The organism is Paraburkholderia sp. BR10936 (assembly GCF_040965735.1).
In the GTDB taxonomy this organism is placed as follows: Bacteria; Pseudomonadota; Gammaproteobacteria; order Burkholderiales; family Burkholderiaceae; genus Paraburkholderia; species Paraburkholderia nodosa_A.
This window is the reverse complement of sequence record NZ_JBFRCM010000016.1, coordinates 1-56,474: the sequence shown is the minus strand read 5'-3', so window position 1 is coordinate 56,474 and position 56,474 is coordinate 1. Positions and strand designations below refer to the sequence as shown.

Annotated in this window: 54 protein-coding genes and 1 pseudogene (1 of these 55 running past the window's edge); 20 read left to right on the top strand and 35 right to left on the bottom strand. The window is 63.8% G+C overall.

What is annotated here, in order from left to right:
* The 4 genes from AB4Y36_RS28835 to AB4Y36_RS28820 all read right to left on the bottom strand — a co-directional run.
* Window positions 1-118, bottom strand: partial view of a mechanosensitive ion channel family protein gene (locus AB4Y36_RS28835; protein WP_368684795.1) — the start only. Its footprint begins 734 nt before the window's first position; the window shows 118 of its 852 coding nt (coding positions 1-118); it begins with the start codon at window positions 116-118; its stop codon lies beyond the left edge, outside the window.
* A gap of 187 nt (window positions 119-305) precedes the next feature.
* Window positions 306-1,640 (bottom strand): arginine deiminase, encoded by a 1,335-nt coding sequence (arcA, locus tag AB4Y36_RS28830; protein WP_368684794.1) that lies wholly within the window; start codon window positions 1,638-1,640, stop codon window positions 306-308.
* Window positions 1,641-1,661: 21 nt separating this feature from the next.
* Window positions 1,662-3,086, bottom strand: a complete 1,425-nt coding sequence (locus AB4Y36_RS28825) for a basic amino acid/polyamine antiporter (protein ID WP_368684793.1) — start codon at window positions 3,084-3,086, stop codon at window positions 1,662-1,664.
* 89 nt (window positions 3,087-3,175) lie between these two features.
* Entirely contained in the window at window positions 3,176-3,637 is a 462-nt protein-coding gene (locus tag AB4Y36_RS28820; RefSeq protein WP_254315497.1) for a hypothetical protein, read from the bottom strand.
* A 293-nt stretch (window positions 3,638-3,930) separates the two neighbouring features.
* Between AB4Y36_RS28820 and AB4Y36_RS28815 the strand changes: the two genes are divergently transcribed.
* Window positions 3,931-5,346 carry a basic amino acid/polyamine antiporter gene (locus AB4Y36_RS28815; protein ID WP_069267102.1) on the top strand — a complete coding sequence of 472 codons (1,416 nt, stop codon included), beginning with the start codon at window positions 3,931-3,933 and terminating at the stop codon, window positions 5,344-5,346.
* A gap of 98 nt (window positions 5,347-5,444) precedes the next feature.
* Entirely contained in the window at window positions 5,445-6,401 is a 957-nt protein-coding gene (locus AB4Y36_RS28810; protein ID WP_342946258.1) for a cation diffusion facilitator family transporter, read from the top strand.
* A 98-nt stretch (window positions 6,402-6,499) separates the two neighbouring features.
* On the opposite strand, the gene AB4Y36_RS28805 is transcribed toward AB4Y36_RS28810, so the two are convergent.
* From AB4Y36_RS28805 to AB4Y36_RS28740, 14 genes are all read right to left on the bottom strand, one after another.
* A complete protein-coding gene (locus AB4Y36_RS28805; protein ID WP_342946635.1) occupies window positions 6,500-7,282 on the bottom strand; it encodes a hypothetical protein in 783 nt (260 codons plus the stop codon).
* A gap of 213 nt (window positions 7,283-7,495) precedes the next feature.
* A complete protein-coding gene (locus AB4Y36_RS28800) occupies window positions 7,496-9,067 on the bottom strand; it encodes an alpha/beta hydrolase (RefSeq protein ID WP_368619055.1) in 1,572 nt (523 codons plus the stop codon).
* A 119-nt stretch (window positions 9,068-9,186) separates the two neighbouring features.
* On the bottom strand, window positions 9,187-10,653 hold the full coding sequence (locus AB4Y36_RS28795; protein WP_368684792.1) for an efflux transporter outer membrane subunit: 1,467 nt from the start codon (window positions 10,651-10,653) through the stop codon (window positions 9,187-9,189).
* Window positions 10,654-10,723: 70 nt separating this feature from the next.
* Window positions 10,724-12,364, bottom strand: a complete 1,641-nt coding sequence (locus AB4Y36_RS28790) for a proton-conducting transporter membrane subunit (RefSeq protein WP_368684791.1) — start codon at window positions 12,362-12,364, stop codon at window positions 10,724-10,726.
* Window positions 12,361-13,875, bottom strand: a complete 1,515-nt coding sequence (locus AB4Y36_RS28785; RefSeq protein WP_368684790.1) for a complex I subunit 5 family protein — start codon at window positions 13,873-13,875, stop codon at window positions 12,361-12,363. Before AB4Y36_RS28785 ends, AB4Y36_RS28790 begins: the two co-directional genes overlap by 4 nt.
* A complete protein-coding gene (locus AB4Y36_RS28780) occupies window positions 13,872-14,222 on the bottom strand; it encodes an NADH-quinone oxidoreductase subunit K (RefSeq protein WP_368684789.1) in 351 nt (116 codons plus the stop codon). The genes AB4Y36_RS28785 and AB4Y36_RS28780 overlap by 4 nt, the downstream gene beginning before the upstream one ends.
* Complete coding sequence (locus AB4Y36_RS28775) at window positions 14,219-15,163, bottom strand: hydrogenase subunit MbhD domain-containing protein (protein WP_368603563.1); 945 nt, start codon at window positions 15,161-15,163, stop codon at window positions 14,219-14,221. Before AB4Y36_RS28775 ends, AB4Y36_RS28780 begins: the two co-directional genes overlap by 4 nt.
* Complete coding sequence (gene mnhG, locus AB4Y36_RS28770) at window positions 15,160-15,453, bottom strand: monovalent cation/H(+) antiporter subunit G (protein WP_069267110.1); 294 nt, start codon at window positions 15,451-15,453, stop codon at window positions 15,160-15,162. The genes AB4Y36_RS28775 and mnhG overlap by 4 nt, the downstream gene beginning before the upstream one ends.
* Window positions 15,450-15,734 carry a monovalent cation/H+ antiporter complex subunit F gene (locus tag AB4Y36_RS28765; RefSeq protein ID WP_069267111.1) on the bottom strand — a complete coding sequence of 95 codons (285 nt, stop codon included), beginning with the start codon at window positions 15,732-15,734 and terminating at the stop codon, window positions 15,450-15,452. Before AB4Y36_RS28765 ends, mnhG begins: the two co-directional genes overlap by 4 nt.
* Window positions 15,727-16,254, bottom strand: coding sequence for a Na+/H+ antiporter subunit E (locus AB4Y36_RS28760; RefSeq protein ID WP_069267112.1), 528 nt, complete (start codon window positions 16,252-16,254; stop codon window positions 15,727-15,729). The genes AB4Y36_RS28765 and AB4Y36_RS28760 overlap by 8 nt, the downstream gene beginning before the upstream one ends.
* Window positions 16,255-16,335: 81 nt before the next feature.
* Window positions 16,336-19,413, bottom strand: coding sequence for an efflux RND transporter permease subunit (locus AB4Y36_RS28755; protein ID WP_368684788.1), 3,078 nt, complete (start codon window positions 19,411-19,413; stop codon window positions 16,336-16,338).
* Window positions 19,410-20,531, bottom strand: coding sequence for an efflux RND transporter periplasmic adaptor subunit (locus AB4Y36_RS28750; RefSeq protein WP_368684787.1), 1,122 nt, complete (start codon window positions 20,529-20,531; stop codon window positions 19,410-19,412). The genes AB4Y36_RS28755 and AB4Y36_RS28750 overlap by 4 nt, the downstream gene beginning before the upstream one ends.
* A gap of 115 nt (window positions 20,532-20,646) precedes the next feature.
* Entirely contained in the window at window positions 20,647-20,889 is a 243-nt protein-coding gene (locus tag AB4Y36_RS28745) for a hypothetical protein (RefSeq protein ID WP_342946265.1), read from the bottom strand.
* Between the two features lie 58 nt (window positions 20,890-20,947).
* Window positions 20,948-21,409 carry a hypothetical protein gene (locus AB4Y36_RS28740; RefSeq protein WP_069267116.1) on the bottom strand — a complete coding sequence of 154 codons (462 nt, stop codon included), beginning with the start codon at window positions 21,407-21,409 and terminating at the stop codon, window positions 20,948-20,950.
* A gap of 680 nt (window positions 21,410-22,089) precedes the next feature.
* Here AB4Y36_RS28740 and AB4Y36_RS28735 point away from each other — a divergent pair.
* The 5 genes from AB4Y36_RS28735 to AB4Y36_RS28715 all read left to right on the top strand — a co-directional run bounded on the left by AB4Y36_RS28735 (window position 22,090) and on the right by AB4Y36_RS28715 (window position 29,397).
* On the top strand, window positions 22,090-22,890 hold the full coding sequence (locus AB4Y36_RS28735; RefSeq protein ID WP_368684786.1) for a TrkA family potassium uptake protein: 801 nt from the start codon (window positions 22,090-22,092) through the stop codon (window positions 22,888-22,890).
* Entirely contained in the window at window positions 22,887-24,620 is a 1,734-nt protein-coding gene (locus AB4Y36_RS28730) for a SulP family inorganic anion transporter (protein WP_368684785.1), read from the top strand. Before AB4Y36_RS28735 ends, AB4Y36_RS28730 begins: the two co-directional genes overlap by 4 nt.
* A 57-nt stretch (window positions 24,621-24,677) precedes the next feature.
* Entirely contained in the window at window positions 24,678-26,132 is a 1,455-nt protein-coding gene (locus tag AB4Y36_RS28725) for a DUF2252 domain-containing protein (RefSeq protein ID WP_083245467.1), read from the top strand.
* A 199-nt stretch (window positions 26,133-26,331) separates the two neighbouring features.
* Window positions 26,332-26,949 (top strand): LysE family translocator, encoded by a 618-nt coding sequence (locus AB4Y36_RS28720; protein ID WP_368619044.1) that lies wholly within the window; start codon window positions 26,332-26,334, stop codon window positions 26,947-26,949.
* 72 nt (window positions 26,950-27,021) lie between these two features.
* Complete coding sequence (locus AB4Y36_RS28715) at window positions 27,022-29,397, top strand: DNA polymerase II (protein WP_368684784.1); 2,376 nt, start codon at window positions 27,022-27,024, stop codon at window positions 29,395-29,397.
* Window positions 29,398-29,418: 21 nt separating this feature from the next.
* On the opposite strand, the gene AB4Y36_RS28710 is transcribed toward AB4Y36_RS28715, so the two are convergent.
* Complete coding sequence (locus AB4Y36_RS28710) at window positions 29,419-30,822, bottom strand: PLP-dependent aminotransferase family protein (protein WP_368684783.1); 1,404 nt, start codon at window positions 30,820-30,822, stop codon at window positions 29,419-29,421.
* Between the two features lie 171 nt (window positions 30,823-30,993).
* Between AB4Y36_RS28710 and AB4Y36_RS28705 the strand changes: the two genes are divergently transcribed.
* The 3 genes from AB4Y36_RS28705 (at window position 30,994) to AB4Y36_RS28695 (ending at window position 33,909) form a co-directional block, all read left to right on the top strand.
* Window positions 30,994-32,322, top strand: a complete 1,329-nt coding sequence (locus AB4Y36_RS28705; protein WP_368684782.1) for an aspartate aminotransferase family protein — start codon at window positions 30,994-30,996, stop codon at window positions 32,320-32,322.
* 226 nt (window positions 32,323-32,548) lie between these two features.
* Window positions 32,549-32,797: a hypothetical protein gene (locus AB4Y36_RS28700; protein ID WP_069267122.1), complete on the top strand. Its 249-nt coding sequence runs from the start codon at window positions 32,549-32,551 to the stop codon at window positions 32,795-32,797.
* Between the two features lie 44 nt (window positions 32,798-32,841).
* Window positions 32,842-33,909, top strand: a complete 1,068-nt coding sequence (locus AB4Y36_RS28695; RefSeq protein ID WP_368684781.1) for an NAD(P)/FAD-dependent oxidoreductase — start codon at window positions 32,842-32,844, stop codon at window positions 33,907-33,909.
* A 37-nt stretch (window positions 33,910-33,946) separates the two neighbouring features.
* On the opposite strand, the gene pcaC is transcribed toward AB4Y36_RS28695, so the two are convergent.
* From pcaC to AB4Y36_RS28670, 5 genes are all read right to left on the bottom strand, one after another.
* Window positions 33,947-34,336, bottom strand: a complete 390-nt coding sequence (gene pcaC, locus AB4Y36_RS28690) for a 4-carboxymuconolactone decarboxylase (RefSeq protein ID WP_069267124.1) — start codon at window positions 34,334-34,336, stop codon at window positions 33,947-33,949.
* Window positions 34,336-35,124, bottom strand: coding sequence for a 3-oxoadipate enol-lactonase (gene pcaD / locus AB4Y36_RS28685; RefSeq protein WP_368684780.1), 789 nt, complete (start codon window positions 35,122-35,124; stop codon window positions 34,336-34,338). The genes pcaC and pcaD overlap by 1 nt, the downstream gene beginning before the upstream one ends.
* A gap of 44 nt (window positions 35,125-35,168) precedes the next feature.
* Window positions 35,169-36,521 carry a 3-carboxy-cis,cis-muconate cycloisomerase gene (locus AB4Y36_RS28680; RefSeq protein WP_368684779.1) on the bottom strand — a complete coding sequence of 451 codons (1,353 nt, stop codon included), beginning with the start codon at window positions 36,519-36,521 and terminating at the stop codon, window positions 35,169-35,171.
* A 129-nt stretch (window positions 36,522-36,650) separates the two neighbouring features.
* Window positions 36,651-37,310: a 3-oxoacid CoA-transferase subunit B gene (locus tag AB4Y36_RS28675; protein WP_042260188.1), complete on the bottom strand. Its 660-nt coding sequence runs from the start codon at window positions 37,308-37,310 to the stop codon at window positions 36,651-36,653.
* 17 nt (window positions 37,311-37,327) lie between these two features.
* Entirely contained in the window at window positions 37,328-38,035 is a 708-nt protein-coding gene (locus tag AB4Y36_RS28670; protein WP_368684778.1) for a 3-oxoacid CoA-transferase subunit A, read from the bottom strand.
* Between the two features lie 312 nt (window positions 38,036-38,347).
* On the opposite strand from AB4Y36_RS28670, the gene AB4Y36_RS28665 reads away from it, so the two are divergent.
* On the top strand, window positions 38,348-39,271 hold the full coding sequence (locus AB4Y36_RS28665) for a LysR family transcriptional regulator (RefSeq protein WP_368684777.1): 924 nt from the start codon (window positions 38,348-38,350) through the stop codon (window positions 39,269-39,271).
* Between the two features lie 90 nt (window positions 39,272-39,361).
* Entirely contained in the window at window positions 39,362-40,054 is a 693-nt protein-coding gene (gene folE / locus AB4Y36_RS28660) for a GTP cyclohydrolase I FolE (RefSeq protein ID WP_368684776.1), read from the top strand.
* A gap of 47 nt (window positions 40,055-40,101) precedes the next feature.
* Here folE and epsC read toward each other — a convergent pair whose 3' ends face one another.
* Both epsC and AB4Y36_RS28650 read right to left on the bottom strand, forming a co-directional pair.
* The gene (gene epsC / locus AB4Y36_RS28655; protein ID WP_254355650.1) at window positions 40,102-41,031 is read right to left on the bottom strand and encodes a serine O-acetyltransferase EpsC; all 930 of its coding nucleotides are present in this window, start codon (window positions 41,029-41,031) and stop codon (window positions 40,102-40,104) included.
* A 125-nt stretch (window positions 41,032-41,156) separates the two neighbouring features.
* Window positions 41,157-41,390, bottom strand: a complete 234-nt coding sequence (locus tag AB4Y36_RS28650; RefSeq protein ID WP_069267130.1) for a hypothetical protein — start codon at window positions 41,388-41,390, stop codon at window positions 41,157-41,159.
* 325 nt (window positions 41,391-41,715) lie between these two features.
* On the opposite strand from AB4Y36_RS28650, the gene AB4Y36_RS28645 reads away from it, so the two are divergent.
* Together AB4Y36_RS28645 and AB4Y36_RS28640 are read left to right on the top strand one after the other, a co-directional pair.
* Entirely contained in the window at window positions 41,716-42,156 is a 441-nt protein-coding gene (locus AB4Y36_RS28645; RefSeq protein WP_069267182.1) for a DUF3005 domain-containing protein, read from the top strand.
* 460 nt (window positions 42,157-42,616) lie between these two features.
* Window positions 42,617-43,321, top strand: coding sequence for a LuxR family transcriptional regulator (locus AB4Y36_RS28640; protein WP_028206371.1), 705 nt, complete (start codon window positions 42,617-42,619; stop codon window positions 43,319-43,321).
* Here AB4Y36_RS28640 and AB4Y36_RS28635 read toward each other — a convergent pair.
* On the bottom strand, window positions 43,305-43,610 hold the full coding sequence (locus AB4Y36_RS28635; RefSeq protein WP_368603693.1) for an XRE family transcriptional regulator: 306 nt from the start codon (window positions 43,608-43,610) through the stop codon (window positions 43,305-43,307). The genes AB4Y36_RS28640 and AB4Y36_RS28635 overlap by 17 nt on opposite strands.
* A gap of 177 nt (window positions 43,611-43,787) precedes the next feature.
* Here AB4Y36_RS28635 and AB4Y36_RS28630 point away from each other — a divergent pair, with 177 nt between their 5' ends.
* Window positions 43,788-44,378: an acyl-homoserine-lactone synthase gene (locus AB4Y36_RS28630; protein ID WP_368684775.1), complete on the top strand. Its 591-nt coding sequence runs from the start codon at window positions 43,788-43,790 to the stop codon at window positions 44,376-44,378.
* 137 nt (window positions 44,379-44,515) lie between these two features.
* Here AB4Y36_RS28630 and AB4Y36_RS28625 read toward each other — a convergent pair whose 3' ends face one another.
* Window positions 44,516-46,078 carry an MFS transporter gene (locus AB4Y36_RS28625; RefSeq protein ID WP_368684877.1) on the bottom strand — a complete coding sequence of 521 codons (1,563 nt, stop codon included), beginning with the start codon at window positions 46,076-46,078 and terminating at the stop codon, window positions 44,516-44,518.
* A 334-nt stretch (window positions 46,079-46,412) separates the two neighbouring features.
* On the opposite strand from AB4Y36_RS28625, the gene AB4Y36_RS28620 reads away from it, so the two are divergent.
* From AB4Y36_RS28620 to AB4Y36_RS28610, 3 genes are all read left to right on the top strand, one after another.
* Window positions 46,413-46,874: a universal stress protein gene (locus tag AB4Y36_RS28620; protein WP_069267133.1), complete on the top strand. Its 462-nt coding sequence runs from the start codon at window positions 46,413-46,415 to the stop codon at window positions 46,872-46,874.
* A 185-nt stretch (window positions 46,875-47,059) separates the two neighbouring features.
* The gene (locus AB4Y36_RS28615; RefSeq protein WP_083245469.1) at window positions 47,060-47,812 is read left to right on the top strand and encodes a helix-turn-helix domain-containing protein; all 753 of its coding nucleotides are present in this window, start codon (window positions 47,060-47,062) and stop codon (window positions 47,810-47,812) included.
* A gap of 134 nt (window positions 47,813-47,946) precedes the next feature.
* A complete protein-coding gene (locus tag AB4Y36_RS28610; protein WP_368684774.1) occupies window positions 47,947-49,224 on the top strand; it encodes an SUMF1/EgtB/PvdO family nonheme iron enzyme in 1,278 nt (425 codons plus the stop codon).
* A 51-nt stretch (window positions 49,225-49,275) separates the two neighbouring features.
* Here AB4Y36_RS28610 and AB4Y36_RS28605 read toward each other — a convergent pair whose 3' ends face one another.
* Window positions 49,276-49,836, bottom strand: coding sequence for an NIPSNAP family protein (locus tag AB4Y36_RS28605; RefSeq protein ID WP_368684773.1), 561 nt, complete (start codon window positions 49,834-49,836; stop codon window positions 49,276-49,278).
* Window positions 49,837-50,003: 167 nt separating this feature from the next.
* On the opposite strand from AB4Y36_RS28605, the gene AB4Y36_RS28600 reads away from it, so the two are divergent.
* Window positions 50,004-50,870, top strand: a complete 867-nt coding sequence (locus AB4Y36_RS28600; RefSeq protein ID WP_368684772.1) for a LysR family transcriptional regulator — start codon at window positions 50,004-50,006, stop codon at window positions 50,868-50,870.
* Window positions 50,871-50,889: 19 nt separating this feature from the next.
* Here the strand turns inward: AB4Y36_RS28600 and AB4Y36_RS28595 are convergent, their stop codons facing one another.
* A complete protein-coding gene (locus AB4Y36_RS28595) occupies window positions 50,890-51,321 on the bottom strand; it encodes a winged helix-turn-helix transcriptional regulator (protein ID WP_368684771.1) in 432 nt (143 codons plus the stop codon).
* 79 nt (window positions 51,322-51,400) lie between these two features.
* Between AB4Y36_RS28595 and AB4Y36_RS28590 the strand changes: the two genes are divergently transcribed.
* Window positions 51,401-52,243 (top strand): alpha/beta fold hydrolase, encoded by an 843-nt coding sequence (locus AB4Y36_RS28590; protein WP_368684770.1) that lies wholly within the window; start codon window positions 51,401-51,403, stop codon window positions 52,241-52,243.
* Between the two features lie 97 nt (window positions 52,244-52,340).
* Here AB4Y36_RS28590 and AB4Y36_RS28585 read toward each other — a convergent pair whose 3' ends face one another.
* From AB4Y36_RS28585 to AB4Y36_RS28565, 5 genes and pseudogenes are all read right to left on the bottom strand, one after another.
* The gene (locus tag AB4Y36_RS28585; RefSeq protein ID WP_368684876.1) at window positions 52,341-52,856 is read right to left on the bottom strand and encodes a type II secretion system protein; all 516 of its coding nucleotides are present in this window, start codon (window positions 52,854-52,856) and stop codon (window positions 52,341-52,343) included.
* A gap of 119 nt (window positions 52,857-52,975) precedes the next feature.
* Window positions 52,976-53,365 (bottom strand): type IV pilin protein, encoded by a 390-nt coding sequence (locus tag AB4Y36_RS28580; protein ID WP_368603581.1) that lies wholly within the window; start codon window positions 53,363-53,365, stop codon window positions 52,976-52,978.
* A gap of 9 nt (window positions 53,366-53,374) precedes the next feature.
* On the bottom strand, window positions 53,375-53,902 hold the full coding sequence (locus tag AB4Y36_RS28575) for a type II secretion system protein (RefSeq protein WP_069267139.1): 528 nt from the start codon (window positions 53,900-53,902) through the stop codon (window positions 53,375-53,377).
* A gap of 24 nt (window positions 53,903-53,926) precedes the next feature.
* Window positions 53,927-56,170, bottom strand: coding sequence for a secretin N-terminal domain-containing protein (locus AB4Y36_RS28570; RefSeq protein ID WP_368684769.1), 2,244 nt, complete (start codon window positions 56,168-56,170; stop codon window positions 53,927-53,929).
* Window positions 56,171-56,474: pseudogene (locus tag AB4Y36_RS28565) on the bottom strand (hypothetical protein); the annotation flags it as partial.

The following is a 56,474-nucleotide window of genomic DNA, read 5'->3' as shown; positions in this document are numbered from 1 at the left end:
AAACCCACCACCCAACCACCAGTATCAGAACGGCGACGATCACATTCATCACGTCGTGTGTCATCGTGGCGAGCAGCGAGGGTTGCAGATGGAAAAGGCGGTTGAGGAAATCGTCCATGATCGGGGATCAGATGGTTGCGATGGGGGCGAGGTGCGCGCATGGCGCACCCCACAGGACTGCGCAGCAGTCCGCATGCCCGTAAGCTTTGAAAGTCTCGACTTCCACGCCCCATCGATCCGGCACCATTGCGGCGCGGAGATGCCGCCGCTGCTTGCGCCCGCAACGATCTCCTCGCCCTGCGACGCTAGAAGTCCACTGCGTCGCGAATGATCGGGCACGTCATGCAATGGCCGCCGCCGCGCCCGCGCCCCAGTTCCGCGCCCACGATCGTCACGACCTCGATGCCGGCCTTGCGCAGCAGCGTGTTCGTATAGGTGTTGCGGTCGTAAGCGAAGACCACGCCGGGCGAGGTGCAAACGAGGTTCGCGCCGCTGTCCCATTGTGTGCGTTCACGCTGGTAGTCGTTGCCGCCCGCTTCCACCACGCGCATTTTCTTGATGCCGAGCGCCGCGCTCACCACCTCGACAAAGGACTTCTTCTCCTGGCGCAGCTCCACACCCGCCGGTTGATCGCTGGGCCGGTACGTGAAGGTGCGCGTGCGTGCGAGGAAATCCGGCGCGATCAGCACGCAGTCGCGATCGGCAAAGGTGAAGACCGTATCGAGGTGCATGGCCGCGCGAATTTTCGGCATCGCCGCCACGATCACCTGCTCGGCGGCGCCCTTCTTGAAGAGCGTGGCGGCGAGCTGGCTGATCGCCTGGCGCGAGGTGCGCTCGCTCATGCCGATCAGCACGGTCTTGTTGCCGATGGGCATGACGTCGCCGCCTTCGAGCGTCGCCATGCCGTGGTCCTGTGTGGGGTCGCCCCACCACACGTTGACCTTGCCCGCGAAATCCGGATGAAACCGGTAAATCGCCGCGGCTAGAATCGTTTCCTCGTGCCGCGCGGGCCAGTACAGCGGATTGAGCGTCACGCCGCCGTAAATCCAGCAGGTGGTGTCGCGCGTGTAGATCGTGTTCGGCAGCGGCGGCAGCAGATATTCGGTGGACCCGGCCGCTTCGCGCACGACCTTGAGCGCCGCGCCGCCATGCGATTCGGGGAAATCGTGGATCGAGAGGCCGCCGAGCAAGGTCTCGGCCAGCTTGCGATCGTCGAGCCCTTCCAGATAGCTGCGCAGTTCGTCGATGAACCCCAGCCCGACCTGGTTCGGCACGATCTGGTTGTCGAGAATCCACTTCTTGCCTTCTGGCACGGCAACGGTTTCGGCGAGCAGGTTGTGCATTTCCACGACCTCGACGCCGCGGTCGCGCATCTTCGTGACGAAGTCGAAATGGTCGCGCTTCGCGTTGTCGACCCACAGCACGTCGTCGAACAGCAGCTCGTCGCAATTGCTCGGCGTGAGACGCGAGTGCGCCATGCCGGGGGCACACACCATCACCTTGCGCAGTTGCCCGACCTCCGAGTACACGCCAAGCGCGCTTCCTTCCTTCGCCTTGCCCTTGCCGCCCTTCGCGGCTTTCTCCGCCTTTTCTACCTTTTCGCCCCTTTCACTCTTGCCACCGCCCTTCGCCTTGGACATATCGATCTCCGCTCGTTCTCGTTAGACCGCCATGGTGCCCGTGGCCAGCGCAACGACGCCTACGATGGCCGCTACGGCCGCCACGATGAAAATGACCCAGTCGCTCGTATGCTGGAAAACCTTCAGCTTGCGCTCGCGCCGCGCGAGGAAATAAAGCACCGTGCCAGGCGCGTAAAGAATCGCCGATAGCAGGATGAACTTGAGACCGCCGGCCACGATCATGAACAACGTGTAGATCACGGCGACCGTGGCCAGCGCGAGATCGCGCCTGCGCTCCTCGGGCCGAACCTCGTAGCTCTCGCCGCGGTTCGAGACCATGAACCCGTAGGCCGCGACGAACAGATACGGAATCAGCGACATCGAACTCGTGAGGTTGAGCATCAGCGAGAACGCATCGCGCGAGAAATACGTGCTCGCGACCAGCAGCTGCACGACGATATTGGTGATCCAGAGCGCATTGGCCGGCACGTTGTTGGCGTTTTCGCGCGCGAACACGGCCGGCATGTCCTGATTGCGCGCCGCCGCGAACATCACCTCCGCGCAGATCAGCGACCACGCCAGATACGCGCCGAGCACGGAAACGATCAGGCCGATGCTCACGAAAATCCCGCCCCACGGACCGACCACGCTTTCGAGCACGGCCGCCATGGAGGGCTGGCGCATGCCAGCCACGTCCGCGCGCGGCAGCACGGCGAAAGGCAGCATGGAAACGAGCACCATGAGCGTGGTCACGCCGGCGAAGCCGAAGATCGTTGCACGACCCACGTCCGTGCGCTCCTTCGCATAGCGCGAATACACGCTCGCCCCTTCGATGCCGATGAACACGAACACGGTGACGAACATCGTCGCGCGAATCTGCTGGATGAGGCCGCCCTCTTGCGCGGCGGACTGGATATTCAGGTGGAAGGTCCCGTACTTGAATACGAACAGGAGGATGACGATGAACACCACGATCGGAATGACCTTGGCGAATGTCACGACAGTGTTGATGAATGCGGCCTGCTTCACGCCGCGCAGAATGAGGAAGTGAAACAGCCAGATGCCGATCGACGCGACGACGATGGCCGTGACCGTGTTGCCGTCGCCGAAAATCGGGAAGAACGCGCCCAGCGTGGACTTGATCAGCACCCAGTACGAAACGTTGCCGATGCAACTGCCGATCCAGTAACCGAACGCCGAGAGGAAGCCGGGGTAATCGCCAAAGCCCTCTTTCGCATAGACGAACACACCGGCGTCGAGTTTCGGCTTGCGCTCGGCGAGCGCCTGAAACACGCGTGCGAGCGTATACATGCCCACGCCCGCCACGAGCCACGCAATCGCCGCGCCGACCGGCCCCGTTGCATTGGCGAAGGTTCGCGGCAGAGAAAAGATCCCGGCGCCCACCATGCCCCCGACTACCATCGCGGTCAACTGCACGCGACTCATCTTCTGCTCGGTATCGGCCATCGGTTTCCTCGCTTTTTGTTTGGAACTGCGCTTTATCGGGCGGCCGGCGCACCGCTGCGCCGCCGTTCAGGCTTCGGGCGCCTGCAGGGTCACCGCGTCACGCGCACCGAGTTGTTGCCCATCAGCACACGCACACGATCACCGGGGACGAATTGCTGATCCGAATCCTGGACCACCGATATCAGTTGTCCCGAATCCAGACGCACGACGATTTCAAGGCCTTGCCGCTGCGTGACGCGCTGCTCCACGGCATTGCCTGCCGCGCCGCCCAGCACGGCGCCGCCAATGCCCGCTGCAACGGCGCCGGTGCCGCGCCCGATGTTGCTGCCTGCCGCGATGCCGCCAAGCGCGCCTCCGGTGATCGCGCCGATGCCCGTTGGGCCCGGCTGGATCGTGACGGGCCGAACCGATTCGACCGCACCGAGTTCGACCACGAACACCTGCTGCGCCTGGGCTGGCGTGAAGACAGAGCCAGAAGTCGGCGCCTCACAGCCGGAAAGCGCGAGCGAAGCAACTGCGGAGCCAAGAAGTGTTGCTGCGAGATATCGCATGAGATTCCCCCTAATGCGGCGCATTGCGGATTCGCTAATTCATTCGACCTGTTTGCTAACGATTACACATAGGGTCATTAGCGAACATTCAACCAATACGTTCCCGGTAATTCTCCTTTTGCTTTCCATCCTCCGGACACCTGACGAACATTATGGAATACGATTCGCACATGATGTATTCAACGTGACATTCGTTCGAGAATAGTTCATCGATTCAATGTGGCGCGCATTTTTTATCCGCGATTTCCCGCGCTTGCATTACGACCGGTCAAAGATCAGAAAAAGGCTCGAACATGAAATCGACGGATGACCAGAAATTGTCGCTGCCGGTCCTGACGGCCATGGTCGTGGGCTCCATGGTCGGCGCCGGCATCTATTCGCTGCCGCGCAACTTCGCGCTCGAAGCGGGCCCAATGGCCGCCGTCATCTCATGGTGCATTGCGGGAGGCGGCATGTATATGCTGGCCCGCGTCTTCCAGCTTCTCGCCGAAATCCGGCCCGACCTCGACTCCGGCATCTTTGCTTATGCACGTGACGGCTTCGGCGGCTACGCCGGCTTTCTCTCCGCGTTCGGCTACTGGATGGCCGGTTGCTTCGGCAATGTCTCTTATTGGGTGCTGATCAAATCCACGCTCGGCGCATTCGTGCCGGCGTTTGGAAACGGCAATACACCGATTGCCATTGCCGTTTCGTCGGTCGGCATATGGGCATTTCACTGGATGCTGTTGCGCGGCATTCAGCAGGCCACGCTCATCAATGCGATTCTTACTGTCGTCAAGATTCTGCCCATTTTCGTTTTTATCGGCATTTTGAGCGTCTATGCGAGTGCGGAGCCGTTCACGGACAATCTCGCGGAAAGCGCTCGAGGGCTTGCCCCGCAGGTCAAAGGGACCATGCTCGTGACGGTATTCGTGTTTCTCGGCATCGAAGGCGCAAGCGTCTATTCGCGCTACGCGAAGAAGCGCTCGGACGTGGGCGCGGCAACGGTACTCGGCTTCGCCTTCGTGCTGTTGCTGCTCGTGCTCGTGACGCTGCTGCCCTATGCGCATCTCCCGCGCGTGGATATCGCCGTCATGCGGCAACCTTCGATGGCGTCGGTGCTTGGCGCCGTAATCGGCTCGCCGGGCGTGGTGTTCATCGGCGGTGCGCTCATCGTCTCCGTTCTCGGCGCCTACCTCGCGTGGTCGCTGATCTGCGCGGAAGTGCTGTATGCGAGCGCGAAAGCGGACGCCATGCCAGCCATCTTCGCGCGCCGCAACGCCCGGCAGCTTCCCACCGCCGCGATCTGGCTCACGAGCGGCGTGGTACAGGCCTTCGTCATCAGCACCTACTGGTCCACCGACGCCTTCTCGCTCATGCTGCGCCTCACGAGCGCGATGGCACTCATCCCCTACTTCTTCGTGGCGACCTTCGGGCTCAAGGCCATCCGCGCACTGCCGCAAGCGGCCATGAGCGCGCGAACGCGCACACTGCGCTATGCCACAGCGGGCATCGCCACGATTTATACACTGTTCCTGCTTTACGCTTGCGGGCTGGAACTGCTCGTCATGTCCGCACTGCTCTATGGACCCGGCAGCCTGCTGTACATGTGGGCGCGTCGCGAGCGTGGCGAGGCGCTATTTTCGCGGCCCGAGTGGTGCGCGTTTCTCGTGGTGATGGGCGGCGGACTCGCCGCGATCGTCGGGCTGAGCACCCCGGCGTGGCGTTAGCCGCGCGCCACGGCGCCTGCCCGCCTCCATCGGCCTCGTGACTGCGTTTCGCCTCACCGCTGCCATCCAAACGTTCCAAAGTTCGACAGCGAGGAACCATGCCTATCAGCTACGCGCTCCGCAAGGCGCGGCTCGCAGCGGTCGAGCAGCGCACGATGAAGGTTTCCATTTACGTCGTGTGCCTCGGTTTCGCGGCCAACGTCGGCTATGGCTTCTTCGTGCAATCCGATACGCTGCTGCTCACCGCCATTTTCTATCTGCTCAATCTCGCGAGTTCCGCGCTTGGATTGCTCGTGGCCACCGTGGTGAGCCGGCCCGCGACGACTCGCTTCGAATACGGGTATTGGTTCCTCGAGCCGCTCGTGAACGGCATAAACGGGCTCATGATGCTGCTCGTTTGCGTATATGGCTTCGTGAACGGGATCGAGGGGATACGTTCGGGCGGCCACGTGGTGAATGCGCAAGGCGTCATGCTGATCAGCGCCGCGAGTTGCGTGATCAGCTTTGCCATGGTGGTCTATAAAAAGCGCGCGGCCGCGCAGATCAATTCCAAGCTGCTCAAAACCGACGGCTGGAAATGGATCATGAAATTCTCGTTCAGCGCAGCCACACTGCTCGGCTTTTTCGTGTATTCGATATTGCCCGAAAGCTTTCACTATCTATGGGCGCGCTATGTCGACAGTGCAATGACCGCGGGGCTCTCACTGATTTTTTTCTTTGCGCCAGTGAAGATCGTGAGCACGAGCTTTGCTGAATTGCTGCACATGAGCCCCGAAGAGAACAATCCGCGTTCGGAGATCGAGATGGCGCTTTCGAAGCTCGAACGCGAACTTGGCATTCTGCGCCATCACACACACGTCATCCAGGCGGGCCGGCGTAATTTTGTCGAAGTCAGCGTGCTCGTCGGCGCAACGTCCACGCTAAGCGATCTCGCCTCGCAGGACGAATTGCGCGAACGCATCTGGGAAACGCTCAGCGCGAATCCGCTGGAAAGCCGGCTCATTGTGCAGATTACCGCGGACCCGCGCTGGGAAGACGGACGCCAGCCTGGATAACGCGCGCCTCACCTGAGCGCGCTCGAAGAAGGCGAGTATTCCAGCGGCGTGTCCGGCTCCATCCTGGCGGCCATCGGAAACTTTGTCATCCGAACACGTCAGCGCGGCGACTGGGAATGGTCGATCGCTCCCGGCTGCGGTGGAACCGGGCCGACTGCAAAGCGCGGTGCCGCGTTCGCCACCAGAATCAGGGCGGCACCGGCCAGGCCGCTCGATACGTGCTTCAGCGCATGCCCCGCGATCACATGGCGAGTGAGCTCCCACACCTGCCAGTCAAGGCTCTCAAAGATCTTGGCCAGCCCGTAGAAAACGATCACCATCGTCCAGCCGAATACGCTGTCCACCTTGCGCGTAAGCGTCAAGCCGACGATGAACATGAGCCCGCCGAACTGCAGGATCGCGTACGGCCACAGGCTGTTGAGTGCGAGCCAGTACTCGATCGTGCCTAGCGATACCGCAACCAGGATCAGCAACGGCACCCAGCCTACGCGCTGCCCGGTGTTCGACGTCCAGACCATCGCCAGTATGCCGGCGAAGACGATTGTCATCGGCAGGCGATCCCAGACGAGCGTCGCGTCGGAAGGTGCCCAGTGATAGTAGGCCGACCCGATTGCGGTCAGCACGAGCCCGAATCCGGCGACTACCATGCCGGGGAATTTTGGCGGCTGCCGCGACGCATTGCGCTTCGCCCAACTGAGGCAGGCGATCCCTGCCGCCAGGATGACGAGATTCGACAGCACGTCCGCGGCATGCGGTATCAAACCCAGCGCGCGTTGGTCGGCGAAGTGGTGATACGACGCCGCCTGCGCCAGCGGCCATACCAGCTGCAACACCGTACCCACCACGAAGAGCATGATGCTGCCGAGCAGCAATCGGGTCATGTTCACGGTGCTCGTCTCCGGGTATGACGCAACACTCAACAGGTGCCGGTGCTCCACGAGTACGTCTGACCAGCCGGTGGCCACGGCGGCCCCATGCGAGCTTGCGCACCCTGCCCGTATCATCGGACAAACCGGGCTCAGTAACAAGGTCGGCCGACCCGGTGTCTGGATGCTGTCGATTCTTCCAGTCGAGTTGCTGTTGCAGGCGTCGGCTTACGGCTCGACGTAATCATCTCCGGCCTGCTCCAGTTCCCTCAACGCTTCTGCGGGATCCTCCGGCTTCCCGGCAGCGGTCTCATGAGTGCGCCTCGGTGAATCGACAACTGGCGGAGGCATCTTGCCGATGCCCTCGTCGACGCGTTGCAGGAGATACGGGAAGAACGGATTCGATGCAATCCGGAACATCGAGTCGAGCGTCAGAATCAACGTGCCGCGTTCTCCGCGCGGCGCGAGCGTACCAAGGTTGACATTGAAGTTCTCGTCGTCGCCCGGCTCGATGCCATAGAGTGCGTCCGTCACCGGAAATGGAATCGCGACATGCGATAAGGAAAAAATATCCGGAGGATAGTCAATTTCCAAAGGGCGAACGTGAGTTGCCACACTGCCGGCATCGACACTGCGTTCGACCGTATGAGCCGAATCCTGGGAGGCGTTGGCAATGACCGTGGTGCGATAGTTCTGCGGCCCGATGCGCAGCAGCCGTGTGAGCGCCGAATAGGACGCGACGCGCAGGAAGGTTCTGAAACTCACGCTGCGGTTCACATCGAACAACACGATTTCGCTGCCGTTTGCGGGAAGCTTGTCATACAACGACGACATGACAGCAGGGGTGCTGACCGTGAAATCGGTCACCGACTGGAACGTCAGCACGGGAGGGAGCGAATTCAACCGATTCTCACGCTCGAGCCTCGCCATCTGCTCCTGGATCGCGCGGGTAAGCAACCAGGACTGACGCGCTGCGTTCACCGGGAACGAGTTGAATTTGAAGGGGTTGAATTCCGGCACGATGCCAAGCCAGGCGGCCCGCGCGAACGCGGGCAACATCGCGGGTAGTCCCACGAGGCCCGCAAACCGCGCGTAACGCGTGACTCCGATCATCGGCGAAATGAGCACGAGCCGGGTGGGACGCGTGAGCGCGGGGTTCTCGATGGCGTCCATTGCATATTGCAGGGCAAGCGCGCCGCCGTTCGAGAAGCCTATCAGTTCCAGCGGCTTGTCCGGGCCCACGCGCCGGCGCGCTTCGCGAACCGCGAGTCGCGTTGCTGCGGCCCATTCTTGCCATGTGACATTGGTCAGTCCCGCAGGCACGGTACCGTGTCCAGGCAAACGGATGGCGATCGCGACAAAGCCCCGGTCACGATAGTTGCGCGCGATGTGCCGCAAACTGTAGGGCGAGTCCGTCATGCCGTGCAGCAGCACGACCGCTCCCACCGGCGGTCCGGGAGGTTCCAGTATGTACGAGCGGTTCCAGTCCTGAGCGAAGTGCTCTGGATAGATCGGTGAGCCTTCGTAGTATCGGTTCGACGGGACACGCTCGGATGCGTCGATCTTTTCGACGACGTTGACGCGCACATCCTCGAAAAGCCGCGACTCCTCCCGCATGTACGCACTCCAGTCGCCGGCGTCTATTGCTTCGACGGTCATCTCCCGCGGCACGTAGGTGTGCCAGACCGATAGTTGCGGGCCGCGCAGCGAAGACCATGCCCGCAAACCCAATGCGAGTAGCGCGAGCACGACCAGGATCGACACGCATATTTTTATTACCTTCAGCGACGTGCGTAGCATGGGTTTTCTCTTGGAAGCAACTTCAAAACACAGAGTGACCTTGACCTTCTTCTGCTGCGTATCGATTCGACCGGATGCTTCGTGATGCGCAGCCTGGCCCTATGTCTTTAAGGCCTGTGTCACCTGCCCTGTGAGGCATTGCCCTTTCGGTCGGCGCTCAGGGACACGGGCGTATGCGAATCGGCGATATCCACCCAGCCGCCACCCATGGCCTGATACACGCTGATCACCTGGTTATAGCGCGAGGCCTGCAAGTTGGCGAGCGCAAGCTCGGCGGAGAACAGGTCGTTTTCGGATATCAGCACTTCGAGATAGCCGATCAACCCGTCTTCGAACTTGAGCCGCGAGAACCTCGCATATTCGCGCAAAGCATCGACGCGCTGCTGCTGAAGCGCGGTCTGCTCGATGGTCATTTGTGAGCTGACGAGCGCATTATTGGTGTCGTTGAACGCGCCCAGCACCGTCTGCCTGTAGATCAGTTCGGCCTGGCGCTTTTGTGCCTCGGCTGACTGCACCTGGCCACCAATCGCACCCGACGTGAAGATCGGCCCGGTGAGTCCTGCCGCGACCGACCAGAGCGAGGCGGGCCCGGAAAGGAAGTCGCCGAACGCGGTACTGACCGAACCCAGCGCCCCCGTCAGCGAGATAGTGGGATAGTAAAGCGCACGCGTGGCGCCGACATTCGCATTGGCCGCGACCAGATTCTGTTCGGCCTGCAAAATATCGGGCCGCCGCTCGAGCAATGTCGAAGGCAGATCCGCCGGAATGACAGGAAGCACCAGCTCGCTCACCGACTTGCCTCGCGCAATGGGCCCGGGATTACGTCCCAGCAGAATAGAAATGCCGTTTTCCACGATGGCGATCTGCTGTTTGATGGCCGGTATCGCGGATTGAGCCAGCTTGTACTGCGAGCGCACCTGGGACAGCTCCGTCTGGGAAACCAGGCCGTCGCGATAGCGCAACTCGAATATGCGTAATGTTTCGCCGAAGTTACTCGCCGTGGCCCGTGCGACTTCGAGTTGCCGGTCGAGCCCGCGCAGCGTGATGTAGCTGGTCGCCACGCCTGTCACCAGCGAAAGCACGACGCCCCGCTGGGCCTGTTCGCTGGCATAGACCTGCGCCTGCGCGGCTTCGGTCAGGCGTCTTACCCGGCCGAACAGGTCGATTTGCCAGGAAGCGGACAGCATGCCCTGATAAAGATTGAATACGGGATCGAGCAAGGGGGACAGCGGTGGCATCCCGACCTCGCTGGTCCGGTTGCGGCTCACGTTGGCGCCATAGCCGATCTGCGGGAGACCCTGCGAGCGCGCAGCGCGCAACAAGCCGATGAACTGGTCGATACGCGCCGCTGCGATACGCACGTCCAGATTGCCCTGCAGTGCGGTTTGAATCAGGTCGTTCAACACCGGATCGTCGAATTGCTCCCACCACGCCGTGTCCACGACTTCTTCAGCCGCGGGCAAATCGACCCGCCACGTTGCGGGCACCGCCACCTCGGGGCGACTGTAATCGGGCCCCACGCTAATGCAGCCGGCCAGGCAACTGGTAGCGGCGGCGAATATCGCAGCACGCGTCAGCGTTCTCATGACGTACTCCAGGTTCTACTGCGACCGCGTCCCGTATGCGCAGACGGTGCGGTCGGTTGCGCCACACACATCACGCCGCCACCGCGAGCAGGCCGCCGAGCAGCAGCGCCGCGAGCAACAGCGTCAGACAGGAGACGGCCCATCCGCGTACGAACGCATCCGTACACACAGCAATTCGTGCGGCCCCCGTGCTGCCGCGTTGCAGTCCGCGCAGGAAGCCAGAGATATCTCCCACAGGCACGGACGGCACCGTCTTGCCCCATCGGTTCCAGCCAATCGCGAGCGCCGCGCCAACGAGTACCGGCCAGAGTGCCGACCACAGCGCCGCGGGCGCCAGGGCCTCGGGTAGCGAGCCTGCCGGGATACGCAGATACAACACCCACGGAACGGCGAGCGAGACCACGATCATTGCCAGCCATGCCCCCCTGAACGGCCCCGGCGCGCGCGCGTTGGAATCGGTCGCGGCCACTGCACCCAGACAGCGCACGAAATGAAGCATCAGCAACGTGGTCGCGGCTGAAGACGCCGCAGCCAACGACCCGGCCAGATCGCCGCCCAGCAGGTCCTTGGCCGCGTACTTGGCCAGTGCGCCGCCCGTCAACGGCAATCCGCCCAGTCCAAGCGCGATGACCGCCGTGGGCAGCAGCACTCGTCGCAACGATCCGGCACCCGTCAATGCGACCACGCCCACGGCCAGAAACAAAGTGCCTTTGACGAGCAGATGGTGCGCGGCATAGTAAGCGGCTGCCACGACGGTAGCGGGGTCGCCTGCGGCGAACCCCATGCCGATCACGGCCATCAGGAAGCCCATCTGGCTGACGCTCGAGTACGCAAGCACGACTTTCGGCTGGGCCTGAGTGATACCGATCGCCACGCCGTAGAACGCGCCGACCATGCCCAGCGCCGCGAAAGGGATGCCAAAGTGCGGCCATGCGTCGTTGAAAGTGAATGGCAGAAAACGAACCAATGCGATCACGCTGGCCTTGACCACCGCGCCGCTGAGCACCGCCGCCGCCGGAACAGGCGCCGCGCGATAGGCGTGCGGCATCCAGACATGCAGCGGCACCATCCCGGCCTTCATGCCAAGGCCAACCAGGAGCAATAGCAGCGTGGCGTTGCGCCAGGGCGAGCCCGGCAAGGCTGCAGCCGCATCGCGAATCAGCAGGCTGCCACCAGGCGTGGCCTGTGCGAGCAGGACCAATCCTCCCAGCACGAAAGCCTCGGCCAGTAATGCAACGCCAAGATAAAGCGCGCCCGCGTATCGGGCTTCGGGCCCGTCGCCCTGGAGCACCAGCCCGCTGGCGCCGACACTCAACACCGCCAGCATCAGATAGAAGCCAATCAGGTCGGCCGTCAGGAACACGCCCACGCTGCCGGTCAAGGCCATGAGCCAGCAGACGACGAACCCATCGATATCTTCGCGACCGCGTACATATCGTGCGGCATAGATTCCGGCGAAGAACCACAACAGCGCCGCCGTGCCGAGCAACACCGCGCCTGGCGTATCGAGCGCGAAACTGAGGGCGAACCGGCTGTGGCCGAGCATCAGGGTTTCGCTCTGGCTGGCGCCGACGGCCGCGGCCAGCGCGGGCAGCGCAGCGACCGCGAACCATGACGGCAGGCGCCTGCGAACCGGCGCCGACGCACAGAGCAGCAGCATCAGCAATGGCAACCCGACGGCTGCGACGAGCAGAGCCTGGGAAACGTTCATGGCAGCCCCGCTGGCGGCATCACTGTGCGGCCAATCTGGGCCACGTCGACCGGCAGCAGCACGGCGAGGCCAAGCAGGAACGAACACGTTGCGAGGCCAAGCACGGCGAGCTGCTGGTAACGAGGCACCTGCTTTTGCGGCGACCAGCCGGGCGCAGCGGGCTCCATCGCACGCACGACCACCATGAAGACGTAGACGCTCGTGAGCAGGCCGCCGATCAGCATGACCAGCGCCCACCACCATTGCCCGGTCGCCAGCGCCGCCGACATCAGCAGCCATTTGGCGAGAAAGCCGCCGGAAGGCGGCAAGCCGATCAACGTCGCGCCGGCCAGCGCGAAAGCCGTCAGCGTCATGGGCAGGGCGCGCCCCGCGCCGCGCAGGTCGGCCAGACGGTCATGCCCCAGCGTGCTATAGATCAGCCCGGCCGCGAGGAACATGGCCGCTTTTGCGCTCGCGTGCGATACGGCCTGCAACAGGCCACCCGTGACGGCCCGAGCACTTTCGTGCTGCACGGCAAGCGGAAACAGCAGGAACAGATAGCCGATCTGGGCGACCGTCGAGTAAGCGATCAGGAGCTTCAGCCGCACCTGGCGCAGCGCCACCACATTGCCGAAGAGGATCGCGAGCGCCCCGAGGCCTGCGAGGAGTTGCGAGCAGGACCCGCTTGCGATGCCGGCGAAGACGTCGACCCACAACCGCACCACCACGAACCACGATCCCTTGATGACCAATGCCGACAGCAGCGCGCTCGCGGCGGCCGGTGCGCCCGCGTGCGCAGGCGGCAACCACAGATGCAGCGGGAACAGCGCGGTTTTGGCGAGCATGCCGGCCGTCATCAACCCCAACGCGGCCCAGGCTAGCGGCTGCGCCCCGATCCTCGCGGCAAGCAGCGCAATGTCCAGCGTGCCATAGGCGCCATAGAGCAGAAAAACCCCCAGCAAATAAAGCATCGAGCCGATCAGCGCGTACAACAGATAACGCAACGCTGCCTGCAATGTTTCGGCGCGGCCATCGAGGGACACGAGTGGAACGCCCGCAAAAGTCAGCAGTTCGAGCGCGACGTAGAGCGTGAAAATGTCTGCGCTCACAAACACCAGATTGAGCGCTCCCCATACCGCCAGCAGCAACAGCCAGAACGCCAGCGGCGCGCGTGCCTCGTTCGTGCCGAACGGTGTGCCGAAGTCGCCATTGGCGTAAATCGCCACCGCCCCCACCACCACGGCAACCACCAGCATCATGCACACCGAGAGCCCGTCGGCGCGGAGCATGACGCCCAGCGGCGGCGCCCAGCCGCCCAGCAGATAGCGCAATGCGTCGCCCGAGACCAGCAGCCTCGCCGCAATCTCCAGCACGAGGCCGAAACCGAAGGCGATCGTCACCCAGGCCACGCGTTGCGCGTGGCGTCCGCCGAGCGCCAACCCCGCCAGCATCCCGGCAAAAGGCAGCAACACGACGAGCGTCAGCAGCAGCCCGCCCGGCGTCGATTGCCCCGTGAGCGCCAGCGTCGTCACCTCGCCTCCGTATTGGCGCGCGTCCCGCCCGACGCCGCATCACCGTCCGCCGACAGAGAATTCGAGCCCGTTTGCGCGAACCTGCGCAGCATGAGTCCGACTGCGAGCGCGGAAGCGGCGAACGACACGACAATCGCCGTGATCAATAGTGCCTGCGGCACCGGGTCGCCGGACATGCCGGCGCCAGCTCCCCGATGCGCGATCACGGCACAGGCCAGAAAGACGCCATTGCCCGTGAGGTTGAAGGCCAGCACCTTGCGCAAGGGCTGCGGGTTGACGATCAGGCCATAGAGGCCGAGACCCACGAGGGCAGCGGCGGTCAAGCCGAACAACTGCGAGACGTTCATGGGCTCACCTCCGGCCGCTGCGGTGGACCGACGAGCAGGAGGACCAGGGTCACGGCAAGCGAAGGCAGCAGCGCGGCTTCAATGATGATGATCCACAGCTTCGCCCAGCCATCGGGGTACGCGAGAAACGCTCCCGCCACGACGGCGCCGAGCAGGCCAAGCGCGATGAACACCGCCGGCCCGACGATAAGGACGGCGCGCAGCCAGCGCCGGCTGACCGGCGGCGCATCGCGCAAACCGGACATCATGACGAGCAGCCACATGGCGGCAATCACCGTGGCGCCCTGGAACTTGCCACCCGGATGATCGGCGCCGACCCAGAAAATGTAGATGCCGATCACGACGCCGATCGGCGGCAATACACGCGCGAGATACACCAGAATGTCGTTGGGACTCACCCCCTGCGCCAGTCCCGGCCTGCCGCCCCAGCAGCGGTCCGGCGCCAGCGACCAGACGCCGACCACGCCGAACAGCAACACGATGGCTTCCAGCAGCGTGTCGATCGCGCGGAATGACAGCAGGACGGCCGTGATCGGGTTGCCGACGCCAGTGGCCTGAATGTGTCGCGCCACCTCGGGCGCCAGGGTCGGCGCGGGGTCCGGCAAGCTCAACAGGCTCACGGCAATCACGACGGCGACCGCCGTGGCGGCCACGCCTGCCGCGACACGCATCGCGAGGCCCGGCGTTTCTGCCTGGGCCGCCGCTTCAGTGATCTCGAGCCGCGACGCCGCGCGGATCAGCAGCGCGCCGGTCAGGCCCGCACCGATGGCCGCTTCGGTCAACGCGACGTCGACAGCACGAAGCACTAGCCAGGCCAGCGTGAGCAGCAGGCCGTAAGGAATGAATCCGGCGACCGCGGCGAACGTATCGCGCACGACGACCGTCCAGAGCGCAAGCGCCAGCAACAGGATGCCGATACCGACGGAGATCGCGGCGATCATGCACGCTCCTCCTGCCGGCGCGCGGCGCGCGCGATGAGCTGCGACACATCGGACGACGTCAGCATCACCAGCAGCCAGACCACGATCAGCTTGAGGGCGATTACGATGTGACCCGTCTGTGGCAACAGCCCCAGCACCACCATGCCCAGGCCTAGATTGTCGGCCTTGGTCAACGCGTGCAGCCGCGTGTACGTGTCCGGGAACCGCAACAGCCCGACTGTGCCGGCCACGAAAAAGACAATGCCGGCCAGCATGGCAATGATCGTGAAAATATCGGCTGCGGCTTTCATTTCCGGTCCTCTTTCGCGATATCGCCTTCTGCCTGACGATCGGCCTTGACGAAGGCGACCGACGCGAACGCCGCAAGCACGGCGAGCGTCAACGCCACATCCACGACAGCCTCGACGCCGCTCGCCGTGCCGACCAGCAGCAACGCCGCGATCCCTCCCGTGCCGAACAGTTGCGCGGCCATCATGCGGTCGGCGCGCGTGGGCCCGCGCAGCACCGACAGCAGGCCCACGGCCACCATCAGCAGCACCAGCGCGCAAACGGCGATGAGCACGTCAGCCATGACGTTCACCGCTGACCAGCGCGCCCGCGAGGCGCCGTTCTTCGTCCGCCAGTTGTTCGTCGACCCGCTTCGAGGTGTCGAGGCAGTGGTAAACGAGCCCGTCCGCGGTCTCATCTACCGGCAGCGACCCCGGCAAGAGGCTCGTGATGATGGCGAATCCATTGCGCGCCGTTCCCGGCGGAAAACCGACACGATAGACCACGATACCGGGCCGCAAAGGCAGGCGCGGGTCCAACGCGCGGCGCGCCACGTCGATGCCCGCGAGCAGGGACTGCAAGAGGAAATGCGGAACGAAGACGAGTAAGGCGCCGAGCCGTACCCTTCCCGCGACGGGAGGCAGGAGCCGCAGGCTCATCTGCGTCGCGACGAGCGTCGCGATCAGGCCGCAGACGAGATCGGCCGGCTTGACGCTCGGCATCAGGATGATCCATAGCGCGAGAAAGCAAACCGCGCGTGTCAGCGCGACGCGCCAGTGCGAACGCCAGTCGAGCAGGAAAGCACGAAGCGTTGGTGAGCTCATGGAAGATACGCCTCCTCTATCGAAAAACCAGCGAGCGCGAAAACGGCGGGCGTCTGCCGGATGGCGTCAGGCCCCGGCGGCTCACGTCGCCCCGCTCGCCATCCCCGACGACTGCGACGGCGGCCGGTCTTCCTTGCCAAACACCACCATGTACAGGGCCGGCAGGAACACCAGGGTCAGCAGCGTCGCCACCAGCAAGCCGCCCATGATCGCGAAGGCCATGGCGCCCCAGAACACCGTAGGCGCGATCGGGATCAGGCCAAGCACGGTCGAGATCGAGGTCAACATCATTGGCCGGATGCGCGATGTGCCCGAAGCGACAACGGCCTCGAGTACGCCCATGCCCTCGTGTCGAAAAGTCTCGATCTGCACGATCAGGATCAGGCCGTTCTTGGCGATCATGCCGATCAACGCAAGAATGCCCAGAATGGCGACGAAACCAAGCGGCCGGTTGAACACCAGCAGTGCGAGCACCACGCCGATCAGGCCCAATGGCATCACCGAGACCACCATGGCCAGGCGCCTGAAGCTCACCAGCAGCAGCATCATGCTCGTCAGCATCAGCACGATCATCACCGGGACCACGGCAAATACCGAGGCTTGCGAAGTCGCGCTTTCCTCGAAGATGCCGCCAGTCGCGACGTGGTAACCCTTGGGCAGCTTCGCGTTGAACGCATCGATTTTCGGCGCGAGCGTTGCGACGACTTCGTCGGGCAGCTCGCCATGCATCACGTCGGCGCGCACCGTGAGCGTCGGCACACGGTTTCGCCGCCATATCAGCGGCGACTCCTGTTCCTCCGTGAACGTCGCGAACTGACTGAGTGGAACCATGCGCCCGCTCGGCGTGGGCACCTGCAGCGTACTCAGTGACTGCACCGTCAGCGGCTGCTCTTCCTGCGCGCGCGCCACGACGTTGACGAGGTAGATGTCGTCGCGTATCTGTGTGAGTGGCGTGCCGGTAATGACGGTGTTCATGATGGCGGCCAGCGCGGCGGAACTCACGCCGAGCTGACGCGCTTCATCCTGGTTGATGTGGATGCGGATCTGCCGGGCCGGCTCCATCCAGTCGAAATTGATGTGGCGTGTTCGCTCGTCGGAACCCACGATACCGGCCAGATCGAGTGCGGCCCTGCGCACCTGCGCCGGGTCGGGCCCCGAGACGCGATACTGCAGCGGCCACCCCACCGGCGGTCCCAGTTCCAGCGGCGACACGCGGGCGACGATACCGGGGAACTGCTCGCTCAGCGTCTTCTCCAGTTTCAATTGCAGCCGGTCGCGCGCCTCGAGACTTTTCGCGACCACGATGACCTGTGCGAAAAACGGATTGGGCAACTGAACATTGAGGGTAAGAATAAAGCGCACTGCGCCGCGGCCCACATAGCTGCTGAAGTGATCGACATCGGGATCGCTTTTCAGAATGGCTTCGAGTCGCGCGACCTGGTCCGCGGTCGCGTGGATGGACGCGTTCTGGCGCAAGGTCAGATCCACCGTCAACTCCGGCCGGTCCGAGGCGGGAAAGAACTGCCGCGGTACGAACCGGACGAGGAAGATCGACACCACGAACGCCGCAAGCGTGACGGCAATCGTCAACCACCTGAGCCGCAGCGCGCCGCGCAGGAAGCGGTCATAGGCCATGAGCATCTTGCCGGGCTTGCGCGGCTCTTTTTCGGCCTTGGGCGCTTCCAGGATTGCCACACCGACGAGCGGCGAGAAAATCACCGCACCGAACCACGACGCGAGCAGCGCGATGGCGACTACCGCAAAAATAGAAAACGTATATTCGCCGGCCGAACTCTTTGCGAAGCCAATCGGCACGAAACTGGAAATCGACACGAGCGTGCCGATCAGCATTGGCGCGGCCAGCGTACGGTACGCGAACGTCGCCGCCTGATCCTTGCTGTCACCGGCGGCGAGGCGGTTGATCATGGCGTCGACGGTGGTCATGGCGTCGTCGACCAGCAGGGTCAGCGCGATGATCAGCGCGCCCAGCGAGACCCGGTGCAGGTCGATGTGCACGACGTCCATGATCCCGAAGACAATCGCCAGCGTCAGCGGGATAGACAATGCCACTACCGTCCCCGGCCGTATGCCCAGACTCACGAAGCTGCACACCAGGATGATGATGATCGCCTGCCAGAGCGACGCCATGAAGTCGTTGATCGCCACGTCGACGGTATCTGACTGATTGGCGACCAGGAACGGCTCGATGCCAGCGGGCAGGTTCGCGGTGGCGTCGGCCATCTCGGCCTTCAGGTTGCGACCGAGCGCCAGTATGTCGCCCGAATCGCGCATGGCGATCGCGAGGCCGATGGCCGGCCTGCCGTTGACGCGGAACATTGGCTGTGGAGGGTCGGCGAAACCGCGTCTCACGGTGGCGATGTCGCCGAGGCGAACGATGCGCCCTCCCAGCACGAGGTTGACATTCTCGATGTCGCGTTCGGAATCGAAGGCGCCCGTCACCCTGAAGAACACCCGCTCCTGCCCGGTTTGCAGGACGCCGGTCGGCCTGATGAGATTTTGCGCTCTCAATGCGGCGACGATGGTCGGGTAGTCCAGACGCAAGCCCGCCAGACGGGTGGTCGAGAATTCGATGTAGATCTGTTCGTCCTGAGCGCCCAGGACCTCGATCTTCGACACGTCCGGCACCAGCAGCAGGCGCGAGCGAATCGCCTCGACGCGATCGCGCAACTCGCGCATGTTGTAGCCGTCGGCGGTGAAGCCGTAGATGATGCCGTAGGTGTCGCCGAAGTCGTCGTTGAAGAACGGCCCGAGCGTTCCCGCCGGGAGCGTTTGTCGCATATCGTCCACGTTTTTGCGAACCTGATACCAGACGTCCTGGACTTCGGAGGGTGGCGTGGACTGCAGAAGATCGACGAAGATTGTCGTCTGACCCGCTGTCGTATAGCTGCGTATGCGATCCAGGTGACGGGTCTCCTGCAACGTGCGTTCGAGCCGCTCGGTCACCTGCGAGAGCGTGTCGTCGACAGTGGCCCCCGGCCACGCAGCGGCCACCACCATGGTGCGGAATGTAAAGACCGGATCTTCGGCGCGCCCCAACCGCAAGAATGACAGGGTTCCCGCGACCAGCGCAGCGATCATGAGGAACACGACCAGTGGGCGCTTCGAAAGCGCCCACTCGGATAGATTCGGGCCAATCACCTGGCTGCCTCGGTCCAGTTAATTTTCTGTCCCGGCCGCAATGCCTGCACGCCGGCAGTCACGACCACGTCGCCCGTGTTGAGACCTTGCGACACCTCAACGCGGTCCTCGCCATATGCCTGAAGCTCGACCTCACGCGCCGAAACCGTCCCTGTCTTCGTATCGACCACCCAGACCGCCGGCTTCCCTCCTGGCTGGATCAGGGCGCTCGAAGGAATTTCGATGGCCGCCGCGCGCGGGAGCGTCATGTGGCCAATGACCGTACTGCCAAGGCGCATGGCTGCCGGCGGATTGAGGACTTGAACCCGGACCGCAAAGGTTCCGGTCACCGGATCGGCGCGGGGCGATACTTCGCGCACCTTACCAACGGCGGCGACCTCGGGGTTGCTGGCAAGCGCGATGACGATGTCGGGACTGGCCGGCGCGACGTCCTTGATCGCGGCGGGCACATCGAATACGGCATCCACCGCGCCCTCGCGAGCGATCTGCACGATCATGCGGCCAGCCGGAACCACCTCGCCCGGCTCCGCTCCGCGCGCCGTCACCACGCCGGCTACGTCGGAAACGAGGTCGGTATAACTCAGCCGGTTCTGCGCGATGTTGACCAACGACTGCGCCGAATCGACTTGCGACTGGGTGATCTTTGCCATCGCTTCCGACTGCTCGAACGAAGCACGCGACACGGCATGCTCCGCAAGCAGATCGCGCATGCGGGTGAACATCGTGCGCGCTTCCAGGGCTTGTGCCTGCGCGGCGGCCAACTGTGCCCGAGCGGACTGCAGGCTGCTTTCCTCGTTCATCCGGTCAAGCCGCGCCAGTACCTGGCCCGCCTTGACACGGTCCCCGACATCGACGTTGCGGGACGTCATTCTTCCGTCGATACGGAACGATTGATTGATCTCGGCCTGCGCCTGCAATCTTCCGGTCAAGGCGATGGTCGCTCCGGCCTCCTGCTTTTCTATCCTGACGACGCGTACCGGGCGCACTTCCGTCACCTGCGCCTCTTCGCCCTTACGGCAGCCCGCCAGGAGTCCGCCCGCCGCCGTTAGGCACAGCGCACACAGCGTCACGGCCAAAGGCCGCGACACCATTCGACCTGCAGCATGATTCGCAAACACTGGCGTATTCCTCTGGATCCCTGGACAGGTTGCCCGTGTCCACCGTGAAATGGCTTCGCGCCCTGTTGCGGCCCCGCCGGGCGTGCCGGTGTATTCATCCGAAAACAATGACGATTCAAGCGCTAGAACTCGACGACACCGGGCGACGTTCCAGACTGACGATGAACACCACGATCGGAATGACGTTGGCGAACGTCACGATGGTGTTGATGAACGCGGCCTGCTTCACGCCGCGAAGAACGAGGAAATGAAACAGCGAGATGTCAGCCGACGCCACGACGATGGCCGCGCCCACCACGCCGCCGACTACCATCGCGGTCAACTGCACGCGACTCATTTTCTGCCCGGTATCGGCCATCGGTTTCCTCGGTTCGACACTTCGTTTTATCGAGAGGTCAACGACACCTGCGTTCACTTCATCGCGTCACGCGCACCGAGTTGTTGCCGAGCAGCACACGCACGCGGTCACCCGGAACGAACTGCTGATCCGCATCCTGGACAATCGACATCAGTTGCCCCGAATCCAGACGCACGACGATTTCAAGGGCTTGCCGCTGCGTGACGCGCTGCTCGACGGCATTGCCCGCCGCGCCGCCCAGCACGGCGCCGCCGATGCCCGCCGCTACGGCACCCGTGCCGCGCCCGATGTTGCTGCCAGCCGCGATGCCGCCAAGCGCGCCGCCGGTTATTGCGCCAATGCCCGTTGGACCAGGCTGGATCGTGACGGGCCGCACGGATTCGACCGTACCGAGTTCGACCACCATCACCTGCTGCGCCTGGGCCGGCGAGAAGACAGAGCCCGAAGTTGGCGCCTCGCAACCGGAAAGCGCGAACGAGGCGACTACAGAGCCAAGAAGTGTTGCAGCGAGAAAACGCATGACATTTCCCCTAATGCGGCGCATTGCGGATTCGCTCATTCATTCGGCCTGTTTGCTAACGATTCCACGCATAGTCATTAGCGAACATTCAGCCAATACGTACGCGGAGCATTGTCTTTTACCATCCATCCTCCGAATACCTGACGAACATTATGGAATACGATCCGCGCAGATGTATTCAACGTGCCATTCGTTCGAAAATGGTTCAGCGATTCAATGTGGCGCGCATTTTTTATCCAACTGCTTCGGCTTATGTCTCTTACCGGTGCTGAACAAATCCACGCCCGGTGCAGTTCTGGAAACGGCAATACGCCGATTGCGCCCTCATTTTCGTCGCGCAAGCGGAGCGACTGATGCCTCAGGTATAGACAGGTGCGCTGGTCGAGATCCAGCACAATGCGTCGACGGCAATGACAAGCCGGGTTCGATCGCGATTGCGACGCGTCGCCTGGTTCTTGATCGGCTAACTACCACGAGATGCGTTAGCGGCTATAAAGTTTTCTCTTTCCTCCGATCTGTTTTATCGTCTGAAACACGTTGCCGCATTGCGTCGTCGCTCAGCCGTTCAATATATTGGGCTCCTGATTATTTACTATTGACTACGGGCACAAAAAGGGAGAGCGTATCCCTTGGCATCAGGTTCGCTGTTGTCTCGATCAGACCAACAATCCGAGGTAACCATGTGGATCTTCCGTGTCGATGAACCTCGTCTCGGGGTCATCCGTATTCGAGAATGGCGCCGTCGCGCGCATCACACCATCGGCCTTCTCGTCATGCTGCTGGGCGGCGCCACCATCGGGCTGGTCGCCCTCGATCAGTCCAGCAACGCTTTCCCCGACAAACTGTTTACGGCTCTTTGGAACGGAGTCAATCTCATTACGACACTCGGCGCCTTCAGCGAATTCAGTCCGCCTCAAAAGGGCTTCATGCTTATGGCCATGGTCGCGACACTGCTGATCGGCGGGTTCGCAGTTTCGAGACTCACAGGCATGCTTTCGGGCGATGACGTGATGGCTTATCGGGAGAACAGAATCATGGAACGCAAGCTCGAGCAACTCGCCAATCATGTTGTGGTGGTTGGATTCCATTCTCTCGGAGAGCGGGTTGCAGACTACCTGCATGAGGAGGGAAGCACCGTGCTCGTACTCGTGGGCGATCAGGATCAGGCCAACCGGGCAACGGATTGCGGGCATCTGGTCGTACTCGGCTCGCCGGACGCCTTCGACGAAGTGCTCAAGCGTGCGCGACTCGACAGCGCGAAAGCCATGTTCGTCACGACACCCGACAGCAATAACAATCTGGCAATCACCCTGCTGGCCCATACGCTCAACCCGTCGCTCGCCATTGCCGTACCGGGCGAAAACCCCTTGCGAAAAGGGCTGCTGGAGAACGCTGGCGCGACCAACGTCGTCATCGCCGACGACATCATCGCCAAAGCACTGGTCACCCGGATTACGACTGCAGCGGAGGCCGCACAATGAAGCCCACCGCTCCTGCACCGCACCGCCTCCCTCATCTGCCTTTCCTGCAGGGACTGCTGCCCTTCAATGCCGCGCAACTGCCGCACGACATCATCGCCGGGATCACGCTGGCGGCGCTCGGCATTCCCGAAGTGATGGGATACACGAAAATTGCCGGCACCCCCACCGTGACGGGCCTCTATACGATCCTGCTGCCGCTCGTGGCGTTCGCGCTCTTTGGTGCGTCGCGACAACTGGTCGTCGCCGCCGACTCGGCCACTGCCGCCATTCTCGCGGGTACCTTGACGGCCGTCGCCGCACTCGGCAGCAAGGACTATGTCGCGCTCACGAGTACAGTCGCCTTGACGGTCGCCGCAATGCTGGTGATCGCGCGTGCTTTTCGTCTGGGTTTTCTGGCCGACTTTCTTTCCCGCAGCGCGTTGATCGGCTTCCTGACCGGCGTCGGCATCCAGGTCGCAGGAGGCGAGCTTGCCGGCCTGATCGGACTCGCCAGGCAAGGGCATGGGCCGTTGATGCAGATCGCGTCCGCGTTGCAACGCGTGGCCCAGGCCAATCTTCCGACCACGATGCTCTCGATCGCCGTGCTCGTGGTGATCATCGGCTGCAAGCGCTTCGTGCCGCGCGCACCGGGTGCGCTGATCGCCGTGATCGGCTCCATCGTGGCAAGCGGCGTGTTCAATTTTGCCGGACATGGCATCGCAGTGACGGGCGAAGTACCGGGGGGACTCCCGTCATTGTTCCTCCCACCGTTGCATATGGGCGAGATCAACCAGGTACTGATCACCGCCGCCTCATGCTTCATCGTCATCATTGCCCAGAGCGCAGCAACGGCACGCGCGTACGCCAATCGCTATAACGAAAGGGGCGACGACAACGCCGATATCATCGGGCTCGCGGCCGCCAACGCGGCGGCGGCTTTCACGGGAACATTCGTCGTGAACGGCAGCCCGACCAAGACCGAGATGCTCGACGACGCGGGCGGACGCACCCAGGTCGCCCATCTCACGACTGCCGCCATCGTGCTGCTGGTGCTGCTATTTCTCACGAGACCGCTGAGTCTGCTCCCTGCCGCCGTGTTGTCGGCCATCGTCTTCTTGATCGGCGTAAAGCTGATCGACGTGAAAGGCATGATCGAACTGTATCGCATGCAGAAGGACGAGCTCGTCGTGGCGTTGCTGACTGCGGGCGTCGTCGTGTTCGTCGACGTGATGCACGGCATTCTTGCTGCCGTCGTGCTTTCCCTGATCGCGCATGCACGCCACAGCTACCGCCTGCGGACCCGGGTGCTGACGCGAGGCCCCGGCGACAGCTGGATCGCGCGACATGTCGAGCCCGATCTGCTCGCCGCACCTGGGATCGTCGTCTACCGTTTCGAAGCAGACCTGTTCTATGCGAACACCGGCCGATTCACGGAAGAGGTGCTCAAGCTTGTCAACGAAGCGAGTCCGGGGCTGCGCTGGGTGGTGATCGACGCATCGGAGATCAGCAACATCGACTACACGGCAGGCAAGACCTTGATCCAGCTAGGCGGCGAACTCGACAAGCACGGTGTGGGCATAGCCGCGGTCGCCCTCCCCTCGGGCGTCCGACACGAAATCGAGCGGTACAAGGCACTGCGTGTGAGTGGCGTACATCGCGAGGTCTTTGCAACCGTCGATGCCGCAATCGAGGCGCTACGTGACATTTCGCCGTCTACGTCCTCAACTTCTCAAGACGCCAAGCCGCAATGAAGCGACCTGAAATGACACAGGTCCGATCCGGCCTTGAATCGAAAAAAGGAGTGCTGCGTGCCCGATCCCGCTAACACAAAGCGCGCCGCCCCCGGCGCAGTCCTCGCTGACCCGGCTACGCCGACGGTGCAGGAAGACCCGTCCACACTCTTTGCGGGGCGTGGCTCGCTGGCCGATCGCGTCAGACGGGGCAAGACGGCTCGCAAGGAAGTGCCGCGCGAGAAGCTCGCCGAATGCCGGATTGCAGATCGCGATCCCATCGCACTCCTCGACGCTTCCAATGTGGGGCGGGTAGTCGAACTGATACCCATCCGTTATGGACGGATGGTCGCGAGTCCGTTCGCGTTCTATCGCGGTGCGGCGCCGCTCATGGCGCACGATCTGTCGACGCTGCCGCATTCCAACGTGATCGTGCAACTGGGTGGCGATGCGCACCTGGCCAACTTCGGTCTGTTCGCGAGCCCCGAGCGGCGCGTTCTGTTCGGCCCCAACGACTTCGACGAGACGCTGCCTGGACCATTCGACTGGGACGTACGCAGACTCGCGACATCGTTCGTGATCGCTGCGCGCGAGCGCGGATTTACCTTGCGTGACCAGCAACGCATCGTGCGCCGGTTGTGCGCAACCTTCCGCCAACGGCTCGCCGACTTCAGCCGCATGGACACGCTCGACGTCTGGTACTGCCAGTTCAAGGCGGCGAGCATGCTGGCCATTGCCGATTCCGTCGAAGAAAGGAACAAGGAACTGGCCGTCATCGAAAAGGCAAGACAACAGTCGTCGCGTACCGTGCTGACTCATGCAACCGAGGTGATCAACGGCAAGCTGCGGATCAAGGATGTCCCGCCCCTCGTGTATCACGTACCGCTGGAGAGCGCGAGTGACAGCAAGCAGTACAACGCGATGGTACGGCGCTTCTTCGCCGACTACCGGCTGACGCTTCCCGACGACAGGCGCGCACTCTTCGACCGATATGAACTGGTGGATGTCGCCATTCGTGTGGTGGGCATCGGCTCGGTCGGAACGCGTTGCTATGAGGCGCTTTTCATGGCCGACGGCGATTGCCCGCTTTTCCTTCAACTCAAGGAGGCGCGCGCTTCCGTGCTGGAGGGCTATCTGCCGCCGAGCCGCTACCCCAACCATGGTCAACGTGTGGTCAACGGGCAGCGTCTGCTGCAGTCCGCCAGTGACATCTTCCTCGGATGGTCGAAGATGCGCCACACCGGCAACGACTTCTACGTGAGGCAATTGCGCGACATGAAGGGCGCCTTCGACTTCACGACCTTCGACGTCGAAGATCTCGGCGAGTATGCGGTTTCCTGCGCCCACGCGTTGGCCCATTCGATGGCAAAGGCAGGCGATCCCGCGTTGCTCAGCGGATATGCGGGCAAGTCAGCGGTATTCGACGAAGCCATCGTGCGATTCTCGCTCGCCTACGCAGAACAAAATGAGCGGGACTGGGCGGTTTTGAAAGCGGCAGTCAAGGCGGGACGCATTCAGGTCATTCGTCAATAGGATTCGAGCGCCGTTCAGTCCGGAGCGGTGACGCGCGCCGCTGATGCCCTGCGCGCCGGTTCCGTAGCCGCCACTCAGCCCTTCATGCCCCCAATCCGTACCGTTGAGCGTCTCCACAACTGTACCGGTACTGTACCGCGAACTGTCGATAAACTGGGTTCCGTCGAATCTGTCTTCTCTTTCCGGAGCCCCTCGCATCATGCTGCCCGAAATGCTCAGTGCGCTGCCCGCCGGCATGCTTTTCGTCGTGGTCACGACCATCACGCCCGGCCCCAATAACACCATGTTGCTCGCTTCCGGCGTCAACTTCGGTTTTCGTCGCACGCTGCCGCACATTCTCGGCATCAGCGCGGGCGTGGTCGTGCTCATGCTCTCGGTGGGCTTCGGGCTTGGTCAGGTGTTCAGGCACATCCCGTCGCTCTATACCGTGCTGGAGGTCGCGAGCATTGCGTACCTGCTGTATCTGGCGTGGAAAATCGGCACCTCGGGCGACATCAAGGTGAAGAGCGGCGAACACCGTCCCATGCGCTTTCACGAAGCCATCGCGTTCCAGTGGGTGAATCCCAAGGCGTGGATGATGGTGCTCACGGCCGCCACCACGATCCGCCTTTCCACGAACTTCGGCACCAACACGATGGCGATGGCCTTCCTGTTCTATGTGATTGGTCTGCCCTGCATCTGCATCTGGGCCGCGTTCGGCACCAGCATGCGGCGTTTTCTGTCGAATCCGCGACGACTGCGCGCCTTCAATGTCTTCATGGCACTTTCGCTGCTCGTCTCGCTGTATCCGATGTTTGCGCATTTGCTTCAACATTAAGACGACCCGCCGCCCTTCACCCGTTCAAACGCTACAATCGCAAGCGGGAAACATGGGCGGCGGAGTCACACTTTGTCTGAGTTTGAAGCGGGTTTTATTCTCACCCGCCATTGGCGCGATACGGGCGAACACACCGAGGTCGACTTCTGGCTCGCGACCGACGCGGGGCCGCGCCAGCTGCGCCTGCGCCCCCAGCCCTCTGTCGCGTTCGTGCCGGCCGCCCAGGAAGCCGCGGCCCGCGCCGCGCTGAAGGGCGACGCACGCGCCGAGCTACGCCCGCTCAATTTGTGCGACTTCCAGCGCCGCCCGGTGCTGGGGCTCTATTCCCCGCAATATCGCGCCCTGGCCGGGCACGCAAAGCGCCTCGCCAAAGCGGGCGTCGACGTCTACGAAGCCGATATCCAGCCGCCGGAGCGCTACATGATGGAGCGCTTCATCACGGCGCCCGTGCTGTTTCGCGGCGATGCGGGCAGCCCGCAAGAAAGCGGCGTGCTGCTCGAAGGCGAGATGAAACCCGCCAACGGCTATCGCCCGCAGTTGAAACTGGTGTCGCTCGACATCGAAACGAGCGCCCAGGGCGAGCTTTATTCGATCGCGCTCGAAGGCTGCGGACAGCGCCAGGTCTATATGCTCGGCCCCGCAAATGGCGATGCGAGCCCGATCGACTTCGACTTCGAATACTGCGAAAGCCGCGCGCAGATGCTCGAACGCCTCAACGCATGGATGGCGCAGCACGATCCCGACGCAATCATCGGCTGGAATCTCGTGCAGTTCGATCTGCGCGTGTTGCACGCGCACGCCCAGCAAACCGGCGTGCCGCTGCGTCTTGGGCGCGGCGGCGAAGTCATGGAGTGGCGCGAACACGGCATGCGCGAGAATCACTTCTTCGCGGGCGCCGCGGGGCGCCTCATCATCGACGGCATCGAGGCGCTGCGCTCGGCCACCTGGAGCTTCCCGTCGTTCAGCCTCGAATACGTCTCGCAGGCGCTGCTCGGCGAGGGCAAGTCGATCGACAATCCGTATCAGCGCATGGACGAGATCCAGCGCCGTTTCGACGAAGACAAACCCGCGCTGGCCATCTACAACCTCAAGGACTGCGAGTTGGTCACGCGCGTCTTCGAGAAAACCGAGCTGATGGCGTTTCTGCTCGAACGCGCGTCCGTCACAGGGCTCCCGGTGGATCGCAGCGGCGGTTCGGTCGCCGCGTTCACGCATCTGTATCTGCCGAAAATGCATCGGCTCGGCTACGTCGCGCCGAATCTCGGCGACGTGGTGGGCGAAAACAGCCCCGGCGGCTTCGTCATGGACTCGCGCCCCGGCATCTACGATTCGGTGCTCGTGCTCGATTACAAGAGCCTCTACCCCTCGATCATCCGCACCTTCCTGATCGATCCCGTCGGGCTGATCGAAGGTCTGAACGATCCCAGCGACGAAGCGTCCGTGCCCGGCTTTCTCGGCGCGCGCTTCTCGCGCGAGAAGCACTGTCTGCCCGAAATCGTGCGCCAGGTGTGGGAGGGCCGCGAACATGCGAAGCGGCAGCACAATGCCCCGCTTTCGCAGGCGCTCAAGATCATCATGAACGCGTTTTACGGCGTGCTCGGATCGACCGGTTGCCGCTTTTTCGATCCGCGCCTCGCCTCTTCGATCACGATGCGCGGGCACGAGATCATGCGCAGAACCCGTCAGCTGATCGAGGCGCAAGGCTACGACGTGATCTACGGCGACACCGACTCGACCTTCGTCTGGCTCAAGCACGCGCACAGCGAAGCCGACGCCACGCGCACCGGCAAGCAGCTCGTCGAGCACGTCAACGCCTGGTGGAAGGCCGAACTGCAGGAACGCTTCGGTCTCCAAAGCGCTCTGGAACTGCAGTTCGAGCGCCACTATTCGCGCTTTCTCATGCCCACGGTGCGCGGCGCGGAAGAAGGCAGCAAGAAGCGCTACGCCGGCCTCACACTCGCGAAGAACGGCGGCGAAGAAGTCGTGTTCAAGGGCCTCGAAACCGTGCGCACCGACTGGACGCCGCTCGCGCAGGAATTCCAGCGCGAACTTTACCGGCGCATTTTCCAGCGCGAGCCCTACGTGGATTACATCCGCGACTATGTGCGGCGCACGCTCAACGGCGAGTTGGACGATCAGCTCGTCTACCGCAAGCGCCTGCGGCGGCCGCTCGTCGAGTACCAGCGCAACGTGCCGCCGCACGTGCGGGCAGCCCGCGTCGCGGACGAGTTCAATCGCGCGAAAGGCCGTCCGCTCCAGTATCAGAACGGCGGCTGGATCAGCTACGTGATGACGACGGCCGGTCCCGAGCCGCTCGAAACGCTGAGCTCGCCGCTCGACTACGCGTTCTATGTGAGCCGCCAGCTACAGCCGGTTGCGGACGCGATTCTGCCTTTCCTGCGCGAGGATTTCGATACGTTGATGTCGGGGCAGCAGAGTCTGTTTTAAGCGTGCGCCGTCGCGCGCGCCTTAGCGCGCGCGCTCGATGAACCGCCACAACGCATCGTCCGTCGAATATGGCGCGTTGAAGCGAAACCACGCGCTCGGTTCGTCGTCGGGCCTGAAATACGAGCCAGGCGCGAGCCAGATGCCGTCGCGCAACGCCGCCGTGGCGATCGCGCCGGCCCGTTCGGGTTCGATGGCAAGGCGCGCCCACACGAACAGCCCCGCGCGCGGCCGGTGGAATATCTCGAGGCCCAGCGCATCGAGCCGCTCCTCCACGCAGGCATGCGCGGCCTTCAGCCGTTCGTTCACGAGTTCGACGTGGCGCGCGTGGCGTCCTTCGAGCAAGACCTTGTCGACCATGCGCTCGATGGTCGCCGACGAGGTGAGCCCCACTGCCATCTTCGCGCGCGCCAGTTCGCGCAGCACATCGCGCTCGGCGACCACATAGCCGCAACGCAGCGAAGGCGTGACCGTCTTCGAAAAGCCGCTCACGTACAGCACGCGCTGCAAGCCTTCCATCGCCGCAAGCAACGGCGCGCCTGGCGGCGCAAGCTCGCGGCTCACATCGTCCTCCACGACCCACATGCGCTGGCGCTCGGCGATCTGCAGCAAGCGGAAGGCGTTCGACATCGCATACGTCGCGCCGGTGGGATTCTGCAGCGTCGTGTTCACGAAGATCGCCTTCGGCTGGTGCGCCGCCACCTGGCGCTCGAGCGCCTCGATGTCGAGCCCTGCCGGCGTACGCGGCACGCCATGCACCGTGAGCCCCGCGAGCTTGAGAATCTGCAGCAGATTGCAGTAGCCGGGGTCTTCTACGAGCACCGTGTCGCCGGGCCGCAGCAGCGTACGCACGATAAGGTCGAGCCCCTGCGTCGCGCCCTGCGTGAGCAGGACGTTCGACACCTCGACAGGCAGCCCCTGACGATCGAGCTGCGCCGCGATGCGCTCGCGCAGCGGCGCGTAACCGTACGGGTGCCCGTAGTCGCCAAGACGCACGGCCGGCACCCGGCTCATGGCGCGCAAGGCGTGCTGCAGGCCGCTTTCGTTGATCCACTCGCCCGGCACCCAGCCGCAGCCCGCCTTGATCGGCACCGAATGATCGGCGAACACGTCGGAGAGCAGCCAGGTCGCCGTCAGCGTGGGCGGCTGCCAGCCCGCCGCGCTCGCCCGCGCCGACTCGCTGCGGGGCGCCACGCGGTAGCCCGAGCCGCGCCGCGCGACGACGAAGCCCATCGAAACGAGACGGTTGTACGCCTCGGTCACTGTATAGGTCGATAGTTCGTGCGATTGCGCGAGCTGGCGCACCGAGGGCAGGAGCGCCCCGGCGCGCAGCGTTTGCGCTTCGATCGCGCGCGCGAAGCCCTGCACGAGCTGCTCGACAAGCGTCGTCGTGACGCCGCGGCCGCGCTCAAGTTCGAGTTCGATCATCGGGAAAGCAAGCGTATAGTGCGAGGGAAAACCCGTACGATTCCCGGTGCCGACCAATACAGTTGGCGAGAATTGTCCAGCACGGTTTGCAGATCAGTATAGAGACTGTCTATGCCGTCGTTCAAGCCTCGGCGCTACAGTTGAGCCAAACCTACCTGAGGAGAAGCACGCATGACTTCGCGCCCCGTCATCGACGATCTCTCGTCGTTCTGGATGCCCTTCACCGCCAATCGCCAGTTCAAGGCCGCGCCGCGCCTGCTCGAATCGGCCAAGGGCATGTACTACCGCACGACCGATGGCCGCGAAGTGCTGGACGGCAGCGCGGGCCTCTGGTGTGTGAACGCGGGCCATGCGCGTGAGGAAATCGTCGCGGCCATCGCCCAGCAGGCCGCTACGCTCGACTTCGCCCCCACGTTCCAGATGGGCCACCCGCTCGCGTTCGAAGCGGCCCAGAAAATCGCCGAAATCATGCCGGCCGGCCTCGACCGTGTGTTCTTCACGAACTCCGGCTCCGAGTCGGTCGACACCGCACTGAAGATCGCGCTCGCCTACCATCGCGCACGCGGCGAAGGCCAGCGCACCAAGCTGATCGGCCGTGAGCGCGGCTATCACGGCGTGGGCTTCGGCGGCATTTCGGTGGGCGGCATCGGGCCGAATCGCAAGGCGTTCTCGGGCCAGCTGCTGCCCGCCGTCGATCATCTGCCGCACACGCACAATCTCGAGCACAACGCGTTCTCGAAGGGCCAGCCGGCCTGGGGCGCCCATCTCGCGGAAGACCTCGAGCGCATCGTCTCGCTGCACGACGCCTCGACCATCGCCGCCGTGATCGTCGAACCCGTGGCAGGCTCGACGGGCGTGCTGATTCCGCCGCAAGGCTATCTGCAGCGTCTGCGCGAGATTTGCACGAAGCACGGCATCCTGCTGATTTTCGACGAAGTCATCACGGGCTTCGGGCGCCTCGGCAAGGCCACGGCCAGCGAGTATTTCGGCGTGACGCCGGACATCATCACCATGGCCAAGGCGATCAACAACGCCGCCGTGCCGATGGGCGGCGTGGCCGCGAGCCGCGCGGTTCACGACACGATCGTGAATAGCGGCGCGCAGGGCGCAATCGAGCTGTTCCACGGCTACACCTATTCGGCGCACCCGCTCGCCGCCGCCGCCGCGATCGCGACGCAGGATCTGTATCGCCGCGAGGGCCTGTTCGAGCGCGCCGACGCGCTCGCGCCGAAGTTCGAGGCCGCCGCGCATGCGCTGCGCGGCGAGAAGCACGTGAAAGACGTGCGCAATCTTGGCCTCGTTGCCGGCGTCGAACTGGACTCGCGCGACGGCGCACCTGGCGCGCGCGCTTACGAGGTTTTCGTGAAGTGCTTCGAGGCGGGCGTGCTGATCCGCTTCACGGGCGACATCCTGGCGTTCTCGCCGCCGCTCATCGTGACCGAAGAGGAAATCGCACGCCTGTTCGGCACGGTGCGCGACGTGCTCGCCACGGTGCAGTAACGCGCGAGGCGCGAGCTAACGGCTTACGCGCGCCTGCTTTCATTTGGTAATCCGCCGCAAGGGCGGCCCGGGCTCGGGCCGCCCTTTCTTGTTCCGGCCGTCGGCGCGCCAGGACCCGGTTCAAGCACAGCGCGCGCCATCGGCGTATCGTTGCCCTATCCGCCATAAGAAACGCGATTGCGGCGAGCGCGCATCGACCGACGTGCGCTGGCCAGGAGGGAATCTCATGAAGATGCCAGTCCGCATCGGCACGCATATCGAGGGCGTCCACTGGATCGCCGAGTATATGGAAGCGACCCATCAAATCCGTGTGTTCCGTGACGGCCGCGTGGTCGACACGATCCCCGCGCCCGCGGCCATGTTCGGCGAAGAGCGCGACGCGGGTTCGGCCAGCGACGCAGCGAGCCGCGCCGAGGAAGCCGCGCTGCTCGCCTGCCTGCGTCGCTACGTAGCCGACGTGCAGCCAGAAGAATAGGACTCTTGATCATTGTCCCTGCCTCTTGCAAGGAGAGCTCGCCGATGAACGATCGCAACGATCGCATCCCGCCGCAGCTTATCGAAACCGATGCGCTCATCATCGGCGCCGGGCCGGTGGGACTCTTCCAGGTATTCGAACTGGGCCTGATGGAAATCCACGCGCACGTGGTCGACTCGCTGCCGGTGGTGGGCGGCCAGTGTGCCGAGCTATACCCCGACAAGCCGATCTACGACATTCCGGCGGTGCTGATGTGCACCGGCCAACAGCTCGTCGATGCGCTAATGCAGCAGATCGAGCCCTTTGGCGCGACGTTCCATCTTGGCCAGGAAGTGCAGATCGTCGAGCCGCGCGCCGACGGCCGCTTTTTCGTGCAGACGAGCAAGGGCACGCAGTTTCTGGCGAAGACGGTGTTCATCGCGGCGGGCGTGGGCTCGTTTCAGCCGCGCACGCTCAAGCTGAGCGGCATCGAGCGCTACCGCGACACGCAGCTGTTCTACCGCGTGCGCGATCTCGAACCCTTTCGCGACAAGGACGTCGTGGTGTGTGGCGGCGGGGATTCGGCGCTCGACTGGGCGCTGCAGCTCGTGGACGTCGCGCAGAGCGTGATTCTGCTGCACCGGCGCGAGGGCTATCGCGCCGCGCCGGCAACCGTCGCGAAGATGCACGCGCTATGCGAGGAATGGCGCATGCAGTCCATCGTCGGCCAGCTGACCGGCTTCGACGACGAAGGCGGCAAGCTCAAACGCATCAAGGTGACGGGCGGCGACGGCGTCACGCGCTCGCTGGATCTCGACTACCTGCTCGTGTTCTACGGCTTGTCGCCGCAACTCGGGCCGATCGCGCAATGGGGCCTCGAGATCGAGCGCAAGCAGTTGCCCGTGGATACGGCGCGCTTCGAGACGAGCGTGCCGGGCATCTTTGCCGTCGGCGATATCAATACTTATCCGGGCAAGAAGAAGCTGATTCTCTCCGGCTTTCACGAAGCCGCGCTCGCTGCGTTCGGCGCGGCGCATCACGTGTTTCCCGAGAAGAAAATCCATCTGCAGTACACGACGACCAGCACGCGCCTGCACAAGGTGCTCGGCGTGGAGTCGCCGGTATTCGACTGAACGCGGGGCGCATGCCCCGCGCGTTGTTACCACACGATCAGCCCTGCTCGGCGTCCTGCTCGCGGAAGATGCGGTCGGCGAGATGGAACGCCGAGTTCGCCGCCGGCACGCCGCAGTAAATCGCTGTCTGCAGCAGCACTTCCTTGATCTCGTCGCGCGTGACGCCGTTGTTGCGCGCGGCGCGCAGATGCAGCGCGAGTTCTTCGCTGCGGTTGAGCGCGACCATCATCGCGATCGTCAGCAGGCTGCGCGTGTGGCGCGGCAAGCCATCGCGCGTCCAGATCTCGCCCCACGCGTAGCGCGAAATGAAGTTCTGGAATTCCTCGGTCACTTCGGTGCGGTTGGCGAGCGAGCGATCGACGTGCGCGTCGCCCAGCACCGCGCGGCGCACCTTCATGCCGGCTTCGTAGCGGTCTTCGTCGTTCATCACGCCCCCAGCAGGAAATCGACCACGATCTTGTTGTACTCGTCCGCCAGCTCGACGTTCGAGATGTGCGCGGCGTTCAGCTCGACATAGCGCGCGCCCGGCACCGATTCGGCCAGCTCGCGCCCTTGGGCGGGCGTCGCGGCCAGATCGTGCGTACCCGAGATCACGAGCGTGCGCGCCTTGATAGACGGCGCCTCGCCGCGCAGATCGGCGGCGTTGATCGCTTCGCAGTTCGAAGCATAGCCGTCCTTGTCCGTATGCACGAACACGTCGCGAACCTGCGACATCACGAGTGCATTGTTGGCGATGAATTCGGGCGTGTACCAGCGCGGGAGCACCGCTTCGGCGAGCGCGAGCATGCCTTCGCTGCGAGCCTTCGCCGCACGCGGCACCCACACCTCCGGCGAGCCGATCTTTGCGGCCGTATTGCACAGCACGAGACGATCGATGCGGTTGGCGTAACGCGCGCCGAGGCCGACGCCGGTCAGGCCGCCCATCGAAACGCCCGCGAAATGCGCGCGTTCGATGCCGAGCTGGTCCATCAGGCCGATCACGTCGCCGGTCAGTTGCTCGATGGTGTACGGGCCCAGCGGCGCCGCCGAGTGGCCGTGGCCGCGCGTGTCGTAGCGCAGCACGCGGAAATGCTTCGTGAGTTCGACGATCTGCGGCGTCCACATCGACACGTCGCTACCGAGCGAATTCGACAGAACCACCCATGGCGCCGAATGGTTCTCCGCACCGTCGATGCGGTAGAACAAATGCGTGTCGTTGACGGCTGCGTAAGGCATGCGTGTTACTCCTCGTGTGTCTTCTGTAATCAATGGGGCGTGCGTTACTTTGCTTTCGCTTCATACGACGCGAGCACCGCGTCGACGAATGCGTGGGCCTGGCCCACGTAGTTGGCCGGATCGAGCAGCGCCTCGAGGCGCGCTTCGTCCAGGTGCCTCGTGACGGCGGGATCCGCCGCGAGGACTTCGTACAGCGTACGGCCGCTTTGCACCGCGGATTTCGATGCGTGCTCAACGAGATGATGCGCGTCCAGGCGCCCGATCTGGTCGCCAAGCGCGAGCATCACGGCCTCGCCGAGAATGAGTCCGTGCGTGATGTCGAGATTCGCCGCGAGCCGTTCGGGCCGCACTTCGAGTCCGGCCGTGATTTGCTCGATCTGCGCGAGCGCGCCGCCGGCGAGGCGCGCGAGATCGGGTAGCGCATCCCACTCGGCTTGCCAGCCGCCGAGCGCGCGCTCGTGTTCCTGAACCATGCCGGCGAACACCGTCGCGACGAGGCCCGGCGCGCGTGCGGCAGCCGTCAGGACAGCTGCGCAACCCACGGGATTGCGCTTGTGCGGCATGGTCGAGGAACCGCCCTTGCCTGCCGCCGCCGGTTCACCCAGTTCGCCGACTTCGGTCTGCATCTGCAAGGAGATGTCGCGCGCGATCTTGCCGAGCGTGCCGATGAGCATGCCGAAGAACGATGCGGCTTCGGCAATGCGGTCGCGCTGCGTGTGCCACGGCAACGCAGGCAGCGCGAGAACGAGTTCTTGCGCGAGCGCGGCGCTCACCGCCGGGGCGGCGTCGCGCAGGCTCGCGAGCGTACCGGCCGCGCCGCCGAACTGCAGCACGAGCGAGCGCTCGCGCAGCACGACGAGGCGTTCGCGATGGCGCAGCACCGCGTCGAGCCATTGCGCGAACTTCAATCCGAGCGTGATGGGCAGCGCCTGCTGCAGCCACGTGCGCCCGACCGCAGGCGTCGCGCGATGCGTGCGCGCGAGGTCCGCCAGCGTCGCGCAGAGCGCGTCGATGCCGCGCTCGATCAACGCGAGCGCATCGCGCAACTGCAGCACCGTTGCCGTGTCGATGATGTCCTGGCTCGTGGCGCCCCAGTGCACGTACTTGGCAGCTTCGGGGTCGGCGGACTTCACGCGCGCCGTGAGCTGCTTGACGAGCGGGATCGCCAGGTTGCCGCCCAGCGCGGCGTCGCGCGCGAGCGCCGGGGCGTCGAGCTGATCCGCCGCGCAGGCCGCGACGATCGCGGCCACGGCCGAGTGCGGAATTACGCCATGCGCCGCCGAGGCGCGCGCGAGCGCCGCTTCGACGTCCAGCATGCGTTGCAGCGTGGCATCGGGAGACCAGACCGCGTTCATCGGTTCGGTCCCGCAGATCAGGCTCGTGAGGCGTTCAATCATGGAGTGTGGCGCGCGGAAAAAAGCAGGCGTTCAGATACAGCCGGAACGAAGCGGGCGCGGCAACCGTCGACGAATGCCGAGGGTTGCCGCGCCACTCACGTGCGAACGATGCGCACGTCTACAGACAGTTTACGCTGCGCGACGGTTTTGCGTCGCGTCGATCAGCGGCACGCCGGCGAGCTTCTGCAGCGCGTCGAAATCGATGTCCGAATAGATCTCGCGTACCGCGAGGCCTTCGGGCGTGACATCGAACGCGGCGAGGTCGGTATAGATGCGGCCCACGCAGCCCACGCCCGTGACCGGGTACGAGCATTCGCTCACGAGCTTGCTTTCGCCCTGCTTGGTGAGCAGTTCCATCATCACGAATACCTGCTTGGCGCCGAGTGCGAGGTCCATCGCGCCGCCCACGGCCGGAATCGCGTCGGGCGCGCCGGTGTGCCAGTTCGCGAGGTCGCCGTTCACCGACACCTGGAACGCGCCGAGCACGCAGTAGTCGAGGTGTCCGCCGCGCATCATCGCGAACGAGTCGGCGTGGTGGAAAAACGCGCCGCCGGTGAGCAGCGTGACGTGCTGCTTGCCCGCGTTGATGAGTTCGTCGTCTTCCTCGCCGGGCGCGGGCGCCGGGCCCATGCCAAGCAGGCCGTTCTCGCTGTGCAGAAAAATTTCCTTGCTCGGATCGAGGTGGTTGGCCACCAGCGTCGGAACGCCGATGCCGAGATTCACATACGCGCCTTCGGGAATGTCCGCGGCCACGCGCTTGGCCATTTCGTCGCGATTCAGTCGTTTCATTGCCTCTCTCCGTTCCTTCAGGCTGCCTGGCCGCTTTGGTCGGCGTGCGCTTGATGCGCCGCTTGCGGCACTGCCACGACGCGTTGCACGAAAATGCCGGGCGTCACGATGTTTTCCGGATCGAGCTGACCGAGTTCGACGACCTCCGAAACCTGCGCGACAGCGACCTTCGCCGCGCTTGCCATGATCGGGCCGAAGTTGCGCGCCGTCTTGCGATAGACGAGGTTGCCCCAGCGATCGCCCTTGTACGCCTTGATGAGCGCGAAGTCGGCGTGCAGCGGCGCTTCGAGCACATAGTGACGACCGTCGATCAGGCGCGTTTCCTTGCCTTCGGCCAGCTTCGTGCCGTAGCCCGTGGGCGTGAAGAAGCCGCCAATGCCGGCGCCGGCGGCGCGGATGCGCTCGGCCAGATTGCCTTGCGGCACGAGTTCGAGTTCGATTTCACCGGCGCGATAGAGCGCGTCGAACACATACGAGTCGGTCTGGCGCGGGAACGAGCAGATGATCTTGCGCACACGCTTCGCCTTGAGCAGCGCGGCCAGGCCGATGTCGCCGTTGCCTGCGTTGTTGTTGACGATGGTGAGGTCGCGCGCGCCCTGCTCGATGAGCGCGTCGATCAGTTCGGCGGGCATACCGGCCGTGCCGAAGCCGCCGATCATCACCGTGGCGCCGTCATGCACATCGGCCACGGGGGCTTGAAGCGAGTCGAAAATCTTGTTGATCATGCCTGTTCCTGAAAGCGATGCGCATCGCGGAAGGTCCACGTCACTCGATCGCGAAAGAGTTCTATATACGAACACTGATTCGTTTAGCGAACGTCCAGCGCATTATCGGAGTGGATTCAAGCGCTTGTCAAGGCGGGTCTACCCACACAGGCAATCTACTTCATGTCGACGCCGATGCGCGCCCGACCGCACGCACCGCCCGCCCTTCAGGCCACGCGCGCCCGTGGGCACATACCCCAATATCCGGAATTGCGATTCATCGACTAGTCTTTATCCGATTTCGACATAGTCAGCGCCGCCGCGCCCGCCTTCATGCAAGACCTCGATCTGAATCTCATCCCCTTTCTCGTGGCCATGGAGGAGACGCGCAACGTGAGCCGCGCCGCCGAGCGGCTCGGCGTGAGCCAGCCGCGCGTGAGCACGGCGCTCGGCAAGCTGCGCGAGTTCTTCGGCGATCCGCTCTTCGTGCGCACCTCGCGCGGCATGGAGCCCACACCGCGCGCGCTCGCCCTCATTCCCGCCGCGCGCGACGCGTTGGTGCACATCGAGAAAGGCATGCTGCAGGCGCAGGACTTCGATCCCGTCACGAGCACGCACACGTTCTCCATTGCGCTCTCCGACGTCGGCGAGATCGTGTTTCTGCCGCGCCTCCTGCAGGTATTCTCCGAGCGCGCGCCCAACGCGAACCTGCGTTCGGTGTCGCTGCCGCCTAGCCAGGTCGAGCGCGGTCTCGAATCGGGCGACATCGATCTCGCGGTCGGCTATTTCCCCGACCTCGGCGGCAACAACTTCTTTCAGCAGCGCCTCTTCACGCACCGCTTCATCTGCATGATGCGCAGCGGGCATCCGCTCGCGGGCAAGGCCATGACGATCGAGCAGTTTCTCGCGATGGGCCATGCCGTCGTGCGCGCCGAAGGACGCAGCCAGGAAGTGCTGGAGCAGTATCTGGAGAAAAGGCGCATGCGCCGACGCGCCGTGCTCGAAACGCCTCACTTCATGAGCCTGCCGTTCATTCTCACGCGCTCCGATCTCATCGCCACCGTGCCGCATGCAATCGGCTTCGCCTACGTGTCCGAGCATGCATCGATCACGCTCGTCGAGCCGCCGCTGCAGTTGCCGCGTTTCGACCTGAAGCAGCACTGGCATCGCAAGTATCACAATGCGCCGCGTGGCGAATGGCTGCGCAGCATCGTGGCGGAACTGTTCAACGACGCCATGGACGAATGGCCCAAATGACCCCTCGCGCCAAGCACGGCAAAACATGAAACAATGGGCGCTCGTGGTGCACGCCAAAGCGGCGTACTCCCACATGACAGGAGCCCATGCATGAGCGAAGAAAAAAAGGCCGGGAAATCGAAGCAACTCGCGAAGCAAAGCGCGACCCAAAGCGCGAAGCAACGCAAGAACACAGCGAGCGCGAGCGTCGCGCGTCCGTCACGCGCCGAAGCCGAGGACGCCGTGCGCGTGCTGTTGCGCTGGGCCGGGGACGACCCCGCTCGCGAAGGGCTGCTCGATACGCCGGGGCGCGTCGTGCGCGCCTATGAGGAATTCTTCGCGGGCTATGCGGTCGATCCGCGCGAAATCCTGTCGCGCACCTTCTCGGAGGTGGATGGCTACGACGAAATGATCGTGTTGAAGGACATCCGCTTCGAGAGCTACTGCGAGCATCATATGGTGCCGATCATCGGACGCGCACATGTGGCGTATTTGCCCGAGCATCGCGTGGTGGGCATCTCGAAGCTCGCGCGTCTCGTCGACGCATTCGCGAAGCGCCTGCAGATCCAGGAGAAGATGACCGCGCAGATTGCCGACACGCTCAATGAAATCCTGCAGCCCAAGGGGGTGGGCGTGATACTCGAAGCGGCGCATCAATGCATGTCCACGCGCGGGGTGCACAAGGCGGGTGTGGCGATGGTGACCTCGCGCATGCTCGGCACGTTCCGCACCGATCCTTCCACGCGCCGCGAGTTTCTCGCGATCGTCGGCAATCCGAGCGCAATGAGCGTCTCGAATACCTGATCGCAACGCACAGATAAAGAACGGGACCGCGTGTCCCGTTCCCCTCCTTACTTGAGCGGACCTTCGTCGCCTCGCTCGATCTCGCGAATCTTGCCCTGGCGCACGCTGCTGCCCGGCGGCACGCTATGCGTGAGCCACACGTTCCCGCCAATTACCGAGCCGCGCCCGATCGTCACGCGGCCGAGAATCGTCGCGCCGGCGTAGATCACCACGTCGTCCTCGACGATCGGATGGCGCGCATTGCCCTTCACGAGCGTACCGTCGAGGTCGGCCGCGAAACTCTTCGCACCGAGCGTCACGGCCTGATACACGCGCACGCGCTCGCCGATGATCGCCGTCTCGCCGATGACGACGCCCGTGCCGTGGTCAATGAAGAAGCTCGAACCGATCTGTGCGCCCGGGTGAATGTCGATGCCCGTTGCCGAATGCGCGATCTCGTTGATGAAGCGCGCGAGCAGCGGTACGCCGAGGCGGTGCAGCGCATGCGCGAGCCGATGATGCGTCATGGCCCACACGCCCGGATAGCACAGCAGGATCTCGGTGATGTGCTGCGCGGCCGGGTCGCCCGTGAACGCCGCCTGAATGTCGCTCACGAGCAGCGCGCGAATATCGGGCAGTTGCCGGCCGAACTCGCGCGCCACGTCGAATGCACGCGCTCGCAGTTCGTCGTCGCTCGCCTGCGAGCTTTCCGGCAGGAAGCGCAGCGCGCGGCGAATCTGCTCGGCAAGCAGCCGCAACGTGCTGTCGAGTGTATGGCCGACGTAGTAATCGATGCTCTCGTCGGTCAGATCCGGCGCGCCGTAATGCGTGGGAAAGAGCGCGGCGCGCAGGCCCGCCACGATGTTGACGACCGCATCGCGTGACGGCAGTTCGCGGATGCCGAGCGGATGGCGCGTGCGGTGCCGCTCTTCACGCGACGCACGCAGATCGGCGACGATCTGTTCGAGACCCCAGTCGGGGGAAGCAGCTTTGGACATGGTGATGCGGCAGCAGACGCAGAGTCTGCGCAGGAGTGAGTGTATCGACCCCAGAGATTACCGCGTTTTGCCCGAGTTCGCCGAAGCGCCCTCGGAGCCGATCCACGCACGCGAGGCGCGCGCCATCACAGCGTGACCGTGCTTGCGTCGATCCAGCGCACGGCCCAGTCGCGCGCATGAGCGATGGCGGCCCCTTCATCGGAAAAGCGCAATTCGGCAGGGAAAAACCGGTTGGCAACGAGTTCGCCGTCGCTCGAGCGCGAAATCACCACATACGGCTGATACGTGCCGTCACCGGCACGCGCCGGTGCGCAATTCAGCAAATAGCCACGATGCGTAAATGCAGCGTCGAAGTGCATGTGTGTCACCCGCCCCTGACTGCCTCGTCCATTTTATTTGGCGCGTGCATTCAGGATCGTGCGGCAAAGCCACAGCATGGGCCCTCGCCCGGCCCATTAATCGAAAGCGCGCCAACTCGTTGAAAGAGGATCATACTCCTGGGAAAAAGCCCAAACCAACGAAAAAAATGCAACATCGCTGGAGGCGTTCTCCTGGCGAACCGGCTTGCTTTTCACCCCGATTCAAGGGCGCGGCGCTGCAGCGGAACGGCGCTTGCGGAATGGCCTGCTGAACGCAGGCACCCAGATCTTCCAAGGAGGAAGCATCATGAATCGTCCCGACGACATGCAGAAACCGAATGCGGGAGATGTGAGCGCGTCGCCGTCGCGGCCGCGCAGCGCCGAACTCCATAACGACCGCACACACGACAGTTCGGTCGACACGGACGGCAAGAACCGCGAGGCGGCACGCCTGGCGGGCGAAGGCTGCATCGGCCCCGACGAAGTGACGACCAGCAATGCGACGCTCGTCAACAGCGTGGCCGAAGCGGATGACGGGCTGGCGGGTTTCGACAGCCGCAAGGGCGTGCACCGGCTGCCTATCGCGCTGGAGTCCGGCTACGAGGTCGTCGACCTCGGCATGAGCGCACCCGAAGAGCCCGAAGACGCCGAGTGGCAGCGCAACGCCGCGCGCGAAGAGGGCGTGCGCCGCAGCCCTGGACGGCTGCACTTCGCGCTGAACCACCTGCGGCCGACCCGCGTGATCGAGTTGCAGCGCAAGCCCTGAACAACGGTTCGCCGCTCACCATGCGGCGAATCGTTTGCGATTATCCAGGCGAAATCGCAGCAATGGCGGATACAGACAGTATCCAGTCGAGTGCAGTTAAAACTCGCAATGAAAAGCCTGAAAAATAATGAAAGCCGATAAATCGCCGGCATTATCCCGGCGCGCTGCGCGCTTTTGCCTTCGAAATGGCGTCCGGCTTTATTTCGGCTCCGCAATGCACGTTTTTCGTGCAGGCCCGCGCTTGTTCAGGAGACGCAGAATTCTCTCCGATGTCACCGAAATCTGACAGAAATGACCCCGGCAAAGCGGGAGGATTGCAGACGAGGTGGGATCGGATAGGAATTTAGTGATAAATTCTTACATCATAAGAAGCGAGGAGCGAGTGTCTGAGGGCTTGCCCCGCGATCTCGCCCAGCGCTGATGGAGAGTGTTGAACGTGCCTCTACATTTTATTGAGCAGATGTCGCCCGTACTCGACGCGCCCGAAGAGGCAGCGTGGTTCGACGCGGTGGCGAAGCTCGCCAGCTCGTGGGGATTCAGCCAGCTCATGCTGGCTATCTTGCCGCGCCCGGGCATGAGGCTCGAGGATGCGTTCATCCGCACGAACTACTCGGCCGCCTGGCGGCAGACGTACAACGACCACGGGATGGCCTACTTCGACCCGACCGTGTCGCACTGCACAACGCGCTCGGCGCCGCTCATCTGGTCGCCGGAGCTGTTCGCGACCGAACAGCAACAATCGATGTACGAGGAGGCCCGCTCGTACGGGCTGCGCGCAGGCATCACCCTGCCGATCCATGGCCCGCGCCAGGAAATCGGCATGCTCTGCTTCGTCAACGACGCGAATCCCACGGACAAATTCTGGGACGACGTGAACCGCGCCTTGCCGAATCTCGTCCTGCTGCGCGACCTCGTGCTGGACACGAGCCAGCGGCATCTGAACGACCATGTCCAGTCGCTGATTCCCAAGCTCACGCCACGGGAAAAGGAATGCCTCAAGTGGACTGCACTAGGCAAGTCCACTTGGGAAATTTCTCACATCCTGAATTGCTCTGAGGCCGTCGTGAACTTCCACATGAAGAACATTCGCGGGAAGTTCGGCGTGAACTCACGGCGAGCGGCAGCCGTGATTGCAACCCAGATGGGTCTTATTGACCCGGGCTAAGCACCATCGGTGCTTCGCCGCGCAGCACGCGCTCGGCACGGCCAAGGTCGCCGTCCGAAATCGTCTTGTTGAAATACAGCCCGAGCAGGATCGACACCGGCGGCGGAATCTCCGCGCCCGACTCGAACCGGCTGCCGCGCGACTGCGTCACGCCGAAGCGCGCCCAGAAGCGGCGCTGGCTCTCTTTCTTCTTCTTCCGATACGCAATGATCAGGACGCGGTCGACGACCGAGGACAGATCCCCCGGGGACGACATGGTATTCGCACCCGAGTGCCATTGATTGCCCATAAGTTCCATGATGACTCTCGCTGTCAGATATGCCTGATGAGTGACTGCCGCGGAAGTGATTCTCCTTAAGAGGCCCTATCTGCGCACCTACCTATCTAGATAGGTGTTTTTTTATATTCATAACGCATAGCTTTCGAACCGTACTGCCGCGCCTCCACACAAATCGGGAGAGTTGTCATGCAAGCTGCGATACGGATCGGACTGAGACAGGACTTCGACAACGAGGACATCAACGAGATGTACCGGCTGCGCGCGCGCGTGTTCCGCGACCGCCTCGGCTGGGACATTCCCACCATCGCGGGGATGGAAATCGACGGCTACGACGCGCTCGGGCCTCATTACATGCTGATCCAGGACGGCACGGGCCACGTGCGCGGCTGCTGGCGCCTGATGCCCACCGAAGGCCCCAACATGCTGCGCGACACGTTCCCGCAACTGCTGCAGGGCAAAGCTGCGCCTACGTCGCGCAACATCTGGGAACTGAGCCGCTTCGCCATCGAATCCGGCAACGACCAGGCGTTCGGCTTCGCCGACGTGACCATGAGCGCAATGCGCGCGGTCGTCTCGTTCGCCGACCGGGCGGGCATCAACAGCTATGTGACGGTGACCACGACGCCGATGGAGCGCCTGCTGCGCCGCACGGGCATCGAGCTGACGCGGCTTGGCGCGCCGATGCGCATCGGCGTGGAGAACGCCGTCGCGCTCGAAATCGCGATGAGCGAGCAAACGCACCACGCGCTATTCGGGGCAATGGCCCACGCCGCCTGAGGGCGACGCCGCGCAGGGACAAATACGCGCTGGCTGGGCGCCGCGGCCTTTCTCGCTCAGCCAGGTATACTGTTGTTTTTGTCAGACAAATATTACCGAAACCTGCGCCGACGGCCTACACCCGAACGCTGCGCGCCCTAATCGGCCTTGACCTCGTCGGCACGCGCCTCCGCGCTTTTCTGCGCCGCCGACGCGCTGCGGCTGAAGCGGATGTGGGAAATCCGCCCCACGCACAGGGCCGCCGCGAGCGCCGCGCAGCCCGTCAGGCCGATCCCCAGATGGATCGCATCTACCAGTGCGTGGCGCACCGCATCGATCAGCGCCGCGCCGTCGAGCCCCGCCGCCTTCATCTGCGCGACGAGACCCTCGCGCAGCGACGGGTCGATCAGCACGCGTGGATCGGCGAGGTGGGGTTGCCAGCGCTGCTGCAGCGGCGCGCCGATCACCGCCAGCGCGTCCCCCACCCCGGCCGCGTAGCGATGGTTGACGATGGTCGCGACGACGCTGGTGCCGAGCATGCCGCCCACCATGCGCGTGGATTGCAACAAGGCAGTCGTGATGCCGAAACGCTCCCGCCCGGCGATCTCCTGGCCGAAGATATTCAGGTTGTTCAGGATGAAGCCGAGCCCGATGCCCACCGCCGACATCGCCAGTTCGAGCCAGAGGTGCGCCGTGTGGCGGGACGCGAAGGCAAGACCGGCGGAAGCCGCGACCAGCAGGCTGAAGCCGACCGTGAGAATGGTCGTGGGCTTGCGCAGCCGGATCACGATGCGCGTGTTGATCAGGCTGCCTAGCGCGATACAGGCGGCGATCGGCGTGGCGAGCAGGCCCGCCTCCTGGGGCGACAGCCCGAAGCCGCCCTGTAGCAGGAGCGGCGCGAAAAAGATCAGCGAGAACATCACGAAGCCCGAAAGCGTCGAGAGCGTAAACAGGGTGACGAGCTGCGGGTCGCGAAACAGGTCGAGCGGGATGATCGGGTGCGTCGCGCGGCGCTCGCAGGCCAGCAGCGCCGCCGCGCCGGCGAGGACCGCCAGCGCGAGCGCGCCGTTGCCGGGCGTCAGGCCGCTTTTGGGCACCGCCTCGATCAGGGTCTGGAAACCGCCCAGCACCAGCGCGACGAGCGCGGCGCCCGTCCAGTCGATGCGCACCTCGCCGGTACGCGCCGGCTGATAGCGCGGCAGATGCGCCCAGATGAAATAGAGCGCCAGCGCGCCGACCGGCAGATTGACGAGAAAGGTCGAGCGCCAGCCAAAGTGCTCGCTGAGCCAGCCGCCCAGTGAAGGCCCCGCTGCCGTGCCGATGCCGTAGGCGGCCGCCATCACGACCTGCCAGCGTACCCGGGCGCGCGGGTCGGGAAAGAGATCGGGAATCGAGGCGAACGCCGTGCCCACCATCATCCCGCCTCCAACGCCCTGCAGCGCACGCGCCGCCGCCAGAAAACGCATGTCGGTCGCGAGCCCGCACAGCACGGAGGCCACCGTAAATACGATCACCGCGGCGATCACGAAGCGCTTGCGGCCAAAGTAGTCGCCGAGCCGGCCGAACACGGGCACCGTCACGACCGAGGCCAGCAGGTAGGCGCTCGCGATCCACGCGTAGAACTCGAAACCGTGCAGTTCGGCGACGATCGAGGGCAAAGCGGTGCTGACGACGGTTTGATCGAGTGCGACGAGCATGTTGACGAGGCCGATGCCGAGCATGGCCAGCAGCGCGTCGCGAAACGGCAGGTTAGCGGAGGAAGGTTTCACGGGAGGGGAAGAGACTGCGCGGAGCGAAAAAGAGGCAACAATAGCGGGATGCCGGTGCGCGTGCAACATAACGGCATAGCAAACGAAAACCTGGCGGCGCTGCGGTATTCCGACGCAAGGCACTTGATCTTCCTTCCAGTACCTTCCACATTTCATACAGTCCGACTGCGTTTTTACTTGCGATCCATTAAGCTTCTCGCCAGTTACGACACAACACGCCGCGCCCGCCTCCTCGCAGCTTCGCCCGAGGCCGCGCGATTCTCGATCCACTCAAAGAGGAGGTCTTATGTACAAACGCATCCTTGTCGCCGTCGACGGCAGCGCCACGTCGCGCCGCGCCTTCGAAGCCGCGCTCGACCTGGCGAAGGCGATGGGCGCGACCCTGCAGCCCTACTACGTGATCGAGAACACGCCGATGTATTTCGACGCGCCCGGCTACGACCCGTCGATCCTGCGCAACCAGATGATTGCGCAGGGCAACGAACTCGCGGAAGAAATGGACAAGGCGATGGGCGAGCTTGGCGTGCAAGGCGCCATGGTCACGGGCGAAGCGTCCTCGCTCGACGACGTGCCGACGCTCGTGCTCAGCGCCGCGAAGACCGCGGGCGCCGACCTGATCGTGATGGGCACGCACGGCCGCCGGGGCTTCCAGCGCCTCATCCTCGGCAGCGTTGCCGAACGCTGCGTGCGGCAATCCACGCTGCCTGTCCTGCTCATCCCCTCGGCCGCCGGAAATGCCGGCGAGTAGTCGCGTCGAGCGCACGCGGTTTTGCGTGTTATCGAAAAGTCGCTTGCGCGCCGTCAGACGCCGCGCGAGCGGCTTCTGACAAGCCTCAAAACGATTCATCTTAAATGCGCGTCGCTTTGCCACTAATCTGAGATTCGACCCCGGTAGACAATGCCTGGACAGAAATCAAAGGAGCATTGTCCACGATGAACCATACCGTCGCTTCTCAAACCACCGTGCGCCGCAGCAATCGCGCGCCGCTAACGGCGCCGCGCACGTCAACGCGCTGTTCGGTTTGCGCCATGCGGCACCTGTGCATGCCCCAGGGCCTCACGCTCGACGACCTGCCAAAGCTCGAAGCCTTGATCTGCTCCGCGCGCAGCGTGCGGCGCGGCGAAGCCCTGTATCGCGCCGGCGACGCATTCGACACCCTATATGTCGCGCGCTCCGGCTCGCTCAAAACGGTCATGGCACACCGCGACGGCCGCGAGCAGGTCACCGGCCTGCGTCTGGCCGGCGACCCGCTCGGCCTCGACGGCATCAGCACCGGCTTCCACACCTGCAGCGCCGTGGCGCTCGAAGACAGCTCGGTCTGCCTCATCCCCTACTCGGCCCTCAAGCATTTGTGCCGCGAAACCGGCGCCATGCAAGACCGGCTGCACCGCCTCATGAGCGAGCAGCTCATTCGCGAATCGTCGCAAATGATGGTACTCGGCTCGCTCTCCGCCGACGAACGCGTCGCCGCGTTCCTGCTGGACGTTTCCGAACGCAACGGCCAGCGCGGCTATTCGCATGCGGAGTTCAACCTGCGCATGACCCGCGAGGACATGGGAAGCTATCTCGGCATGACGCTCGAAACCGTGAGCCGCACCCTGTCGAGATTTCAAAAGCGCGGCCTGATCGACGCACAGGGCAAGCTGATCCGTATCATCGATATCGAAGGTCTGCGGCATCTGTAATTCGCGGCAAACCCCGGGCGGCTGGCCAGCCCGGGGCGCCCGCGCCGCCCCTCGTTGGCGCGGCAACGCCGTTGGCACAACTCCTGCGCAGGGTTAAAGTTTCGTACTACGCCCACGCAAGGAGAATCGCCGAAATGCATCTCCCGCAATCCCCCACGCTCGCAGCCCGTCTCGAAGCGGCGCGCAGCGCCAGCGACGCGCTCTTCAACGTCGTCAAGCCCGAGTTTCTGTACGAGCGGCCCATTCGGGAGCGGCACCGTATCGTCTTCTATATCGGCCATCTGGAAGCATTTGACCGTAACCTCTTCGACAAGCGCCTGTTCGACCTGCCCTCCGTCGATGCGCGCCTCGACCAGCTGTTCGCGTTCGGCATCGATCCTGTCGATGGCGGCCTGCCGACCGACGTGCGCGCCGATTGGCCCGACCTCGCCGAAGTCCTGGCCTACGGACGCGATGCACGCAACCGCATCGACGCGCAGCTCTCGACGCTCGACCTGCCGCCCGATGCCTCGAATCACGACACGCCAGGCCAGTTGCTGAACGTCGCAATCGAACATCGACTCATGCACGTCGAAACGCTCGCCTACATGCTCCACCAGCTGCCGTTCGAGCAAAAGCAGGCGCCCGCCGCTACGGGCGCGCGCACCGACCCGCTCCGTACGGTCAAGGCCGGAACGGTGCAGGTGCCCGCGGGCCGCACCGAACTCGGCATGACCGCCGAGCGCGGCCTGTTCGGCTGGGACAACGAGTTCGGCGAGCAGCAGGTCGACGTGCCGGCCTTCGAGATCGACCGCTACATGGTGACGAACGGCGCATTTCTCGAATTCATCGACGACGGCGGCTACGACACGCGCGAACTCTGGAACGACGCAGACTGGGCCTGGAAGGAAAGCGCACGCGTGGCGCACCCCGTGTTCTGGTCGCGCGGCGCCGAAGGCTGGACGCTGCGCACGATGTTCGAAGACATCGCATTGCCGCTTGCCTGGCCCGTGTATGTGAGCCACGCCGAAGCCAGCGCCTTTGCGCGCTGGCGCGGCATGGCGCTGCCGAGCGAGGCACAGTGGCAGCGCGCGGCGCACGGCGCGCTGCCCGGTCGCAGCGACAACTTCGATTTCCGCGACTGGAACCCGGTGGCCGTCGACACCACGCCGGACAGCGCCAGCACGTGGGGCGTGGAAGGCCTGTACGGCAATGGCTGGGAATGGACCTCCACGCTCTTCGGTCCGCTGCCGGGCTTCAAGGCGTTCCCGTTCTATGAAGGGTATTCGGCAAACTTCTTCGACGGTCAGCACTACACAATGAAAGGCGGCTCGCCGCGCACGGCCCAGTGCATGTTGCGGCCGACGTTCCGCAACTGGTTTCAGCCGCGTTATCAGTATGTTTATGCGGGTTTTCGTTGCGTGCGCAACTGATTCGCCAATCGAACACGCGGCAGAACGCGATCGGCAAGCTACCGGACGCAGTCAACGAAGCGGCGAGTCGACAGTTGGAATCCAGATCGTGGAAGTCGCTTCGTAAAATTGCTCCGGCCCGCCCTTCGGCGGCCAGATGCCGTCGGCATACGATTTTGCGCGAATCGCGATGCGCTCATCGAGGCTGTTCCAGGGCCAGATATGCGTGATGCGCGGCGCGCCATCGAGCGCATACATGTTGAGCGTCAGCGGCGACCGTTTTGAGCGCTCGGGCATCGCCGCCTCCCAAGCCTCGATGGTCGGCGTCAGTCCGCCTGGCTTGAGCCAATAGGTGCGGAACTCGTAGTACTTGCCGAAGACTCCCGGCTCAACGGCCGGGAGAAACGGAAAACCGGCGTAGCTCTCGCTCTCGAATGTACAGGCACTGCTGGCGGCCCCGAACGGATCGGGATGGTGCAACTCGCGGTGGCGTTCGCGCGCCAGTTCTTCCGCATCGGCGAAGCCGCGCAGAACGCGCACGCTTCCGAGCCGGCCGTTTTCCGAGGTCCAGATCCCGAGCCTGCGCCCCATGGCAACCGGACGATCGAGCCACGTCTGCGCATTCGCGATCACCTGGGGGAGCATCAGAATGTGGGACGACAGCGTAGTTAGTTCGTAATGCATAGCAAATCTCCTGAGTCCATGAACGCCCCTTCGGACGTCCTTGACGAACGAGATTAGACTCGTCCCATCCGGAAGAGAATTCCCTCTTTTCTCACACACTCTGTCGGGAAATCGCCATGTTCGACTGGCAGGATCTACGCTATTTTGTCGTGCTCGCGCGCGTGGGAACGCTTTCCGGTGCCGCGGGCGCGCTGTCGGTCGAACACGCGACCATCGGCCGGCGTGTCGCGTCGCTGGAAGCGGCACTCGGGTTGAAGCTCGTTTATCGGTTGCCTCGCAGCGTTCGCCTGACCGAGGACGGCAAGGCCATCGCCGCGCTAGCCGCGCCGATGGCCGAAGGCGCGCTGGCGATCGAGGCTTATGCGTTGCGTGCTTCCGCCTCGTTGTCCGGGACGATACGCATCAGCGTGCCGCCCACTCTCGGCAGCCATTGCATCGCACTGCACATGCGCGGGTTCCGCGAAGCCAACCCAACGGTGAAGATCGTCATGGAAGGCGCCGCCGGCATCGCGCCACTGGATCGCGGTGTCGCCGACATTGCCATCCGGATGGTCGAGCCCAGGGAGGCCAGTCTGGTCACGCGGCGGATCGGGGCGATCCGCTTCGGCTTGTATGCCAGCCATGATTACGCCACGCGCTCCGCGGCACAATGGGAGTTCATCGCCAATGACGCATCACTGGACCATGTGAGTCATCAACGCTGGCTGCGCGCCTATCTCGACGGACGGCCCATCGTATTCGAAACAGGCGACGTGATCGGCCAGCAGGCGGCGGCTCGAAACGGTGTCGGCGTCGCGCTCCTGCCGACGATGATCGGCGATGGCGACACGGCACTGGTCAGGGTCGGCGGAAAAGCAGCGCCGCCGGAAACACCGCTTTGGCTCGTGACCTATCCCGACCTCCGTCGCACGCCGGCCGTCAAGGCCGTCATGGCGTTTCTGGTGGAATGTGTTAGCCGCGAACCGCATTTTGCAGATTCCTGAACCTCCTGCCGAATCGACGTCACTGACCTTCCCTTCTGTCGTAAGCATCCTGAGCCTGCTCGATTTCGTCCAGATGCTTGATCGACCAATCATATACGGCGCCGAACGGCACTTGCAGCGTGCGCCCCAATTCGGTAATCGAATATTCGACCGCCACCGGCGAAGCATTGATCACTTCGCGCGCAATCAGACCATTGCGCTCGAGACGCCTCAGGGCCTGCGTGAGCGCCTTGTGTGTGATGCCTTCCAGGCGCCGCTTGATTTCATTGAACCGTGTCGGCTTCTCCGTGAGCAGCGTAAGAATCATCACCGACCACTTGTTGGCCACCTGATCGAAAAACGAACGCGCGGCACAGTCCGCAAAGAATACGGCGTCAACCTCGCAAGCCATGCAGATATCCTCCTGTATATCTACGCACTTCGTGGTGCGTAATTGACCGTAGATCTCCAACGTATACCATGAGTATCACGCAAATTGCCTCGAGCCCTGAGTCTGAATGGCTTCGCTCGATCACCACGGAGAATACAGAATGGAAGCAGATCCGGGCAGTTCAACACGACTCGACGTAGCCGATCTCGCCACTCCAACGGACGTATCCATAGCACGACTTTCTGTATCAGATCGCGGCACTGGGAAGAACGTGATGTTTTTGCACGGCTGGACCTGCGATTCGCAGGATTGGAGTGCGCAATTACCCGTCTTCGCGAGCAGGTATCACGTCGTCGCCGTCGACCTGCGCGGACACGGCGCGTCCGAGGTCCCGCCGTCCGGCGCGTATTCGCCGAAGGACTATGTAGCCGACATCGAGGCGCTGATTGCGACGCGCTACCCGAACGAGAGCTTCATCGTCGTGGGACATTCGATGGGCGGCCAGATCGCAGCCCGTCTCGCGGCACGCCGGCCCGATCTGGTCAGCGCCGTCGTCTCCGTCGACGGGGCTCTCGGGTTTTCAAGCGAGGCCGCTGAGGTCTTCGAGAAAACTGCGCGTGAATTGAACACAGGCGATCCTCGCGCGGTCGTCGCCGCGTTGTTCGAGCACGTCTACGGGCCCGCGACCGATCCGGCTAACAAGCGTCGGCACGCGAGCCGGCTCCAAGCCATGCCGCTGCACGTCATACGGGAATCCTTCGCCCCTTTGTTCTTTGGCGACGATCAGACAGGCATTGGAGACGCGAGCGCGCGATTCTGCGCGGGCTTGCAGGTCCCCTTCTATCACCTGTGTATCGACCCAGTCCAGGCCGACAGGATACGGCCGTGGTTCTCGCACCCAAAATCGAAAGTGCAAGTATGGTCCAATGCGGGTCACTGGATCATGCAGGACCGCCCCGATGACGTGAACGCCGCCGTGGCTTCATGGATCGATTCGCTTTAGCCGGTCGCCATTGGTTTTCGCCAGGGGCACACCGCTTCGGCGTGATCCCGGTTATCGGGATGAGCGCCGTCGCGACACGATGGCGAGCAAGATCGGTTTACCTTGACCCGGGCACCCGCTGCCCCGGCAGGAAGCCGCCATCGAAGCCAGAAAGCGCAGGAAAGCCGGTCGATTTACTGGGCGCGGCAAGGCCGCCGGCATTGCTCTGCGTGGTTCGCAGGCCCGGGGCAAGAAACAGGAACTTCCACCCGTCGTAGGTCTGCGCCCCCTCGAAATCCTCGTACTGCCGCGGAAATCCGGCGCGCTTGATCGTGGCCTCGTCTGAGCGGCTGAACACCCCGTAGAAGCGATCGCCCTGCAGCATGGGCACCCAGTCGTTCTTGCCCGTGACCGGATCCGGATAGGCAAAGCGCAGATGATGCAAGGGCTTGGGAAATCGTCGGTCGTCGAGCAGTTCGTCGACCGATGCGGGATAAGCCCGGCCGACGCGGTAATACCTCAGAATCGCGAGCCGGTACTGGTTGCCGGCGAACAGCAGCTGCTTCTCCTGCTCGCGGCGGCGTTGCAGCGACCACACGTCGAGCGCCCCCGCCAAGGCAATCGACATCAGCATCAGCGCAATCAGGAGCGTCAGCAGCACCAGCCCGCCCTCACGCGCGGCACGCGGCCGCGAGCGTCGCCTCACGCGCGCTCTCGCGCGCGAGGCGACACGTGCCGTGCAGGCCGCGCGGATCATTTTGCGCTCCCCTCTGCGCGCGGTGGCGCTCCCTGAGGAGCACTTGCCGGCGCCACGTCGTAGACGCCCGGCTTGTTTTCGTCCGGCGAAGCGATTACCGCCCATTTTTCGTCGCCATTGACCGGATCGACAGGAACGGCGCGCAAGTAATGCTTCGCCACCAGTTCGTCGAGCGTCTCGGGATACTGGCCGTTGTCTCCGTAGTACTGATCGATCGCGTTGCGCATCACCGCGACGTTCTGCTGCCTGACCTGCTCCTTGCCGCGTTCGATGCTGTGCATGTAGCGCGGCACCGCAATTGTCAGAAGCAGGCCGATGATGGCCATCACGACGACGAGTTCGATCAGCGTGAAGCCACGGGCCTTGCGAGTGCGAGCGGGTTTCATGATGCATCGTCACCATTGTTTGTACGGGACGCCGTTAATGCCGACGCGATCGGATTTCGACGACACGTCGAACACATCCTTGCCAGCCTGTTCGCTGCTCATGCCCGGGTCGCCGCCCGCTGCCTGATCCGGCGGCTCTCCATAAGACCGCACGCTCCATGTATCCTCGGCAAGCGTGTCCGGGTCGCCGCTAAAGAAAGGATCGCGCGGCACGTGACGCAGGAACATCAGCAGCCCGCCTTTCGGATCCCTGGCGTTCTTCACACCCGTCACGAGCACGCTCAACGTCGGCGGATAGCCGGATGCTTCGGCGTCCTTGTCGATGAGACCGGTATCGCTCGCCTCCTTGTAGGCGTCGAGCGCGGTACGGATCTCGCGCAATGCGTCGCTTAGCTGCTGCTCCTTCTGACGCTGCACCATCAGCTCCGAAAACGGCATGATTGCTAGCGCGAGAATGCCGACGAGCGCGAGCGTGACGACCAGTTCGATCAGCGTAAATCCACGCTGCTCGAACTGACGTGCGGCGCGCAGGCGCATCGTTGCCGTTCCGGTAGCCACGGCTCAGTACCCACCCTCGACGGGGCGAAGCGGGTTATCGCTCGGCATCGTCCCAGGCGGCATCGTCAGCATCGGCGGCGGTGCGGGGGGCGCAGGCGCTGCGGGCGGTGGCGCCGCGGCGGCCGCAGCTTCGCCACCCGCCTGCTCCGCGGCCGTTGGTTCGGCCGATGCCGGCGCCGCGCCCTGGCCGGACTGCGGCGCGGGAGCCGCTTGCGGCGTGGGTGTTCGCGAGAAGCGTCCGCCGTACGGTTCGGGGGGCGGCGTCGTGCGCGGCGGCGGGGCCATTTGCCCGAACGCGCCGTTCGAAGGCGACGGCAGCGCGGGGTACGCCTCGGCGCCGCCTCGCGACGACGCGCCTCCAACCGTACCGCCGCCGACCATGCCCGGCATCGGCTTCACCGCAGGCGCCATGGACGTTGCCGCGTTCGCCACGACGGGGTCCAGCCGGAGCTGATCGGCGTGCACGTTGACATCGGTGCCCGACCACAACTCCTGCGTATCCGCATCGGCGGCAAGCTGCGGCCGGACGATGTGCGGTGTGATCTGCAACACGATCTCCGTCTTGACGTGGTCGCCCTGGTGGTTGGAGAAGAGCCTCCCCAGCACCGGCAACTGGCCAAGACCGGGCACCTTGTTGGCGTTCCTGCGGTCTTCGTCCGAGATGAGGCCGCCGAGAATCTGCGTTTCGCCATCGCGCAAGCGCAGACTCGTCGAGGCGCTGCGCGTGCCGATCTGATAGGCGAGCGAATTCAGGCCGTTCGAATTGCTGCTCGAAATCGTATTCGTGATGTTGCTGACTTCGAGATTCAGCTGCATGCCGACGTCGCCGTCGCGATAAACCCGTGGCTGCACCTCGAGCTTGATGCCGACATCGAGGTACTGAATCATTTGCGTATAAGACGGGCCGCTCGTGCTCGGCGTGCTGGAACTCGAAATCACCGGCACCTTGTCGCCGATCATGATGCGCGCCTTCTCGTTGTTGCGCGTCCTGATACGCGGACTCGCGAGGAGATTCGCGTCGGTATCGGTGAGCTTGAAGTTCGCCGTGGCCGAGAGGCTGCTGACATTCAGTTCATTGATCGTCAGATGATGCAGCAGGCCCCATGTCGTCGCGGTGCTCGGCGTCGACATCGTGAACGAATTGGGCCAGTCGATACCCAGATCGGTGAGGCGCTCGTGCGACACTTCCAGCACCTCGACTTCCATCATCACCTCGGGGTCCGGCAAATCCTGCGCGGCGATCATCTCCTCGGCCACCTTGATCGTGTCGGGTGTGCCGCGAACCGTTACCGTATTCGCACGCTCGTCGATCACGACTTCCTTGACCTTCAGAATGCTCTTGAGCAACTGCTGGATCTGCTTGGCGTCGACGTTCGACAGCTGGAACGTGCGCACCTTGAGCTCCTGATATTCGAGCTGCTTGGCAGGCGTGGCGGGATAAATGAACAGCGTGTTCGCGTTGAGTTGCTTCTTGTCGAGCTGGTTCTGCATCAGAATCATGTCGACCGTGTCCTGCACCGACGCGTTCGTCACGAAGATCGTTGTCTTCAGATCGGCGCGGACGTCACGGTCGAAGATCACGTTCAATCCCGTGGTGCGCGACAACGCTTCGAACACCATGCGCACGTTCGCGTCGCGAAACTGCAGCGTCACGGGCTTCTGCATGATCGACGAAGCCGCAAGCTTGTCATCGCGATCCGCGCGCTGCTGGCTGAGTTTGGCGTTGAGTTCAGTCTGCATCTGCTGCGCAAGGGTGTTGGTCGGGTTCTCCACCAGCACGCGGTGCACCCGCTCGGCCGCCTGCGCATACGCGCCGCGCTTCATCATGCGTTGGGCCTCCTGGAGGATGGCCAGGTCCTTGCGGTCCTGATCGATCTGCAGGCCGATCTTGCGGATACGCTCATTGGTCGGGTCGATGTCGTACGCCTGGAAGAGATTGCGGATCGCTTCGTCGTACTGATAGTTCTTGCGGTACTGATCGGCCTGGTCGAGCAGCGTGTTGACCTGGGCGTTGCGCTGGTTCAGATAGTCGACCTTCGCCTGGGCGTCGGTCGGATCGTCATGCACGTTCGGCACGTGCATGCAGCCGCTAAAGGCGAGCACGGACACCGCAATGGCAAGCGCGCGTCTTCTCGCGACCTGAATCGCGTCCGGGCGAGGAACAGGGTGCCAGATGACTGGCGAGAGGCGTCTTGTTGGGCCGCTGCCTGAGTCGCGGCCCGCACCCCGTGTGCGTGAGGTTTTCATTTACTTGTCCTCTCGTGGAATGGCGACCACCTGTCTTTCGTGCAGCGGCAGATAGGTCAACACGACGTCCGACTCCGACACGGACTCGACGCGGTACTGGTTGTCGATCACGTCGCCCGGCGACACGATCAGCAACTGGTCTGCGTTGCTGAGAAAGACTTGCGGCTTCGCCGCCTTGGCATCGAGTTGCCCCACGTAGGCGAAAGGCACGGGCGGCGCAGTGGGCGGCGCGGGCCGCACCGGCGCGGCCGGCACTTCGACGGGCGGCGGCGGAAGCCACGATGACGCCGTGAAGGGATCGTGG

Coding starts and splice junctions, on each gene's coding strand:
- arcA (WP_368684794.1), bottom strand. CDS start 1,640: ATGTCCAAGGCGAAGGGCGGTGGCAAGAGTGAAAGGGGCGAAAAGGTA.
- AB4Y36_RS28825 (WP_368684793.1), bottom strand. CDS start 3,086: ATGGCCGATACCGAGCAGAAGATGAGTCGCGTGCAGTTGACCGCGATG.
- AB4Y36_RS28820 (WP_254315497.1), bottom strand. CDS start 3,637: ATGCGATATCTCGCAGCAACACTTCTTGGCTCCGCAGTTGCTTCGCTC.
- AB4Y36_RS28815 (WP_069267102.1), top strand. CDS start 3,931: ATGAAATCGACGGATGACCAGAAATTGTCGCTGCCGGTCCTGACGGCC.
- AB4Y36_RS28810 (WP_342946258.1), top strand. CDS start 5,445: ATGCCTATCAGCTACGCGCTCCGCAAGGCGCGGCTCGCAGCGGTCGAG.
- AB4Y36_RS28805 (WP_342946635.1), bottom strand. CDS start 7,282: ATGACCCGATTGCTGCTCGGCAGCATCATGCTCTTCGTGGTGGGTACG.
- AB4Y36_RS28800 (WP_368619055.1), bottom strand. CDS start 9,067: ATGCTACGCACGTCGCTGAAGGTAATAAAAATATGCGTGTCGATCCTG.
- AB4Y36_RS28795 (WP_368684792.1), bottom strand. CDS start 10,653: ATGAGAACGCTGACGCGTGCTGCGATATTCGCCGCCGCTACCAGTTGC.
- AB4Y36_RS28790 (WP_368684791.1), bottom strand. CDS start 12,364: ATGAACGTTTCCCAGGCTCTGCTCGTCGCAGCCGTCGGGTTGCCATTG.
- AB4Y36_RS28780 (WP_368684789.1), bottom strand. CDS start 14,222: ATGAACGTCTCGCAGTTGTTCGGCTTGACCGCCGCTGCCCTCGTGGGT.
- AB4Y36_RS28775 (WP_368603563.1), bottom strand. CDS start 15,163: ATGATCGCCGCGATCTCCGTCGGTATCGGCATCCTGTTGCTGGCGCTT.
- mnhG (WP_069267110.1), bottom strand. CDS start 15,453: ATGAAAGCCGCAGCCGATATTTTCACGATCATTGCCATGCTGGCCGGC.
- AB4Y36_RS28765 (WP_069267111.1), bottom strand. CDS start 15,734: ATGGCTGACGTGCTCATCGCCGTTTGCGCGCTGGTGCTGCTGATGGTG.
- AB4Y36_RS28760 (WP_069267112.1), bottom strand. CDS start 16,254: ATGAGCTCACCAACGCTTCGTGCTTTCCTGCTCGACTGGCGTTCGCAC.
- AB4Y36_RS28745 (WP_342946265.1), bottom strand. CDS start 20,889: ATGGCCGATACCGGGCAGAAAATGAGTCGCGTGCAGTTGACCGCGATG.
- AB4Y36_RS28740 (WP_069267116.1), bottom strand. CDS start 21,409: ATGCGTTTTCTCGCTGCAACACTTCTTGGCTCTGTAGTCGCCTCGTTC.
- AB4Y36_RS28735 (WP_368684786.1), top strand. CDS start 22,090: ATGTGGATCTTCCGTGTCGATGAACCTCGTCTCGGGGTCATCCGTATT.
- AB4Y36_RS28730 (WP_368684785.1), top strand. CDS start 22,887: ATGAAGCCCACCGCTCCTGCACCGCACCGCCTCCCTCATCTGCCTTTC.
- AB4Y36_RS28720 (WP_368619044.1), top strand. CDS start 26,332: ATGCTGCCCGAAATGCTCAGTGCGCTGCCCGCCGGCATGCTTTTCGTC.
- AB4Y36_RS28710 (WP_368684783.1), bottom strand. CDS start 30,822: ATGATCGAACTCGAACTTGAGCGCGGCCGCGGCGTCACGACGACGCTT.
- AB4Y36_RS28705 (WP_368684782.1), top strand. CDS start 30,994: ATGACTTCGCGCCCCGTCATCGACGATCTCTCGTCGTTCTGGATGCCC.
- AB4Y36_RS28700 (WP_069267122.1), top strand. CDS start 32,549: ATGAAGATGCCAGTCCGCATCGGCACGCATATCGAGGGCGTCCACTGG.
- AB4Y36_RS28695 (WP_368684781.1), top strand. CDS start 32,842: ATGAACGATCGCAACGATCGCATCCCGCCGCAGCTTATCGAAACCGAT.
- pcaC (WP_069267124.1), bottom strand. CDS start 34,336: ATGAACGACGAAGACCGCTACGAAGCCGGCATGAAGGTGCGCCGCGCG.
- pcaD (WP_368684780.1), bottom strand. CDS start 35,124: ATGCCTTACGCAGCCGTCAACGACACGCATTTGTTCTACCGCATCGAC.
- AB4Y36_RS28680 (WP_368684779.1), bottom strand. CDS start 36,521: ATGATTGAACGCCTCACGAGCCTGATCTGCGGGACCGAACCGATGAAC.
- AB4Y36_RS28675 (WP_042260188.1), bottom strand. CDS start 37,310: ATGAAACGACTGAATCGCGACGAAATGGCCAAGCGCGTGGCCGCGGAC.
- AB4Y36_RS28670 (WP_368684778.1), bottom strand. CDS start 38,035: ATGATCAACAAGATTTTCGACTCGCTTCAAGCCCCCGTGGCCGATGTG.
- AB4Y36_RS28665 (WP_368684777.1), top strand. CDS start 38,348: ATGCAAGACCTCGATCTGAATCTCATCCCCTTTCTCGTGGCCATGGAG.
- folE (WP_368684776.1), top strand. CDS start 39,362: ATGAGCGAAGAAAAAAAGGCCGGGAAATCGAAGCAACTCGCGAAGCAA.
- epsC (WP_254355650.1), bottom strand. CDS start 41,031: ATGTCCAAAGCTGCTTCCCCCGACTGGGGTCTCGAACAGATCGTCGCC.
- AB4Y36_RS28650 (WP_069267130.1), bottom strand. CDS start 41,390: ATGCACTTCGACGCTGCATTTACGCATCGTGGCTATTTGCTGAATTGC.
- AB4Y36_RS28645 (WP_069267182.1), top strand. CDS start 41,716: ATGCAGAAACCGAATGCGGGAGATGTGAGCGCGTCGCCGTCGCGGCCG.
- AB4Y36_RS28640 (WP_028206371.1), top strand. CDS start 42,617: ATGTCGCCCGTACTCGACGCGCCCGAAGAGGCAGCGTGGTTCGACGCG.
- AB4Y36_RS28635 (WP_368603693.1), bottom strand. CDS start 43,610: ATGGGCAATCAATGGCACTCGGGTGCGAATACCATGTCGTCCCCGGGG.
- AB4Y36_RS28630 (WP_368684775.1), top strand. CDS start 43,788: ATGCAAGCTGCGATACGGATCGGACTGAGACAGGACTTCGACAACGAG.
- AB4Y36_RS28625 (WP_368684877.1), bottom strand. CDS start 46,078: ATGCTCGGCATCGGCCTCGTCAACATGCTCGTCGCACTCGATCAAACC.
- AB4Y36_RS28620 (WP_069267133.1), top strand. CDS start 46,413: ATGTACAAACGCATCCTTGTCGCCGTCGACGGCAGCGCCACGTCGCGC.
- AB4Y36_RS28615 (WP_083245469.1), top strand. CDS start 47,060: ATGAACCATACCGTCGCTTCTCAAACCACCGTGCGCCGCAGCAATCGC.
- AB4Y36_RS28610 (WP_368684774.1), top strand. CDS start 47,947: ATGCATCTCCCGCAATCCCCCACGCTCGCAGCCCGTCTCGAAGCGGCG.
- AB4Y36_RS28600 (WP_368684772.1), top strand. CDS start 50,004: ATGTTCGACTGGCAGGATCTACGCTATTTTGTCGTGCTCGCGCGCGTG.
- AB4Y36_RS28590 (WP_368684770.1), top strand. CDS start 51,401: ATGGAAGCAGATCCGGGCAGTTCAACACGACTCGACGTAGCCGATCTC.
- AB4Y36_RS28585 (WP_368684876.1), bottom strand. CDS start 52,856: ATGCTGATGTCGATTGCCTTGGCGGGGGCGCTCGACGTGTGGTCGCTG.
- AB4Y36_RS28580 (WP_368603581.1), bottom strand. CDS start 53,365: ATGAAACCCGCTCGCACTCGCAAGGCCCGTGGCTTCACGCTGATCGAA.
- AB4Y36_RS28575 (WP_069267139.1), bottom strand. CDS start 53,902: ATGCGCCTGCGCGCCGCACGTCAGTTCGAGCAGCGTGGATTTACGCTG.
- AB4Y36_RS28570 (WP_368684769.1), bottom strand. CDS start 56,170: ATGAAAACCTCACGCACACGGGGTGCGGGCCGCGACTCAGGCAGCGGC.